54 protein-coding genes and 1 pseudogene (1 of these 55 cut by a window edge) are annotated in these 55,790 nt (G+C 69.6%); 38 read left to right on the top strand and 17 right to left on the bottom strand.

What is annotated here, in order from left to right; translation table 11 throughout:
* Positions 1 to 1,016, bottom strand: the 5' portion of a protein-coding gene (locus ACLJRM_RS26515; protein WP_410664733.1) for an MFS transporter. 322 nt of this gene lie to the left of the window's left edge; only the first 1,016 of its 1,338 coding nucleotides appear in the window; it begins with the start codon at positions 1,014 to 1,016; its stop codon lies off the left edge, out of view.
* Positions 1,017 to 1,113: 97 nt separating this feature from the next.
* Between ACLJRM_RS26515 and ACLJRM_RS26520 the strand changes: the two genes are divergently transcribed.
* From ACLJRM_RS26520 to ACLJRM_RS26555, 8 genes are all read left to right on the top strand, one after another.
* The gene (locus ACLJRM_RS26520) at positions 1,114 to 1,599 is read left to right on the top strand and encodes a MarR family winged helix-turn-helix transcriptional regulator (RefSeq protein WP_101613125.1); all 486 of its coding nucleotides are present in this window, start codon (positions 1,114 to 1,116) and stop codon (positions 1,597 to 1,599) included.
* Positions 1,600 to 1,657: 58 nt separating this feature from the next.
* Positions 1,658 to 2,596, top strand: a complete 939-nt coding sequence (locus ACLJRM_RS26525; protein WP_410664571.1) for a hydroxymethylglutaryl-CoA lyase — start codon at positions 1,658 to 1,660, stop codon at positions 2,594 to 2,596.
* The gene (locus ACLJRM_RS26530; RefSeq protein ID WP_410664572.1) at positions 2,593 to 3,312 is read left to right on the top strand and encodes an enoyl-CoA hydratase/isomerase family protein; all 720 of its coding nucleotides are present in this window, start codon (positions 2,593 to 2,595) and stop codon (positions 3,310 to 3,312) included. Before ACLJRM_RS26525 ends, ACLJRM_RS26530 begins: the two co-directional genes overlap by 4 nt.
* On the top strand, positions 3,309 to 4,496 hold the full coding sequence (locus tag ACLJRM_RS26535) for a CaiB/BaiF CoA transferase family protein (protein ID WP_410664573.1): 1,188 nt from the start codon (positions 3,309 to 3,311) through the stop codon (positions 4,494 to 4,496). The genes ACLJRM_RS26530 and ACLJRM_RS26535 overlap by 4 nt, the downstream gene beginning before the upstream one ends.
* Positions 4,497 to 5,261 (top strand): enoyl-CoA hydratase/isomerase family protein, encoded by a 765-nt coding sequence (locus ACLJRM_RS26540; protein WP_410664574.1) that lies wholly within the window; start codon positions 4,497 to 4,499, stop codon positions 5,259 to 5,261.
* A complete protein-coding gene (locus ACLJRM_RS26545; RefSeq protein ID WP_410664575.1) occupies positions 5,261 to 6,862 on the top strand; it encodes an AMP-binding protein in 1,602 nt (533 codons plus the stop codon). Before ACLJRM_RS26540 ends, ACLJRM_RS26545 begins: the two co-directional genes overlap by 1 nt.
* Complete coding sequence (locus ACLJRM_RS26550; RefSeq protein WP_410664576.1) at positions 6,859 to 7,812, top strand: NAD(P)H-dependent flavin oxidoreductase; 954 nt, start codon at positions 6,859 to 6,861, stop codon at positions 7,810 to 7,812. Before ACLJRM_RS26545 ends, ACLJRM_RS26550 begins: the two co-directional genes overlap by 4 nt.
* Positions 7,813 to 8,363: 551 nt before the next feature.
* The gene (locus tag ACLJRM_RS26555; RefSeq protein WP_410664577.1) at positions 8,364 to 9,233 is read left to right on the top strand and encodes a DUF6542 domain-containing protein; all 870 of its coding nucleotides are present in this window, start codon (positions 8,364 to 8,366) and stop codon (positions 9,231 to 9,233) included.
* A gap of 90 nt (positions 9,234 to 9,323) precedes the next feature.
* Here the strand turns inward: ACLJRM_RS26555 and ACLJRM_RS26560 are convergent, their stop codons facing one another.
* The gene (locus ACLJRM_RS26560; RefSeq protein WP_168214408.1) at positions 9,324 to 10,337 is read right to left on the bottom strand and encodes a 4-hydroxy-3-methylbut-2-enyl diphosphate reductase; all 1,014 of its coding nucleotides are present in this window, start codon (positions 10,335 to 10,337) and stop codon (positions 9,324 to 9,326) included.
* 152 nt (positions 10,338 to 10,489) lie between these two features.
* Here ACLJRM_RS26560 and ACLJRM_RS26565 point away from each other — a divergent pair, with 152 nt between their 5' ends.
* From ACLJRM_RS26565 to ACLJRM_RS26590, 6 genes are all read left to right on the top strand, one after another.
* Entirely contained in the window at positions 10,490 to 11,161 is a 672-nt protein-coding gene (locus tag ACLJRM_RS26565) for a lipid droplet-associated protein (RefSeq protein WP_101610493.1), read from the top strand.
* Positions 11,158 to 12,423, top strand: coding sequence for an exodeoxyribonuclease VII large subunit (gene xseA, locus ACLJRM_RS26570; RefSeq protein ID WP_410664578.1), 1,266 nt, complete (start codon positions 11,158 to 11,160; stop codon positions 12,421 to 12,423). The genes ACLJRM_RS26565 and xseA overlap by 4 nt, the downstream gene beginning before the upstream one ends.
* Positions 12,420 to 12,860 (top strand): hypothetical protein, encoded by a 441-nt coding sequence (locus ACLJRM_RS26575; protein ID WP_410664579.1) that lies wholly within the window; start codon positions 12,420 to 12,422, stop codon positions 12,858 to 12,860. Before xseA ends, ACLJRM_RS26575 begins: the two co-directional genes overlap by 4 nt.
* A complete protein-coding gene (locus ACLJRM_RS26580) occupies positions 12,857 to 13,090 on the top strand; it encodes an exodeoxyribonuclease VII small subunit (protein ID WP_101610496.1) in 234 nt (77 codons plus the stop codon). The genes ACLJRM_RS26575 and ACLJRM_RS26580 overlap by 4 nt, the downstream gene beginning before the upstream one ends.
* Before the next feature lie 84 nt (positions 13,091 to 13,174).
* Positions 13,175 to 14,245, top strand: coding sequence for a class II fructose-bisphosphatase (gene glpX, locus ACLJRM_RS26585; protein WP_174720460.1), 1,071 nt, complete (start codon positions 13,175 to 13,177; stop codon positions 14,243 to 14,245).
* Between the two features lie 9 nt (positions 14,246 to 14,254).
* On the top strand, positions 14,255 to 15,034 hold the full coding sequence (locus tag ACLJRM_RS26590; RefSeq protein ID WP_410664580.1) for a S1 family peptidase: 780 nt from the start codon (positions 14,255 to 14,257) through the stop codon (positions 15,032 to 15,034).
* 63 nt (positions 15,035 to 15,097) lie between these two features.
* Here the strand turns inward: ACLJRM_RS26590 and ACLJRM_RS26595 are convergent, their stop codons facing one another.
* Positions 15,098 to 16,087 (bottom strand): NAD(P)/FAD-dependent oxidoreductase, encoded by a 990-nt coding sequence (locus ACLJRM_RS26595; RefSeq protein WP_410664581.1) that lies wholly within the window; start codon positions 16,085 to 16,087, stop codon positions 15,098 to 15,100.
* Positions 16,088 to 16,200: 113 nt separating this feature from the next.
* Here ACLJRM_RS26595 and ACLJRM_RS26600 point away from each other — a divergent pair, with 113 nt between their 5' ends.
* The gene (locus tag ACLJRM_RS26600) at positions 16,201 to 17,598 is read left to right on the top strand and encodes a class II fumarate hydratase (protein ID WP_410664582.1); all 1,398 of its coding nucleotides are present in this window, start codon (positions 16,201 to 16,203) and stop codon (positions 17,596 to 17,598) included.
* Here the strand turns inward: ACLJRM_RS26600 and ACLJRM_RS26605 are convergent.
* A complete protein-coding gene (locus tag ACLJRM_RS26605) occupies positions 17,595 to 18,176 on the bottom strand; it encodes a TetR/AcrR family transcriptional regulator (RefSeq protein ID WP_410664583.1) in 582 nt (193 codons plus the stop codon). The genes ACLJRM_RS26600 and ACLJRM_RS26605 overlap by 4 nt on opposite strands.
* A gap of 43 nt (positions 18,177 to 18,219) precedes the next feature.
* Here ACLJRM_RS26605 and ACLJRM_RS26610 point away from each other — a divergent pair, with 43 nt between their 5' ends.
* Entirely contained in the window at positions 18,220 to 18,675 is a 456-nt protein-coding gene (locus ACLJRM_RS26610) for an SRPBCC family protein (protein ID WP_410664584.1), read from the top strand.
* Here the strand turns inward: ACLJRM_RS26610 and ACLJRM_RS26615 are convergent.
* Positions 18,673 to 19,683 (bottom strand): annotated as a pseudogene (locus ACLJRM_RS26615) (DMT family transporter); the annotation flags it as partial. The gene ACLJRM_RS26610 and the pseudogene ACLJRM_RS26615 sit on opposite strands and share 3 nt — an antisense overlap.
* On the opposite strand from ACLJRM_RS26615, the gene ACLJRM_RS26620 reads away from it, so the two are divergent.
* From ACLJRM_RS26620 to ACLJRM_RS26630, 3 genes are all read left to right on the top strand, one after another.
* A complete protein-coding gene (locus ACLJRM_RS26620; protein ID WP_101610501.1) occupies positions 19,682 to 20,524 on the top strand; it encodes a helix-turn-helix transcriptional regulator in 843 nt (280 codons plus the stop codon). The pseudogene ACLJRM_RS26615 and the gene ACLJRM_RS26620 sit on opposite strands and share 2 nt — an antisense overlap.
* 46 nt (positions 20,525 to 20,570) lie before the next feature.
* Positions 20,571 to 22,082, top strand: coding sequence for an ATP-dependent DNA ligase (locus ACLJRM_RS26625; RefSeq protein WP_410664585.1), 1,512 nt, complete (start codon positions 20,571 to 20,573; stop codon positions 22,080 to 22,082).
* A 103-nt stretch (positions 22,083 to 22,185) separates the two neighbouring features.
* Positions 22,186 to 22,941 (top strand): Pr6Pr family membrane protein, encoded by a 756-nt coding sequence (locus ACLJRM_RS26630; RefSeq protein WP_101610503.1) that lies wholly within the window; start codon positions 22,186 to 22,188, stop codon positions 22,939 to 22,941.
* On the opposite strand, the gene ACLJRM_RS26635 is transcribed toward ACLJRM_RS26630, so the two are convergent.
* The 3 genes from ACLJRM_RS26635 to ACLJRM_RS26645 all read right to left on the bottom strand — a co-directional run bounded on the left by ACLJRM_RS26635 (position 22,885) and on the right by ACLJRM_RS26645 (position 24,984).
* A complete protein-coding gene (locus tag ACLJRM_RS26635; protein ID WP_410664586.1) occupies positions 22,885 to 24,114 on the bottom strand; it encodes an NADH:flavin oxidoreductase/NADH oxidase family protein in 1,230 nt (409 codons plus the stop codon). The genes ACLJRM_RS26630 and ACLJRM_RS26635 overlap by 57 nt on opposite strands.
* A gap of 73 nt (positions 24,115 to 24,187) precedes the next feature.
* A complete protein-coding gene (locus ACLJRM_RS26640) occupies positions 24,188 to 24,439 on the bottom strand; it encodes a hypothetical protein (protein WP_233222968.1) in 252 nt (83 codons plus the stop codon).
* 68 nt (positions 24,440 to 24,507) lie between these two features.
* A complete protein-coding gene (locus tag ACLJRM_RS26645) occupies positions 24,508 to 24,984 on the bottom strand; it encodes a DUF309 domain-containing protein (protein ID WP_410664587.1) in 477 nt (158 codons plus the stop codon).
* Between the two features lie 35 nt (positions 24,985 to 25,019).
* On the opposite strand from ACLJRM_RS26645, the gene ACLJRM_RS26650 reads away from it, so the two are divergent.
* Entirely contained in the window at positions 25,020 to 26,459 is a 1,440-nt protein-coding gene (locus ACLJRM_RS26650) for a GuaB1 family IMP dehydrogenase-related protein (RefSeq protein WP_101610506.1), read from the top strand.
* A 32-nt stretch (positions 26,460 to 26,491) separates the two neighbouring features.
* Positions 26,492 to 27,523, top strand: coding sequence for a glycosyltransferase family 2 protein (locus ACLJRM_RS26655; RefSeq protein ID WP_233222967.1), 1,032 nt, complete (start codon positions 26,492 to 26,494; stop codon positions 27,521 to 27,523).
* A gap of 28 nt (positions 27,524 to 27,551) precedes the next feature.
* Here ACLJRM_RS26655 and ACLJRM_RS26660 read toward each other — a convergent pair whose 3' ends face one another.
* On the bottom strand, positions 27,552 to 28,838 hold the full coding sequence (locus ACLJRM_RS26660) for a PhoH family protein (RefSeq protein ID WP_410664734.1): 1,287 nt from the start codon (positions 28,836 to 28,838) through the stop codon (positions 27,552 to 27,554).
* 729 nt (positions 28,839 to 29,567) lie between these two features.
* Between ACLJRM_RS26660 and ACLJRM_RS26665 the strand changes: the two genes are divergently transcribed.
* Positions 29,568 to 29,816, top strand: a complete 249-nt coding sequence (locus ACLJRM_RS26665; protein WP_101610508.1) for a hypothetical protein — start codon at positions 29,568 to 29,570, stop codon at positions 29,814 to 29,816.
* A 70-nt stretch (positions 29,817 to 29,886) separates the two neighbouring features.
* On the opposite strand, the gene ACLJRM_RS26670 is transcribed toward ACLJRM_RS26665, so the two are convergent.
* Entirely contained in the window at positions 29,887 to 30,663 is a 777-nt protein-coding gene (locus tag ACLJRM_RS26670) for an isoprenyl transferase (protein WP_168214410.1), read from the bottom strand.
* Positions 30,664 to 30,795: 132 nt separating this feature from the next.
* On the opposite strand from ACLJRM_RS26670, the gene trhA reads away from it, so the two are divergent.
* Both trhA and ACLJRM_RS26680 read left to right on the top strand, forming a co-directional pair.
* A complete protein-coding gene (gene trhA / locus ACLJRM_RS26675) occupies positions 30,796 to 31,437 on the top strand; it encodes a PAQR family membrane homeostasis protein TrhA (RefSeq protein ID WP_101610510.1) in 642 nt (213 codons plus the stop codon).
* Between the two features lie 23 nt (positions 31,438 to 31,460).
* Positions 31,461 to 31,895 (top strand): VOC family protein, encoded by a 435-nt coding sequence (locus ACLJRM_RS26680; protein ID WP_101610511.1) that lies wholly within the window; start codon positions 31,461 to 31,463, stop codon positions 31,893 to 31,895.
* Positions 31,896 to 31,900: 5 nt separating this feature from the next.
* Here the strand turns inward: ACLJRM_RS26680 and ACLJRM_RS26685 are convergent, their stop codons facing one another.
* Positions 31,901 to 33,430 (bottom strand): FAD-binding oxidoreductase, encoded by a 1,530-nt coding sequence (locus tag ACLJRM_RS26685; protein ID WP_410664588.1) that lies wholly within the window; start codon positions 33,428 to 33,430, stop codon positions 31,901 to 31,903.
* Positions 33,431 to 33,633: 203 nt separating this feature from the next.
* Here ACLJRM_RS26685 and ACLJRM_RS26690 point away from each other — a divergent pair, with 203 nt between their 5' ends.
* Together ACLJRM_RS26690 and ACLJRM_RS26695 are read left to right on the top strand one after the other, a co-directional pair.
* Entirely contained in the window at positions 33,634 to 34,011 is a 378-nt protein-coding gene (locus ACLJRM_RS26690; protein ID WP_101613502.1) for a pyridoxamine 5'-phosphate oxidase family protein, read from the top strand.
* Between the two features lie 38 nt (positions 34,012 to 34,049).
* Positions 34,050 to 34,796 carry a potassium channel family protein gene (locus tag ACLJRM_RS26695; RefSeq protein ID WP_410664589.1) on the top strand — a complete coding sequence of 249 codons (747 nt, stop codon included), beginning with the start codon at positions 34,050 to 34,052 and terminating at the stop codon, positions 34,794 to 34,796.
* On the opposite strand, the gene ACLJRM_RS26700 is transcribed toward ACLJRM_RS26695, so the two are convergent.
* The 3 genes from ACLJRM_RS26700 to ACLJRM_RS26710 all read right to left on the bottom strand — a co-directional run bounded on the left by ACLJRM_RS26700 (position 34,753) and on the right by ACLJRM_RS26710 (position 39,538).
* Positions 34,753 to 36,639 carry an acyl-CoA dehydrogenase gene (locus tag ACLJRM_RS26700; protein ID WP_410664590.1) on the bottom strand — a complete coding sequence of 629 codons (1,887 nt, stop codon included), beginning with the start codon at positions 36,637 to 36,639 and terminating at the stop codon, positions 34,753 to 34,755. The two genes, ACLJRM_RS26695 and ACLJRM_RS26700, sit on opposite strands and share 44 nt — an antisense overlap.
* 133 nt (positions 36,640 to 36,772) lie before the next feature.
* Positions 36,773 to 37,333: a hypothetical protein gene (locus ACLJRM_RS26705; protein ID WP_410600747.1), complete on the bottom strand. Its 561-nt coding sequence runs from the start codon at positions 37,331 to 37,333 to the stop codon at positions 36,773 to 36,775.
* A gap of 198 nt (positions 37,334 to 37,531) precedes the next feature.
* The gene (locus ACLJRM_RS26710) at positions 37,532 to 39,538 is read right to left on the bottom strand and encodes a thioredoxin domain-containing protein (protein ID WP_410664591.1); all 2,007 of its coding nucleotides are present in this window, start codon (positions 39,536 to 39,538) and stop codon (positions 37,532 to 37,534) included.
* A 63-nt stretch (positions 39,539 to 39,601) separates the two neighbouring features.
* On the opposite strand from ACLJRM_RS26710, the gene ACLJRM_RS26715 reads away from it, so the two are divergent.
* Complete coding sequence (locus ACLJRM_RS26715; protein ID WP_410664592.1) at positions 39,602 to 40,969, top strand: 3' terminal RNA ribose 2'-O-methyltransferase Hen1; 1,368 nt, start codon at positions 39,602 to 39,604, stop codon at positions 40,967 to 40,969.
* A complete protein-coding gene (locus ACLJRM_RS26720; RefSeq protein WP_410664593.1) occupies positions 40,966 to 43,458 on the top strand; it encodes a polynucleotide kinase-phosphatase in 2,493 nt (830 codons plus the stop codon). Before ACLJRM_RS26715 ends, ACLJRM_RS26720 begins: the two co-directional genes overlap by 4 nt.
* Positions 43,459 to 43,530: 72 nt before the next feature.
* Here ACLJRM_RS26720 and ACLJRM_RS26725 read toward each other — a convergent pair whose 3' ends face one another.
* Together ACLJRM_RS26725 and mca are read right to left on the bottom strand one after the other, a co-directional pair.
* The gene (locus ACLJRM_RS26725) at positions 43,531 to 43,875 is read right to left on the bottom strand and encodes a hypothetical protein (protein WP_101610519.1); all 345 of its coding nucleotides are present in this window, start codon (positions 43,873 to 43,875) and stop codon (positions 43,531 to 43,533) included.
* Positions 43,876 to 44,775 carry a mycothiol conjugate amidase Mca gene (gene mca / locus ACLJRM_RS26730; protein ID WP_101610520.1) on the bottom strand — a complete coding sequence of 300 codons (900 nt, stop codon included), beginning with the start codon at positions 44,773 to 44,775 and terminating at the stop codon, positions 43,876 to 43,878.
* A 145-nt stretch (positions 44,776 to 44,920) separates the two neighbouring features.
* On the opposite strand from mca, the gene ACLJRM_RS26735 reads away from it, so the two are divergent.
* The 3 genes from ACLJRM_RS26735 (at position 44,921) to ACLJRM_RS26745 (ending at position 46,964) form a co-directional block, all read left to right on the top strand.
* On the top strand, positions 44,921 to 45,376 hold the full coding sequence (locus tag ACLJRM_RS26735; RefSeq protein ID WP_101610521.1) for a DUF4307 domain-containing protein: 456 nt from the start codon (positions 44,921 to 44,923) through the stop codon (positions 45,374 to 45,376).
* Between the two features lie 201 nt (positions 45,377 to 45,577).
* Positions 45,578 to 46,078, top strand: a complete 501-nt coding sequence (gene greA / locus ACLJRM_RS26740) for a transcription elongation factor GreA (RefSeq protein ID WP_101610522.1) — start codon at positions 45,578 to 45,580, stop codon at positions 46,076 to 46,078.
* Between the two features lie 82 nt (positions 46,079 to 46,160).
* The gene (locus ACLJRM_RS26745) at positions 46,161 to 46,964 is read left to right on the top strand and encodes an MBL fold metallo-hydrolase (RefSeq protein ID WP_410664594.1); all 804 of its coding nucleotides are present in this window, start codon (positions 46,161 to 46,163) and stop codon (positions 46,962 to 46,964) included.
* Here ACLJRM_RS26745 and ACLJRM_RS26750 read toward each other — a convergent pair.
* Entirely contained in the window at positions 46,961 to 47,434 is a 474-nt protein-coding gene (locus ACLJRM_RS26750) for an Lrp/AsnC family transcriptional regulator (protein WP_101610524.1), read from the bottom strand. The genes ACLJRM_RS26745 and ACLJRM_RS26750 overlap by 4 nt on opposite strands.
* A 121-nt stretch (positions 47,435 to 47,555) precedes the next feature.
* Here ACLJRM_RS26750 and hppD point away from each other — a divergent pair, with 121 nt between their 5' ends.
* The 7 genes from hppD to ACLJRM_RS26785 all read left to right on the top strand — a co-directional run bounded on the left by hppD (position 47,556) and on the right by ACLJRM_RS26785 (position 55,681).
* Entirely contained in the window at positions 47,556 to 48,755 is a 1,200-nt protein-coding gene (gene hppD / locus ACLJRM_RS26755; protein WP_101610525.1) for a 4-hydroxyphenylpyruvate dioxygenase, read from the top strand.
* 240 nt (positions 48,756 to 48,995) lie between these two features.
* On the top strand, positions 48,996 to 49,538 hold the full coding sequence (locus ACLJRM_RS26760) for a YbaB/EbfC family nucleoid-associated protein (RefSeq protein WP_101610526.1): 543 nt from the start codon (positions 48,996 to 48,998) through the stop codon (positions 49,536 to 49,538).
* 31 nt (positions 49,539 to 49,569) lie between these two features.
* Complete coding sequence (locus ACLJRM_RS26765; protein ID WP_101610527.1) at positions 49,570 to 49,884, top strand: type VII secretion target; 315 nt, start codon at positions 49,570 to 49,572, stop codon at positions 49,882 to 49,884.
* Positions 49,884 to 53,852 carry a hypothetical protein gene (locus ACLJRM_RS26770; protein WP_410664595.1) on the top strand — a complete coding sequence of 1,323 codons (3,969 nt, stop codon included), beginning with the start codon at positions 49,884 to 49,886 and terminating at the stop codon, positions 53,850 to 53,852. Before ACLJRM_RS26765 ends, ACLJRM_RS26770 begins: the two co-directional genes overlap by 1 nt.
* Positions 53,849 to 54,289, top strand: a complete 441-nt coding sequence (locus ACLJRM_RS26775; RefSeq protein ID WP_101610528.1) for a hypothetical protein — start codon at positions 53,849 to 53,851, stop codon at positions 54,287 to 54,289. The genes ACLJRM_RS26770 and ACLJRM_RS26775 overlap by 4 nt, the downstream gene beginning before the upstream one ends.
* A gap of 64 nt (positions 54,290 to 54,353) precedes the next feature.
* Positions 54,354 to 54,806 (top strand): hypothetical protein, encoded by a 453-nt coding sequence (locus tag ACLJRM_RS26780; protein ID WP_101610529.1) that lies wholly within the window; start codon positions 54,354 to 54,356, stop codon positions 54,804 to 54,806.
* Positions 54,807 to 54,814: 8 nt separating this feature from the next.
* On the top strand, positions 54,815 to 55,681 hold the full coding sequence (locus tag ACLJRM_RS26785; protein WP_410664596.1) for a ferredoxin: 867 nt from the start codon (positions 54,815 to 54,817) through the stop codon (positions 55,679 to 55,681).
* Positions 55,682 to 55,790 lie beyond the last annotated feature (109 nt).

A 55,790-nucleotide genomic window follows, 5' to 3' on the forward strand; every position in this document is an offset into this window, starting at 1 on the left:
AACATCGCGAGCGCCGCGACGATCCAGGCCGTGGCGGCGTGCCAGCGCCGCTCGAGGGTGCGGTCGGAATGCCGTCCCACGATCAGCATGGCGACGATCCCGGCCAGCGGCGGCACGGCGGAGAACAGGCCGAGGTCCAGCACGTCGCCCACGCCGGCGTCGGCGATGATCCTGGGCGCCCAGAAGGAAACCGCGTTCGCGAGGGTGTACGCGCCGCACGCGCACAGCCCGAGGATCCAGACCTTGGGGTCGCTCAGCGCGGCGCGGAGCCCGGCATGGGTCCGCGTGCCGCCCGCGCCTCCCTTGAGCAGCTGATCGGCGTCGAGGTCGGCGCGGACCGCGGCCTTCTGCGCCGGAGTGAGCCAGCGGACCTGTTCGGGCTCGTCGGCGAGCCAGAACAGCACGGCGAGGGCGAGCAGGATCGGCGGGATGCCCTCGACGAGGAACAGCCATTGCCAGTCCGCCAGCCCCGCGACACCGCCGAGGCTGTGCATGATGCCGCCGGAGATCACCGAACCCACGATCCCGGAAACCGGCACCCCGATGAAGAAGATCGCGGTCATGCGGGTCCGGCGCGCCGACGGGAACCAACGGGACAGATAGAACAGCGCCCCGGGGAAGAATCCCGCTTCGGCGACGCCGAGCAGGAACCTCGCCACGTAGAACGTGTACTCGTCCTGGACGAACATCGTCGCCACGGTCACGACGCCCCAGGAGGCCATGATGCGCACCAGGGACTTGCGCGCCCCGATCCGTGCCATCAGCGCGTTGCTCGGCACCTCGAAGAGGATGAACCCGACGAAGAACACCGTCACGCCGAGGCCGTAGACCGCGGGGCCGAAACCGAGATCGCGTTTGAGGCCTTCCTGCGCGATCCCGATGTTCGTCCGGTCGATGAAGCTGACGATGTAGCAGATCACGAGCAAGGGCATGATCCGCAGCGCGATCGCCCGATAGGTGGCAGGACGGTCGACCGGCACGGCGGACTGTTCGGTGGCTGGACTGGGATCGGCCACGGTCTTCGACTCCCTTGTCGGCGGCGGGGACGACGCGAGCATGCGCGCAAGTGTTGATGCTGTCAACACTCGGTGCCCGATGGGTAGGATGCCCGGCATGACCGAACGTCCGGACGGACACGAGCTCGTCCCGATCTCCCAGCTGCTGTCCTACCGACTCTCCCGCACGTCGGCCGCCTTGTCGCGCTCAGCAGCGTTGCGCTACCGCCGGGAGTTCGACGTGAGCCTCGGCGAATGGCGGGCGATCGCCCTCATCGCCGCGGACCCGACGCTCACGCTCAACCGGCTGGCCCGGCGGGCAGGCCTGGACAAAGCGCAGATGAGCAGGGTGGTGGCGAAGCTGGTCGAGCGCGGCTTGGTGAACCGCACGGCCGCTTCCGGCCGCACTTCCCGCCTGGCGCTGACCGAGGACGGGCTCACCGTGTACCGGGGTCTCATCGTCGCGGCGAACGAGCGCGACGCCGCCTTCCTCGGCATCCTGACCTCCACCGAAACCGAGATCCTCGAACGCGCCCTGGACAAGCTCGCCGACGCCGCGCTCGTCATCGAACAGGAGGAGCGCGAGCGTGACACGAAACCCTAAGTGTTGACATTATCAACTCGCGGCGGGTAGTTCTGGAGTCACCGTAGGAGGTGACTCGATGACCGACGGGGTCACGATTTGTGAGTGCTTCGCCAGGGACGGGCTGCAGCACGAGCCCGCGTTCGTCCCCACCGCGACGAAGGTCGCCCTGCTGGAAGGTTTCGCCCGCGCGGGGTTCACCCGTATCGAAGCCACGAGCTACAGCCACCCGGAGCGGGTCCCGGCGTTCGCCGACGCGAGCGAGGTGCTCGTCTCCCTCGGCCGCCGGCCGGGCGTGGCGTTCAAAGCGACGTGCCCCAATCCCCGCGCGGTGACGCGTGCGCTGGAAGACCTGGATCGCGGCGCCGGGGCTCAAGAGCTCAGCCTGCTGGTCTCGGCCAGCGAGAGCCACACCGAACGGAACCTGCGCACCACCCGCGCCGCCCAGTGGGACCGGGTCGCGGAGATGATCCGCCTGGCGGACAAGCGTTTCCGCCTGATCGGCGTCGTGTCCGTCGCCTTCGGATGCCCGTTCGAAGGCGCTGTCGACCCGGGCCGGGTCGCCGAGGACGTCGCCCGCTTCGCCGACCTGGGCGCCGCCGCGGTCACCCTGGGCGACACCACCGGGGTGGCGACGCCGAAGACCGTCACGGCCCTGTTCGAGCGACTCGGCCGGGCCCACCCCGGACTGCCGCTGATCGCGCACTTCCACAACTCGCGGGGCGCCGGCATCGCCAACGCGGTGGCCGCGCTGGACGCGGGCTGCCGCCACTTCGACAGCGCGATGGGCGGGGTCGGCGGCCACCCGGCGTCGATCGGCTACGGCGCCGGGCTGACCGGGAACGTCTGCACCGAAGACCTCGTCGACCTCTTCCACGCGATGGGTGTCCGAACCGGACTGGACCCCGGCGCGCTCGCCGAGTCGTCCGCCGCCTGCGAGAAAGCACTCGGCCGTCCGCTGCACAGCATGGTCGCGCGAGCCGGTTTCGCCCGCACACAAGGAGAAAGCCGACGATGATCCTGCTCACCGAGGACCACGACCGGGTCCGCGTCCTCACCCTCAACCGGCCGGACAAGCTCAACGCGCTCGACACCGCCCTCACCCGGGCGCTGCGGGACGCGCTCGACGACGCCGACCTCGACCCCGCCGTCCGCGCGGTGGTGCTCACCGGCAACGGCCGCGGATTCTGTGCGGGCGCGGACCTTTCCGAGTTCTCCGCGCTCACTCCGGAGCAGCCCGACGCCGTACTGGAGCGAGCGGCGCTGACCGCCGGGCTCCAGACGCGGATGCAGCGGATGGGCACCCCGGTCGTCACCGCGGTCCGCGGCGCGGCGGTCGGCGGCGGCGCGGGCCTCGCGATCGGCGCCGACATGGTCGTCGCGGGCACCGACCTGCGCTTCGGCTACCCGGAACTGCGGCACTCCCTCGTCCCGGCCCTGGTGATGACCGGTCTGGTACGGCACCTGGGCCGCAAACTCGCCTTCGAGCTGATCAGCACCGGCAGGCTGCTCACGGCGGCCGAAGCGTTCGAACACGGCCTGGTCAACAGCGTCGTCGAGCCGGAGAACGTCCTCTCCGCCGCGCTGGAGATCGCCGCGGGCTGGGCGGCGGTGGAGCCGCGCGCGCTGAGCGCCGCCAAGGACCTGTTCTACCGGGTCGCCGACCTGCCGACCGACGCCGCCGTGCGCGCCGGCCAGGACGTGAACGCCCTGATGCGGGGGTTCCGCCGGTGACTCCGCCCCTCGAAGGCATCACCGTGCTCGACTTCTCCCGGGTGCTGGCCGCGCCGATGGCGACGCAGATCCTCGGCGAGCTGGGCGCGACGGTGATCAAGGTCGAACGGCCGGGCTCCGGCGACGAGACGCGGGGCTTCGAACCCCGGCTCCCCGCCGGGGAAAGTGCCTACTTCTTCGCCGTCAACCGGGGCAAACGTTCGGTGACCCTCGATCTGAAGGACACCCGCGGCCGCGACGCCGCCCGCCGCCTCGCCGCCCGTGCCGACGTCGTCGTGGAGAACTTCCTGCCCAGCACCATGGCTCGGCTCGGCCTCGGCTACGAGGAGCTGGCCGCGGGCAACCCCGGCCTGGTGTACGTCTCCGCCACCGGGTTCGGGCAGACCGGCCCGGACCGTGCCCGCAAGGGGTACGACACCGTCTTCCAGGCCCTGTCCGGAGTCATGGCGATGACCGGCGAACCGGACGGCCCGCCGGTCAAGACCGGGATCCCGGCGGCGGACCTGACCTCCGGGCTCTGGGTGGTCATCGCCGTGCTGACCGGGCTGGCGGGCCGGGGAACCACCGGACGCGGCCGCCACCTGGACGTGTCGATGATGGACGTCCAGCTCAGCCTGCACGCGCTGAACGCCGCCCGGCTGTTCGCCCTCGACGAGGATCCGGCGCGGACCGGCAGTCAGCACCCCGGTCGCGTCCCGTCCGCCGCCTTCGAGGCCGCGGACGGCCGCTGGGTGCACATCAGCTGCAGCGACCAGCACTGGGAGCCGCTGTGCCGCGTGCTCCGCCTCGACGACCTGGAGTCCGACAGCGAACTCCGGCACAACGCCGGTCGTGTCGCCCACCGGGACCGGGTGATGACCGCGCTGCGGTCGGCGATCGCCGACCGCGAAAGCGGCAAGCTGGTCGAGGAACTGCGTGCGGCCGACGTGCCGGTGGGCGAGGTCCGGGGTGTCCGAGAGGCACTGGACGATCCGCACGCGCGGGCGCGCGGCGTCGTCGGCACCTTCTCGCATCCCACCGAGGGCGAGTTCCCCGCGATCCGCACTCCCCTGCGGGAAACCGGGGCACGGCCACATGACCTGGAGAGCCCGCCGTTGCTGGGCGCCGACACCGAGAGCGTGCTCGCGGACGCGGGCTTCGGTTCGGCCGAGATCGCCGCCCTGCGCGGCGAAGGAGTGATCTGAGTGGACGAGCGGATCCTGCTCGACGTCACCGCCGGGGTCGCCCGGCTGGAACTGGCCCGCCCGGCCGCGCGCAACGCCGTGGACCTGCCCCTGTGTCTTCAGCTGCGCGCGGCGTTCGACGAGATCGACGCCGACGAGTCTGTCCGCGTCGTCCTGCTCTCCGGGCAGGGTCCGGTCTTCTGCGCGGGCGCCGACCTCAAGGAGCGCACCGGCAAGGACGCGTCGTGGGTACGCCGCCGCCGCGTGGCCTCGTTCGCCGCCTACGCCGCGATCGCGGCCTGCCGCCGTCCGGTGATCGCGCTGGTGCACGGGGCCGTCGTCGGCTCGGGCGGCGAGATCGCCCTCGCCGCCGATTTCGCCATCGCGGCCGAGGGCACCACGTTCCGCTTCCCCGAGCCGCACTGGGGCACGATCGGTGCCACCCAACGGCTGCCGAGGGCGATCGGGCCGCGCCGCGCCAAGGAGCTGCTGTTCACCAATCGCCCCGTCGGCGCGGAAGAGGCCCGTGACCTCGGGCTCGTCGTCCGCGTCGTTCCCCCGGCGGAGCTGGCCGACGTCGGCGACGAGACAGCGCGGACCATCGCCAAGGCACCACCGGGTGCCATCGCGCTGACCAAACGCGCGGTGGATCTCGGCACCGAAACCGACCTCGACCGCGGCATCCGCATCGAAATGGCCGCGATCGAGCAGAATCTGCAGACTGGCGACTGGCGTGACGGCGTCGAGCGCTTCTCGGCCACCGCGACAGCCAAGGAGGCAGAGTGATGGACCTGCGCACCGTCTGCCCGCTCACCGCGCACGAGGCGCTGGAGCGCGCCGCGCTGACCGCGCCGGACGTCGAGGCCGTCGTCACCGCCGAATCCCGCGTCACCTACGGCGAGCTCGCCGGGAACGTCGCGCGGATCCGGTCCGCGCTCGCGGCACACGGCGTCGGACGGGGTGACCGTGTCGGCGTCTGCCTCGGCAACGGGCCCGACTGGGTCGCGCTGTTCGTCGCGATCGGCTCGCTCGGCGCCGTCGCCGTGCCCGTCAACACCCGGTGCACCGCCGACGAGGTGCGGTACATGCTGGCCAAGGCGAAGGTGTCCACGCTCTTCGTCGCGGACCGTGTGCTGCGCGTCGACTTCATCGCGATGCTTCGCGAGCTGGGCCTCGGGACCGACGGGCGCTGCGCCACGTTGCCCGACCTGACCTCCGTGGTCGTACTGGGCAAGGAGGTGCCGGAAGGGGTGACGTCCTGGAAGGCGTTCCTCGCCGCGGCCGACGGCGACACCCCGGCCACCGCGGAACCGGACGACGTGCTGCTCGTGCAGTACACCTCGGGCACGACATCCCGCCCCAAAGGTGTCCTGCTCACCCATCGGAGCATGTGCGCCAACGCGTACTTTTCGGGCGCCCGGCTCGGGTTCCGTCCCGCCGACCGTTTCCTCAGCGCCCGTCCCTTCTTCCATGTCGCCGGAAGCACGCTTTCGGTGCTCGCCAGCCTGCAGCACGCCGTCACCTTGGTGGCCATGGCCAAATTCGAGGCGGGAGAGGCCCTGCGTCTGCTGGAAGAGGAGCGCTGCACCCATTTTTCGGGCAACGACACCATCGCGATGATGTTGCTCAACCATCCGGACCGCGCGACGCGGGAACTCCACCTGCGCGGTGCCTGGGTCGCGGCGTCGCCGACGGTGATCCGGCGGGTGATCGACGAGCTCGGTGCCCGTGAATGCGTCGCGGGATACGGCCTGTCCGAGGCTTCGCCGAACGTCGCGCAGTCCTGTTGGTGGGAGCCCGAGGAGATCCGGGCTTCCGGCGCGATGGCCGTCGAACCCGGGGTGGAGGTCCGCATCCGCGCGCTCGACGGGGACCACGACTGCGCGCCGGGCACCCCGGGCGCGATCCTCGTCCGCGGCTGGAACGTCATGCGGGGCTACCTCGACGATCCCGGGCAGACCGCCGCCGCGATCGACGCCGGCGGCTGGCTGTCCACCGGGGACATCGGTCTGCTCGACCTGTCCGGCAGGCTCCATTTCTCCGGGCGCACCAAGGACATCATCCGAGTCGGGGGTGAGAACGTCGCCCCGGCCGACGTCGAGGACGTCCTGCACCGACATGCCGCGGTCCGGCAGGCCGCGGTGGTCGGGGTGCCTCACGAGCGGCTGATCGAGGTCCCGTTCGCGTTCGTCGTGCTCCGCGAACCCGACGCGGTCACCGAAGAGGAACTCCTGCGCTGGGCGAAGGCGAACATGGCGGGTTTCAAGGTGCCGCACCATCTTCGGATCGTCGACGACTTCGAGGGGATCGGCATGACCGCGAGTTCGAAGGTGCGGAAGAACCAGCTCGCGGAGCACGCCCGCACCCTGCTCGGGCCCGTCCGATGAGGCGGATCCGCACCCCGGTCACCGAACTGCTGGACATCGCGCTGCCGATCGTGCAGGCGGGGATGTCGTGGGCCTCGTCGTGCTCGGCCCTGCCGCTCGCGGTGAGCGACGCCGGCGGGCTCGGGGTGGTCGCCGCGGGACCGATGCGGCTGCCGGACCTGGCCCGCACCCTCGACGAAATGGCCGACGGCACCGAGTCGCCGTGGGCGGTGAACCTGCCGCTCTACCGGGCGGGTGCCGAAGACGTGATCGAGTTGCTGCTCGAACGGCGCCCGCCGGTGCTGATCGCCTCGCAGGGCGGTCCGCGGCGCTACCTCGAGCGCTTCCACGACGTCGGGACGACCTGCCTGCACGTGGTCGCCGGAACCGAGCACGCGAAGAAGGCCGTCGACGCCGGTGTCGACGGGCTCGTCGTGGTCGGCGCCGAAGCCGGAGGACATCCGCCACCCGGCCTCGTCACGACACTGGTCCTCACCCGCGCCGTCGCCACCGCTGTCCCGGACACGCCGATCGTCGCGGCCGGGGGCCTGGCCGACGGCGCCGGCCTCGCCGCGATGCTCGCGCTCGGGGCGGGCGCCGCCCAGTTCGGCACCCGGTTCCTCGCCAGCACCGAAGCCACCGTCCACCCGGACTACAAGGCCGCCGTGGTCGCCGCCGGAATCGACTCGACCCGCACGGTCGGCCGGGACCTCGGCCTGATCCGCGCGCTGGCCAACGACTTCACCGACCGGATGACCGAACTCGAGGACTCCGCGGCCGACGTCGAACGGCGACGTGCGGTGTTCGCCGCCTCGACCCTGCGCGACGCCGCGCTCGACGGCGACCTGAAGAACGGCAAGGTCGAAGCGGGCCAATCGGCCGGGCTGGTGACCGATGTGCTGCCCGCGGCCGAGATCGTGCGGCGGATCGTGGAGGAGTACGACGCGGCTGTGGAGCGACTGCGGCCCTGAGGAGTGGGGGCAGGGCGATCGTGACGTGCTGGGTCGGGTTGGTCGTGAGTGGCGATTCGGGTTCCAGCCAAGGGCGCCCTAGGTACCTACTGGATTTGCGTGCGAGTGTTCGCAAGTTCGTGCTGCCCAGCGGCCGTGTCGCGAAAGCCACTTTCGGGACATCAGACGTCCCGAAAGTGGCTTTCGCGACGCCCCGGGCAAAGGTGTCGTTGTGGCTGAACCCAGGTGGGCGAGGGCGTGACTCGCGTGATCGGAGGCGGATCTCGCGTGCTCAGATTCCGAACTCTGTGATCGTCGCCCGAACACGACACGTTTGCCCTACCCCTCAATAGAACCGTCCTCACCACTCACGAGAGGACGTTCCCCACCTGCGGTTTCCGGAATCGGAGGCTCCGTTTCGACCCGCTTGACAACCTTGTCGCGCCCCTGCGCGTAGTACCTCTCGAAAGCACCCGGGCAGTTCGTCCGGGTGGTCCGGGATGACCACTACCAGGCGATCGACATACCGCCTGTTGGCGGTATGTCCGCAGCTTGGATATACGGTGGGACCTGTGACCGCGATTCGCGATCGCCAGAGCGATCCTGATGCCGACGACGTTCCCGTAGCCTGGGACGAGCGTCCGCTCGTCGGCGCCAGGCGCGGGCTGCCCTGGTGGGCCGCCGTCCTGGTGGGCTTCGGGCTCGCCATCCTTGGTGCCTTCATCGACGTGATGACGCAGAAGGACCTGGGCCTGCTGTTCAAGATCTTCTACGCGCTCGGCGCGGTGGCCGCCGTGGTGGCCGTGCAGCGCAGAGGGCTGTTCGGCCCGATGGTGCAGCCGCCCCTGGTCCTCGCCGTGACCGTGCCGGGAGTCATCCTCCTGACCTCGGACAACGGCAAGGGCTCGGATCTGCTCGAGAGAGCCTTCGACATCGGCACCCCGCTGATCAACGGCTTCCCGACGATGGCCCTCACCACCGGTGTCACGCTGGCGATCGGTTTCTTCCGGATCTACCGCGAACGCGATCCCGACGCCCCGGTGAAGCTGAAGGCGAACGCCAAACCGGACCGTCGCGACGAGGCGAAACCGCCGGTCAAGCCCGCTGCCGCCGCGGCGGGCCGCCGTCCGGCCGCCAGGACCGGGCAGACGCCGCCCCCGCCGTCACGCCGGGGTGCGCCCCCGGACGACGTGCCGCCGCGCCGCCGTCCGGTCGACGACGATCGCCGTCCTCGCCGCGACGCCGAACCCGGCGCTCGCAAGCCACCGCCTCCGGGACGTCAGCCCCGGCGCCCGCGTCCGCCGGAAGACGGCGAACCCCGCCGTCGCGACCCTCGCGGCGAGAGCGCCCCCGGTGCCCCGCGCCGCCGTCCGGCGCGTCCGGACGACCCTCGCCGAGGCGGTCAGCCGCCGCGCCGCCGCCCTTGGGACGACGAGCGCTGAAGCAAGGGACCTTTGCTCTCGCCTGAGCCCCTGATCAAAAGAAAGGGCCGCCCGAGGAACCCCTCGGACGGCCCTTTTCGTACTCGGAGCCTAGGCCCTGCCGACCTTCTTCAGCTCGTGCGGCAGCGCGAAAGCGATCTTCTCGTTCGCCGTGGTGACCTCGTCGACGTTGTCCCAGCCGCGCTCGGCCAGCCACGTCAGCAGGTCCATGACCAGAACCTCCGGCACCGAAGCACCGCTCGTGACGCCGACGGTCTCGACGCCTTCGAGCCACGCTTCGTCGACCTCGTGCGCGAAGTCGACCAGGTGCGACGCGCGCGCCCCCGCCTTCAGCGCGACCTCGACCAGGCGCTTCGAGTTGGACGAGTTCGTGGAGCCGACCACCAGCACCAGGTCGCACTCGGCGGCCATGGCCTTGACCGCGACCTGGCGGTTCGTGGTGGCGTAGCAGATGTCGTCGCTGGGCGGGTCGGCCAAGCCGGGGAACTTGTCCCGGAGCTGGTCGACGCGCTCCATGGTCTCGTCCACCGAAAGGGTGGTCTGTGAGAGCCAGATGACCTTCGACGGGTCGCGGATCTCGACCTTGTCGACGTCTTCGGCGGTGTCGACGAGCTGCACCTTGTCGGGAGCTTCGCCGGCGGTGCCTTCGACCTCTTCGTGGCCTTCGTGGCCGATCAGCAGGATGTCGTAGTCGTCCTTCGCGAACCGGTTGACCTCTTTGTGCACCTTGGTCACGAGAGGGCAGGTCGCGTCGATGGTCCGCAGATTGCGCTCGGCCGCCTCGGCGTGCACCGCGGGCGAGACGCCGTGCGCGGAGAACACCACCAATTCGCCTTCCGGCACCTCGGAGGTCTCGTCGACGAAGATCACCCCGCGGTCGCGCAGGGTCTCCACGACGTGCCGGTTGTGCACGATCTCCTTGCGCACGTACACCGGTGCGCCGTAGAGCTCGAGTGCCTTTTCGACGGCGATGACGGCACGATCGACGCCCGCGCAGTAGCCACGAGGCTTGGCGAGCAGGACACGTTTGCCACCTGCCGGCACACCGGACTCGGTGATCGTCGGACTGCCGGCTGGCGTGATTCCGGGACTCGCAGAACTCATGACCCCCAGGGTACGGGCTGCCCCGGGGGCTCCTCGCACTCACGTTCAGGTGACCTGGGAACCCCTCTAAAGTATGTGCGTGGAGTCACGTCCTGTGAGCCGACCCACCCGTTCGGTTGGGCAGGATGGACCAGATACGGCAGGCTAGACGTATGAAGCCTCTCCCGCTCCCCCTCCGGGTCGCCGCGGGCCTCGCCGTCACCACCGCCGAGCGGGTTCGCGAACTTCCCAAGCAGCTGACCGGGCTCCCCGTCACGGTGGTCAGCCAGGTCCTCCAGTTCTCCATGCGCGTCCAGCAGCACGTCACCGAGCTGGCGATCAAGGGCGACGACGCGTTGTCGGGTCTCCGCCCGGTCGAGGACGCCCCCAGCTGGGCGACCTTCGACGAGGACCTCCCGCCGGACCTCGGCGAACGCCGCTACGAACGCGACTCGTGCGTGATCCCGTTGAGGGAAGACCCCGAGGTTCCCGAACCGCGTGCCGAGACGAACGGCCACTTCCACGACCTCGAGGCGCTCACCGAAGACCCGTGGGCCGAGGAGGAGCGCGCGCTCGCCGAGGACCACGCCGACGGCGAGTTCGACAGTTCCGCGGCCCCCGTGACCTCGGGCCCGGCCGGGCTGGAGGACTACGACACGCTCACGTTGCCGCAGCTGCGCGCCCGCCTGCGCCGGTTCGACCTCGCGCAGCTGGAAGAGCTGCTGACCTACGAAAAGGCGAACGCCGACAGGGCGTCGTTCGTCGGCATGCTCGCGCGTCGCATCGGAAACGTGAAGAAGGCGGAAGCCGACGGCGACGACACCGGCAGCGCGGAAGGCCGGTGAGCGCCGAACCCACCGCCGCACCGGCGGGGCCGTCCACCACCGCCGAGAACCCGTGGCCGGTCCGCACGGTCGCCCGCAAGGTCGGCGAGTGGATCAACCGGCTCGGCGCGGTCTGGGTGGAGGGCCAGGTCACGCAGATCTCGGCCCGCCAAGGCACCAACACCGCGTTCCTGACGCTGCGCGACCCGTCCGCGGACGTGTCGATGTCGGTGACCTGCCCGATGGGCCTGCTGCGCACGATCGAACCGCCGCTGCGCGAGGGCGCGAGCGTCGTGATCCACGCGAAGCCGACGTTCTTCATGAACCGCGGCTCGCTGAGCCTGCGCGCCAACGAGATCCGCGCGGTCGGCATCGGCGAACTGCTCGCGCGGATCGAACGGTTGCGACGGCTGCTGGCCGCCGAGGGCCTGTTCGCACCCGAACGCAAACGCAAGATCCCCTTCCTGCCCAAGGGGATCGGGCTGATCACCGGTCGCGCGTCCGCCGCCGAACGCGACGTGCTGGTGAACGCGCAGGCCCGCTGGCCGCATGTCGCGTTCAAGGTGATCAACACCGCCGTACAGGGATCGCTCGCGGTCCCGCAGATCCTCCAGGCACTGTCCAAACTGGACCGTGACCCGGAGGTCGACGTCATCGTGATCGCGCGCGGCGGCGGCAGTGTCGAAGATCTGCTGCCGTTCTCCGACGAAGCGCTGTGCCGCGCGGTGTCCGCGGCCGGCACGCCGGTGGTCAGCGCCATCGGGCACGAGCCGGACACCCCGCTGCTCGACCACGTCGCCGACCTCCGGTGCTCGACGCCGACGGACGCCAGCAAGCGGATCGTGCCCGACGTCCGCGAGGAGACCCAGCGCGTACGCCAGATGCGTGACCGCGGCCGCCGCGCCCTGCACGGCTGGGTGGACACGCAGGTCAGGCTGCTGACCCAGATGCGCAGCCGTCCGGTGCTCGCCGATCCGCTCGGCCCGGTCCAGCGGCGTTCCGACGACATCGAGATCCACCGCGAACGCGGGCGCCGCGCGATGCTCACCCTGCTCGCCAAGGATCAGGCGGAGATCGCCAGCGCCCGCGCGCGGCTGACCGCGCTCGGCCCGGCGGCGACCCTCGAACGCGGCTACGCGGTGGTGCAGTACACCGACGCCGAAGGCAACCTCCAGGTACTCCGGTCCGTCTCCGAGGTCACGGATGGCGCGAACCTGCGCGTCCGCGTGGTCGACGGCGCGCTCGGCGCCGTCGTCGCGGGAGAGGCGGAGGAGAACAGTTGACGGCGAGTTTCCTGCCTTTGACCGTCGACGCCGCCCAGCGCGCGAACGCCCCCGGTGTGCTGCACAACGCGCTGCTGACCGACCACGCCGCCGCCGAATGCTGGACCGTACTGCTGGCGGGCTGCCAGGCCGAGGCGCTCTTTTCCGCCGAGGGCTCATCAGCGCCGTTTTCGATCAAGCGAGGCCTCGACGCGCAATTGCGGAAGCTCTCCGAAGCGACGGCTGAGCACGTCGGCACCCGATGGTGGTTCGCGGAGGGGTCCGAGCATCGCAAACGGGTGGCCCGGGCGCAGGAAACCCTCGTCGCGGCGATCGCGGAGGGTGACGGCCAGGAGTTCGCTCTCGCCTTCGTGGGTTACGACAACGCCATGGCCGGCGCGGTAGTGTGCGCGGGTATCGGCAAGCACCGACGTCCGGTAGAAGGAAGCACAGCGTGAGCAAACCCGGTGGCGAGACCGCCGAACTCGGCTACGAGCAGGCCCGCGACAGGCTGGTCGAGGTCGTCCGCGAACTCGAAGCGGGCGGGCTGTCCCTGGAGCAGTCGCTCGCTCTCTGGGAAAAGGGCGAGCAACTGGCGAAGGTCTGCGAGCACCATCTCGAAGGCGCGCGCGAGCGGATCGAGGCCGCGCTGTCGTCGGTGGAAGACGAGAGCGGCAACGGTCAGTGACGTTCACCATGCTCTGGAGCCACCGAACCACCGTGGGTATCTGAGAGACTGGGACCCCGCCGAGTTCCTGACCCGGGAGGCCTCATGCCCACCCCCACCTCGTCCGCCAGCTCTTCCCGACGCCGTGAAGCGCCCGATCGCAACCTCGCGATGGAACTGGTCCGCGTGACCGAAGCCGCCGCGATGGCCGCGGGCCGCTGGGTGGGGCGCGGGGACAAGATCGGCGGAGACGGCGCCGCCGTGGACGCGATGCGCCAGCTGGTCTCGACCGTGTCGATGCGCGGCGTGGTCGTCATCGGCGAGGGCGAGAAGGACGAAGCCCCGATGCTGTTCAACGGGGAAGAGGTCGGCAACGGCGACGGGCCGGACTGCGACGTCGCGGTCGACCCGGTCGACGGGACCACCCTGATGGCCAAGGGCATGCCGAACGCGCTGGCCGTGCTCGCGGTCGCCGAACGCGGCGCGATGTTCGACCCGTCCGCGGTCTTCTACATGGAGAAGCTCGCCGTCGGCCCGGACGCCGCGGGCAAGGTCGACCTGGCCGCCCCGGTCGCGGAGAACATCCGCCGGGTCGCGAAGGCCAAGAACTCCAGCGTTTCCGACGTCACCGTGTGCATCCTCGACAGGCCGCGTCACGAACAGCTGATCAAGGAGGTCCGCGAGGCGGGCGCCCGGATCCGGTTCATCTCCGACGGCGACGTCGCGGGCGCGATCGCCGCGGCCCGGCCGAGCACCGGCGTCGACATGCTGCTCGGTATCGGCGGCACCCCCGAAGGCATCATCGCCGCCTGCGCGATGAAGTGCCTCGGCGGCGAGCTGCAGGGCCGTCTGTGGCCGAAGGACGACGCGGAGCGCGAGAAGGCGCTGGCCGCGGGCCACGACCTCGACCGCGTGCTCGGCAACGACGACCTCGTCCGCGGCGACAACGTTTTCTTCTGCGCCACCGGCGTCACCGACGGAGACCTGCTGCGCGGCGTGCACTACCGCGCGGGCGGCGCGACCACCCAGTCGATCGTGATGCGCTCGAAGTCCGGCACGGTCCGGATGATCGACGGCTACCACCGGCTGACCAAACTCCGCTCGTACTCGTCCGTCAACTTCGACGGCCACCTCGACGATTCACTGGAAGACGACGTCGTTCCCCCGCTCCCCTAAGGAGAATCAGTGCTCAAGCGCGTGCTCGTGGTCCTGTTCGCGGCGATGGTCTTCATGCCGGTCGGACAGGCCACGGGCGCGGGCGACCTCGTCGGCGGCAGAGAGGCCGACGAGCCGTATTCGTTCATCGTGTCGCTGCATTCGGCCTCCGGCAAGGCTTTCTGCGCCGGCGCGCTGATCGCGGCGGAGTGGCTCGTGACGGCCGGGCACTGTGTCGAGGGCAAGAACCCGGCGAACCTGAGCGCGCGGATCGGCAGCAACGACAACACCCAAGGCGGCGAGATCGCGAAACTCGCCGAGGTCGTCGTGAACCCGTCCTACAACCCCGAGCCCGAACACGCGGGCGGCGACCTCGCCCTGGTGCGGCTGGCCGCCCCGGTGAAGGCGGCGCCGGTCACGATCGGGGCCATCGTGGCGCCGGGGACGCCGACGCGGCTGCTCGGCTGGGGCCAGACGTGCCCGACTTCGGGCTGTGGCAAGGGTCCGGCGAAGCTGCAGCAACTGGACACGAAGATCGTCGAAGGCGTGCGCTGCACCGCGAAGTTCGACGGCGCCGTCGAGTTGTGCACCGACAATCCCGACGGGAAGTCGGGTTCTTGCTACGGCGATTCCGGTGGTCCCGAGGTCGCCAAGGTCGACGGGAAATGGGTGCTGCTGGGCACGATCAGCCGTCCGGGCAACGCCGATCCGGTGTGCGCGACTTCGCCGTCGATCGCGACTTCGGTGGTGGCTTACGCGCAGTGGATCGCGGAGAAGACCACACCTCCCGCGCCTGCTCCGCCCGCTTGAGAGATGCAATGAAAGTCCCCTTCATTGCAAAATTTGCAATGAAGGGGACTTTCATTGCACGCGCTACTCCGCGTTGCTGGAGTGACCGGGGAACAGATGCGCTTCCGGGTTCAACGCCACCGCGATGTTGTTGACCGCCGTCGCCGCTTCCCCGAATCCGGTCGCGATCAGCTTCACCTTCCCCGGATACGCCGCGACGTCGCCCGCCGCGTAGACCCGCTCACGCGGGGTCGCCATGGTCGAGTCGACGGCGATAGCGCGGTGGTCGATCTGCAGTCCCCAGCTCTCGATCGGCCCGAGATCGGCGGTGAAACCGAGAGCCGCGACCACCGCGTCGGCACGCAGCACTTCGGGTTCGGCGCCTTTCACCTGGATCTCGACCTCCGCGAGCGCGCCGTCGCGGTCGAAGAACCGGGTGACCTCGGCGTCGGTGACGATCCGCACGCCGAGTTCCCGCGCCTGCCGCACGATGGACTCGGCCGCGCGGAACCGCGCGCGACGGTGCACGAGGGTGACGCTCGCGGCGACCGGATGCAGGGCGAGCACCCAGTCGAACGCCGAATCCCCGCCGCCGACGACGACCACGTGCTGGCCCGCGTGCGCCTGGAGCGCGGGCACGAAGTGGACCATGCCGCGGCCGAGCCAGCCGTCACCGGCGGGCAGCGGACGCGGGGTGAACTCGCCGATCCCGGCGGTGATCAGCACCGCGCCGGCACGCAGGACCTGTCCCCCGTCGAGCGTGACGGTGATGCCGTCCTCGACGCTTTCGAGTTTCTCCGCCTTGCGCCCGAGCAGGTACACCGGTTTGAACGGCGCCGCCTGATCGACCAGGCCCTGCACCAGATCCCGGCCACGGATCTCGGCGAATCCGCCGACGTCGTAGATCATCTTTTCGGGGTACATCGCGGTGACCTGGCCGCCCGCCTCCGGCAGTGAATCCACGACGGCCATCGAAAGGCCGCGGAATCCCGCGTAGTAGGCGGCGAAAAGACCCGTCGGACCTGCCCCGATGATGACGAGGTCGTACGACGTTTCCCCAGCGGACTCGCTCATTCGGCACTCTCCCGGCCGGTGGTGGGCGGCGTGATCGAGAACACATTCGATCCTAGCCCTCGCGTGCCGAAAGACACGGAGCGCGCCAGCGGTCGCTGCGCGAAACTTGAGGCATGGCTGAACAGGAATACCGGATCGAACACGACACCATGGGCGAGGTGCGCGTCCCCGTCGACGCCCTCTACCGCGCGCAGACGCAGCGCGCCGTCGAGAACTTCCCGATCTCCGGCCGTGGCCTGGAGCGCGCCCAGATCCGTGCGCTCGGCCTGCTGAAGGCCGCCGCGGCGCGGGTCAACGCGCGCCTCGGCGTGCTGGACGCCGAGGTCGCCGAGGCCATCGCGAAGGCCGCCGACGAGGTCGCCGAGGGCAAGCACGACGCGCATTTCCCGATCGACGTGTTCCAGACCGGTTCCGGGACCTCGTCGAACATGAACGCCAACGAGGTCATCGCGACGCTGGCGTCGCGCGCGCTGGGCCGCGACGTCCACCCGAACGACCACGTCAACGCGTCGCAGTCCTCGAACGACACCTTCCCGACGACGATCCACGTCGCCGCGACGGAGGCCGTCCTGTCCGACGTGATCCCGGCGCTGGAGTACCTGGCCGCCGCGATCGAGACGCGGGCCGCCGAATGGTCGGACATCGTGAAATCCGGCCGCACGCATCTGATGGACGCCGTCCCGATCACCTTCGGCCAGGAGGCGGGCGCGTGGGCGTCGCAGGTCCGGTTCGGTGTCGAACGGCTGAAGTCGGGCCTGCCGCGACTCGGTGAGCTGCCGATCGGCGGCACCGCGGTCGGTTCCGGGCTGAACGCGCCCGAGGGTTTCGGCTCGGCCGTTTCGCAGGAGCTGGCGTCGGTCACCGGTCTTCCGCTGACCGAAGCGCGTGACCACTTCGAGGCGCAGGCGACACAGGACAGCGTCGTCGAGACGTCCGGGCATCTGCGCACGGTCGCGGTGTCGCTGAACAAGATCGCGAACGACCTGCGCTGGCTGGGTTCCGGCCCGCGCACCGGGCTGGCCGAACTCGCGCTGCCGGATCTGCAGCCGGGTTCGTCGATCATGCCGGGCAAGGTGAACCCGGTGATCCCGGAGGCGACGCTGCAGGTGGTCGCGCAGGTGATCGGGAACGACGCGGCGGTCGCTTTCGCGGGCGCGGCGGGCAACTTCCAGCTCAACGTGAACCTGCCCGTCATCGCGCGCAACGTGCTCGAATCGGCGCGGCTGCTCGCGGCGGTCTCGCGGCTGCTGGCGGACAAGGTGTTCGCGGGCGTGACGGTGAACGCCGACCGCGCGCGGGAGTACGCCGAGGGTTCGCCGTCGATCGTGACGCCGCTGAACTCCTACATCGGCTACGAAGAGGCCGCCGCGATCGCGAAGCTCGCGCTCAAGGAACTGAAGACGATCCGCGAGGTCGTGATCGAACGCGGTCACGTCGCGAACGGCAAGCTCACCGAGGCCCAGCTGGACGAAGCTCTCGACGTGCTCCGGATGGCGCGCGGCGGCCGCTAAGCGCCGAGAGCGGCCACGGCCGCGTGGAGCGGTGAGGCGAGCGACGCCGCCAACCCGCCCGACGGCGTCGTCTCGGTGAACAGGTGCAGCCACGTGAGCACCGGGCCGAGCAGGATCGCGTGCACGAGCGCCGGATCGGGCCGTCGCGAGAGTTCCCCTCTCGCGACGGCCCGATCCAGCGTTTCGACCAGATATCCGCGTTCACGGCCGAGGAAGACCTCGCCGAACCGGGCCTCCAGCACCGGATCGGCCCGGACGTCGGCGAGCAGCGACGGCAGCGCCCGCCGCAGTTCCGCACCGTCCAAAGAGGACTCGATCACCGCGAGGACCGCCGCCACGTCACCCCGCAGCGAACCGGTGTCCTCGGGCGGTTCGAGTTCGACGGGATGGATCACCGCGGCGAACACGAGTTCCGCCTTCGACCGCCACCGCCGGTACACCGCGGCCTTGCCGACCCCCGCCCGCGCCGCGACCGCGTCGATCGTGCAGCGCTGGTACCCGGTTTCGGTCAGCAGCGCCCGCACGGCCTCGCGGACCGCGTCGTCGATGCCCTCTTCCCTCGGCCTGCCTCGCACCATGCACCCAGTTTACGAGACTGACAGTTCCGTATATCGTCGGGGTATGACCTGGACGAGAACCTCCCGCGAAATCCTGCCCGTCCCGCCGTCCGCGCTCTGGGCGGCACTGGCCGACTTCACCCGGTGGCCCGACTGGGATCCCGACCTCACCGGCGCCGAACTGCACGGTCCCGCCGAGGTGGGCTCGACCGGTTTCCTCGTACCGAACGGATTCCGCGGCCGCGTGCACTCACGGGTCGCCGAGTCGTTCACGATCACTTCGCTGATCCAGGACCGCGAGGTCGCCCTCCGCCAGCCGATTCCCTTCGGCGTCATGGATCTCGCGCTGACCGTGGCCGCGGTCGACGGCGGGACCGAGTTCGTCCAGCAGGTCACGCTCACCGGGCCGTTGCGCGCGGTCATGGTCGCGGTCATCGGCGGCGACGTCGTCAAGCACTTCGACGTCAAATGCGCCCGGCTCACCGAACTCGCGGCGGCGCAGGCCGACCACGACGCCTGAGGACACCAGCGCGACCCCGATCACCTGGGAGAGCCGGAAATCCTGCATTCCCAGCAGCAGGGAGACGGCGAGACCGGAGACCGGCATCAGCCCCACCAGCACCCCGGCCCGGTCCGCGCCCAGCGCGGAAACCGCCGAATACCAAAGAAGAAAAGCGATCGCCGTGACGACGACCGTCAGATAGCCGAGCGCGATCAGCTCACGCCCGTCCGGCCACACCCAGGCGCCGGACGGGTCGGCGATCGTGCCGACGACCGCGCCGCCGACGCCCGCGGCGCAACAACTCCAGGTCGCGGTCGCCAGCGGACCGAGCCTCTCGAGCACCCCGACGGCGAGCAGGGTGAACAGCGCTTCACACACCATCGCCAGCGCCGCGAGCACCAATCCTTGCCAGCGCGCCGCCCCGCCGCCGGACAGCACGGCGATCCCGAGTCCGGCGAGCACCGCCCCGGTCACCGGCGCCCACGACGGCCGTTTCCCCTTCGTCAGCGGTCCGGCCAGCGCGAGCACGAGCGGCGTGCCGCCGAGGAACGCGGCGACCAGGCCGGGCTCGGCGTACCGCTGCGCGAACAGCAGGCACGCCTGGAACCCGATCATCCCGGTCGCCGCGAGAGCGATCAGCGACGGCACGTCGCGCGGGCCGGGCAGCGGCAACGGCCGACCGCTCAGGCGCGCCCACGCCAGCAGGAGCAGTCCCGCCAGGGCGTAACGCAGTGCCTGTCCGGTGATCACCGGGTAGCCGTCGAGCATTCCCGTCACCGGCACGGACGCGCCGACGATCAGCACCCCCAGTACGCCGATCGTCACGCTTTTCCGTTCGCTGACCATGTCACCACGATGTCGGCGAATTGGCCCTTGGGACAGGGCCAGAACGTGACCGCTGGACAGGACCATAAGTCGGGATACCGACGGGGGCGCCGGTACCACCTGGACCAACCACACTCCCGCCGAACCTGGCCCCAGCAGGACCAGGCACCCGTCCCGCGGAATCGGGATACTTGTCGACATGACCGAGACGGCCGAGCTGGGCGACTTCCTCAAGGCACGCAGGGCCGCGCTGGATCCGGCCGACCTCGGCCTGCCGACGGGCTTCAACCAGCGACGGGTCGCCGGGCTGCGGCGCGAGGAGCTGGCGCAGCTGGCCGGGATCAGCGTCGACTACTACACGCGGCTGGAGCAGGGGCGGGCTCGCAACGTGTCCGATTCCGTCCTCGATTCGCTGAGCCGGGCGCTGCGGCTGCACCGCGACGAGGAGACCTACCTGCGCAACCTGGCCGCGCCGAAGCGCAAACGCATCGCCCGGCCCCGCGCGCAGCGGGTCCGACCGGAACTGCAGCAGATGCTGAACGCGATCCAATCCCCGGCGTTCGTCTTCGGCCGCTATCTGGACGTGCTGGCCTGGAACCCGCTCGGGGCCGCGTTGTCCTTCGATTTCGCCGCCTGCCCTCCCGGCGAGCGCAACATCCCGAAGATGTTCTTCCTCGACGAGCACGCCCGCGAGATGCACCCGGAGTGGGAGACCGTGGCGAAAGAGGTCGTGGCGAACCTCAGGGCCGAGAGCGGGAAGTACCCGGACGACCCGTACCTCGCCCAGCTGGTCGGCGAGCTCTCGCTCGGCAGCGAGGAGTTCCGGAAGCTGTGGGCGAAGCACACCGTGCGCGAGAAGGCGCACTCGTGGAAGGTGATGATCAACCCGGTCGTGGGTGAACTCCGGCTGCGCTACGAGACACTGCGGCTGCCCGACGATCCGGACCAGGCCCTGGTGATCTACACCGCCGAGCCCGGTTCCTCCAGCGAGCGGGGGCTCGCGCTGCTGGCCAGCTGGGTGGCGGATCCCGCGCACGCCTGAACCCGCTCGGCGCGAAACTGTCGGTCCCCGGGGTCATGATGGACCCATGTTGTTCACCGCGGTGGTGACCGCGTCGGCCGAACTGGCCGCCACGAGGTCCAGGAAGGCGAAGATCGCCACCCTGGCCGCACTGCTGCGCGCCGCGGGCGAGCCGGAGCTCCCCGCGGTGGTCGCGTTCCTCACCGGGCAGCCGACGCAGGGCCGCATCGGCACCGGCTGGCGGACGCTGGCCGAGCTGAACGCGGCACCGGCCGCCGAGCCGTCGTTGACCGTGGCCGAGGTCGACACGGCGCTCGGCACGGTCGGGGCGGCGTCCGGCTCCGGCTCGGTGAAACTGCGCACGGAGACGTTGCGGGCGTTGTTCGTCAGGATGACCAAGGCCGAGCAGGAGTTCCTGTTCCGGCTGCTGACCGGCGAGCTGCGGCAGGGCGCGCTCGAAGGGATCATGGTGGACGCCATCGCGGCGGCGTCCGAGATCCCGGCCGAGGACGTCCGGCGGGCGTTCATGCTGTCCGGGCAGCTGCCGGTGACGGGCCTGGCGGCGATGACCGGCGGCAAGGAACGGCTGGCGGAGTTCAAACTCGCCCTGGGCAGGCCGATCCGGCCGATGCTGGCGTCTCCGGCGGAGTCGCTGGAAGAGGCCGTCGCCGAGCACGCCGGGGCCCTGGTCGAGTACAAGATGGACGGCGCGCGGATCCAGGTCCACCGCGACGGTGACGAGGTCCACGTCTACACGCGGACGCTGCGCGAGATCACCGGCAGCGTCGGTGAACTGGTGGAGCTCGTGCGCTCGCTGCCCTGCACGTCGGTGGTGCTCGACGGCGAGACGCTGGCGCTGACCGACGACGGCAGGCCGAGGCCGTTCCAGGAGACGATGAGCCGGTTCGGCAGCAGCCGCGACGAGCAGGTCAAGGCGTTGCTGCTGCGGCCGTATTTCTTCGATTGCCTGCACCTCGACGGCACCGACCTGCTGGACGCTCCGCTGTCCGAGCGGAACGTGGCCTTGCGCAAGGTCGCGGGCGAGCACGTGATCCCCGGTGAGATCGCGCCCGCTTCGGCCGAAGCGGTATTGGAAGCGGCGATGGCCGCCGGGCACGAGGGCGTGATGGTCAAGGACCTCGCGTCGCCGTACGCGACGGGCCGCCGCGGGCGCGCTTGGCTCAAGGTGAAACCGGTGCACACGATCGACCTGGTCGTCCTCGCCGCGGAATGGGGACACGGCAGGCGCACCGGCACGCTGTCGAACCTGCATCTCGGCGCGCGCGACCCCGGCGGCGGGCCGCCGATCATGGTCGGCAAGACGTTCAAGGGCATGACCGACGAGCTGCTGGCCTGGCAGACGAAGACGTTCCAGGAGATCGAGACCCACCGCACGGACTGGGCGGTGCACGTGCGGCCGGAGCTCGTCGTGGAGATCGAACTCGACGGGGCCCAGGTGAGCACGCGGTATCCGGGCGGGCTGGCGCTGCGCTTCGCGCGCGTCGTCCGATACCGGCCCGACAAGGAGGCCTCCGACGCCGACACCATCGACACCGTGCGTGGTCTCCTCAAGCCCTGACCGCAACTAGAGGACTAATTGCGGCGAGGAGGCGCCCCCGATCGAGTGGCGGCACCCGGTGGTGACGGGACGTCGCGGGCCGGTCACCCATAAAGTAGACAGAATGCAGGCTTCCAAGATCGCGCGTGCCTGGTTCGGCGCGACCGCGCTGGTGGTGATCGCCGGGCTCGCCGCCCAGATCCCGGTCTCGGCGGGCACCGAGGGCGGCAGCTTCCACACCCCGGCCGGGCGGGTGGCCAACCTGCTGGCCTTCTTCACCATCGATTCGAACATCCTGGTCGGCGTCGGCAGCCTGCTGCTCGCGCTCGGTGTCGCGGGCCGGTCGACCCTGTTCGGCGTGCTGCGGCTCACCGGCCTCGTCGGCATCACCGTGACCGGCGTCGTCTTCCAGGTCGCGCTCGCCGACCTCTACGAACTGCACGGCTGGGCCGTCTTCGCCGACACGATGCTGCACAAGGTGTCGCCGCTGATGTGCGTCGCGGGCTGGCTGCTGTTCGGGCCGCGAGGCCAGCTGTCGTGGCGGGTCCTGTCCTGGTCGCTGCTGTACCCGCTGGTCTGGCTCGCCGTCACGCTGGTGCGCGGGGCGATCATCGGGTTCTACCCGTACCCGTTCGTCGATCCGGGCATCAACAGCTATGGCGGTGTCGCGTTCAACTGCGTGCTGATCGGCGTGCTGTTCATCGGCCTCGCGGCGGCCGCGGTCGGCTTCGACCGCACCTTCAGCCGCCGGGACGAGCAGGACGAGAATTGGGGCTGGGAGCGCAGCTCCTCCGTTGAGGGCGGAGGTGGGGGCATGGATGGACTAGCCCCGGACCCGCCGGAAGGCGTTGAGCGGATCCGCGACGCCGGCACGTACTAGCGTCCGCACCGCGCCGAGCCGCCGGTCCACCGGTTTCCCGGCCGCGACGCGGTGCATCTGCTGGGTGTGCCACTGGATTTCGAGCAGGCTGTCGGCCAGCCGGATGCCCGTCTTAGGGGCCTTGCGCTCGGCGCGGGCGTCCTCGCCTGCCAGCAGACGGCCGGGCAGCGCCGGATCGACGACCAGCGGCCTGCCGAGACCGATGACGTCCAGCGCGCCGGAACGCAGCGCCTCCGCCATCCCCTCCGGGCTGGTGAAGCCGCCGGTGACCATCAGCGCGACGTCGGTGACCTGCCGCGCTTTCGCGGCGTAGTCGAGGAAGTAGGCCTCCCGGCTGACGGTGCTCGCCTTGCCGGAGCCCATCATGGCGGCCTTCTCGTAGGTGCCGCCGGAGACTTCCAACAGGTCGATGCCCGCTTCACCCAGTTCGCGGACGACTTCGAGCGACTCTTCCTCGCTGAAGCCGCCGCGCTGGAAGTCCGCGCTGTTGAGTTTGACCGCGATCGGCACGGCGTCTCCGACCTCGCCCCGGATCCGGGCGACCACTTCCAGCAGGAACCGGCGCCGTCGCACCGCGTCGCCGCCCCAGCCGTCGGTGCGCCGGTTGGTCAGCGGTGAAAGGAACTGGGAGACGAGGTAGCCGTGCGCCCCGTGGATCTGGACACCGGTGAACCCCGCCTCGACGACGGTGCGCGCGGCGACGCCGAACCGGTCGATGATCGCTTCGATCTCGTCGCCGGTGAGCGCCCTCGGCGTCGCGAACACCGAGCGGATGCCACGGTCGCCGAACGGCACCGCGGACGGCGCGACCGGCTCACGGGACAGGAAGCGCGGGCTCTGACGGCCGGGATGGTTGAGCTGAACCCACAGCCGGGTCTCGGTCCCGTCGGCCGACCGCGCCCACGGCTTGAACTCCGTCGCGTCCGGTTCCCGCGGCACCGCGACGTTGCGCGGTTCGCCGAGCGCGGTCGGATCGACCATGACGTTGCCGGTGATCAGCGTTCCGGCGCCGCCTCGCGACCACGTCCGGTACAACTCGGCCAGTTCGGCGGTCGGCCGGTTGCGGCGGTCGCCGAGCTGCTCGCTCAGCGCGGCCTTGGCCAGCCTGTTCGGCAGGAGCGCGCCGCAGCGCAGTTTCAGCGGCTCGGCCAGCAATTCCTTGGGCTCGCTCATCGCGCCTTCTCCCGCCGTTACCTACTAGCCAGTATCCCTACTCGAAGTAACATACTCGCGGTATGTCGAGTACTCAAGATGCGCCGAGACCGAAGGGGTTGTCGATCACGTAGCGCCAGAGCGCGAGGATCATGCCGTTCGCGGCCCGGCGTTCCGCACCGGTCACCTGCACACCGTCACGGCGGACGAACACGGCGTCCGGTTCGTAGATCATGTCGAGGATTTCGGCGGATCCAGCCTCCGCGAGCTGATGAGCGGCGCCCGGTCCTTCAGCGACCTTCGCTCCGCGTTGCCCGACCTGTCCGCGAAGGTGCTGACAGAACACCTCGGCTCACCCCGGCCGGGCGGGCACTGCGGCCGCTGCTGATCGAGCTGTACCGCTCCGGCTCGGCGCTACAGGCCCTGGCCCAGTAGGCGAGGCGGAACCGGCTCGACCCGGATCCGCACCTTCACTTCTCCGGCCATCTCCCGCGCCCATGCCTGCAGGCCGGGGATGTCGATCCCGTGCGGCCTGGCCTGGCGGAACGGCTCGATGTTGTCCGCACCCCGTTCCAGCAGCGACGCCGCGCCGTTCCCGTTCCCCCTGGCCGCGTGGGTCAGGCCCACGGCGAGCTGCGCGAGGGCACGCCAAAGCTCGCGCTCGGCCCCGTCGGTGGCCTTCCACGCGTCCTCGAACACCTCGTGCGCGTGAAACGGGCGGCCCGCGTCGAGCAGGCGCTGGGCTTCGGCGATCGTGTCCTCGGGGGCCCGCTCGATGCCCTCGGGCTGTCGTTCGACACCGTCGGCGCCGTACGGGAGCGGCCTCCCGAGACCGTCCCGAGGGCGCGCGTTGCGTGCTCGTCCGGCTTCGTCACGGTCCCGGTCGGTCATGCCGCCATTGTCCCACGCGGGTATCCTGGGGACTCGTGCGCTTTCTCGACGGGCATCGGCCCGCTCACGACCTGACCTACGACGACGTGTTCCTCTTGCCGAACCGTTCGGACGTGGAGTCCCGCTTCGACGTCGACCTGTCCACTGTGGACGGCACCGGCGCGACGATCCCGATCGTGGTGGCCAACATGACCGCCGTCGCCGGCCGCCGGATGGCCGAGACGGTCGCCCGCCGCGGCGGGCTCGTCGTCCTTCCCCAGGACGTCGACGTCGCCGCGGTCGCCGACATCGTCACCTGGGTCAAGAGCCGTCACACCGTGTGGGACACCCCGCTCGTGCTGACCGGCGGAGACGCGGTGGCCGACGCCCTGAACCTGGTGGGCAAACGCGCCCACGGCGCCGTCGTCGTGGTGGACGAGGACGGCAAGCCGGTCGGCATCGTCGACGAAACGGCCTGCGCCGGCGTCGACCGCTTCGCGCGGCTCGCCGACGTCGCGGAGCCCGCGCTCGTCACGGTCCCGTTGGACACCCCGCCGCGCGAGGTGTTCGAGCGCCTGCACGCCCACGGCGGCGGTCTCGCGCTCGGCATCGACGAAAACGGCAGGCTCGCGGGCGTCCTGACCGAGATCGCGGCGCTGCGCGCGGAGATCTACGCCCCGGCCGTCGACGGCGGCGGCAACCTGCGCGTCGCCGCCGCGATCGGCGTGAACGGCGACGTCGCGGCGAAGGCCGAGGCCGTCCTCGCGGCGGGCGTCGACGTGCTGGTCGTCGACACCGCGCACGGCCACCAGGAGAAGATGATCTCCGCGCTCAAGGCCGTCCGGTCGGTGAACCCGCGGGTCCCCGTGGTCGCCGGGAACGTGGTCACCGCGGAGGGCACACGCGACCTGATCAACGCGGGCGCGGACGTCGTCAAGGTCGGTGTCGGCCCCGGCGCCATGTGCACCACGCGGATGATGACCGGCGTCGGCCGCCCGCAGTTCTCCGCCGTCGCCGAATGCGCGGCCGCGGCCCGCGAACTGGGCAAACACGTCTGGGCGGACGGCGGCGTGCGGCATCCGCGCGACGTCGCGCTCGCCCTGGCCGCCGGAGCGTCCGCGGCCATGGTCGGCTCGTGGTTCGCCGGCACCCACGAGTCCCCCGGCGACCTGCGCTACGACGAGCAGGGCAAGCCGTACAAGGAATCGTTCGGCATGGCGTCCAAGCGCGCCGTCGGCGCCCGCACCCGGACGGACAACGTCTTCGAACGCGCCAAGAAGGGCCTGTTCGAAGAGGGCATCTCGGCGTCGCGGATGGCGCTGGACCCGGCTCGCCCCGGCGTCGAGGATCTGCTCGACTCCATCGGCTCCGGTGTCCGCTCCGCCTGCACGTACGCGGGCGCCCGGACGCTCGAGGAGTTCCACGAGCGCGCGCTGCTCGGCATCCAGTCCGCCGCGGGTTTCGCGGAAGGACGCCCGCTGCCCGCGGGCTGGTGATCCGGGGCCCCGGAAGCACTAGGGTGCACCGGGTGAAGCGCCTGAGACGGACCGTGGCGGCGGCGGTGGACCGCCGCCACGAGGACAGCGACGTGCTCGCCGAACTGCGTTCCGTGGTCGCGGCCCAGGCCGCGGAACTGGAGCGGTTGCGCGCGAAACTGGAGCACCACAACGCCTGGTTGGAGGACCACGACCGGGCACTGCGGGACGGTGACGCGCGCACCACCACGGTCGAGGCCAAGCAGGAGGCCATCGGCTCGCGGCAAGAAGCGCTCGACGGCTGGCTCGGCGGCCACGACACCGCCTTCGAAGGCCTTCATCTCCGGACAGGCCGGCTCGAAGCCGCCCGCGCCGTTCAGACCTTCACCCAGTGGCTAGAGCCGCTGGAACTCGCCGCCACCCCGAAGATCTCCGTCGTCCTGCCCACGCACGATCGCGCCGGGCTGCTGCCCCGCGCGATCGAGTCGGTCCTCGCGCAGCGTTACGAGAACTGGGAACTGATCGTCGTCGACGATGCCAGTTCGGACGCCACGCCCAAAGTCCTCGCGGCCCTCGAAGATCCGCGTATCCGCACGATCCGCGTGGCGCACAACAGGGTCAGCGCCGCACGCAACGCCGCGCTCGCCGTGGCGACCGGCGACGCCGTCGCCTACCTCGACGACGACAACACCATGCATCCCTTGTGGCTCAAGGCGTTGGCGTGGGCGTTCGGCGAGCACCCGGAGATCACCGTCGCGTACGGCGCGTACGTCATCGACGACGTCGAAGGTCTGCCGGAGCTGCTGCTGAAGCCGTACAGCCGCGAAGCCCTGCTCAAGGAGAACCTCGCCGACACCGGCGCCGTCGCCCATCGCGCGGGCTTGACGGAAGCCCGCTTCGACGAGTCACTGGTCGAAATGGACGACTGGGATCTCCTGCTGAGCCTCACCGCCGATCGCGATCCGCTCGTCGTCCCGGCGATCTCCTGTTTCTACTCCACGGCGGCGCCGGACCGCCTTTCCCACGGTCCGAGTCACGAGGCCGATTCCGCCGCGGTGCGAAGGAAGCACGGGGAGTCCCCTTAGGACTGTCCCAAGAGGACTCCCCGATCGGCTATCCGTGGTCCTCCAGCATTTCGGTGACCAGCGCCGCGATCGGCGAGCGCTCGGAACGGGTCAGCGTGACATGCGCGAACAGCGGATGTCCCTTGAGCTTCTCGATCACCGCCGAAACGCCGTCGTGCCGCCCGACCCGCAGGTTGTCGCGCTGCGCGACGTCATGTGTGAGCACGACCCGCGAAGCCGTGCCGAGCCGCGAAAGCACGGTCAAGAGCACGTTGCGCTCCAAGGACTGCGCCTCGTCGACGATGACGAACGTGTCGTGCAGCGACCGGCCGCGGATGTGCGTCAGCGGGAGCACCTCGAGCATGCCGCGGTCGAAGACCTCGTCGAGGACGTCCTGGCTGACCAGCCCGCCGAGGGTGTCGAACACCGCCTGCGCCCACGGCTGCATCTTCTCGCTCTCGGAACCGGGCAGGTAGCCCAGTTCCTGCCCGCCGACCGCGTACACCGGCCGGAACACCACGACCTTGCGGTGCTGGCGGCGTTCCATCACCGATTCCAGCCCCGCGCAGAGCGCGAGCGCCGACTTGCCGGTACCGGCGCGCCCGCCCAGCGAGACGATGCCGACATCGGAGTCCAGCAGGAGATCCAGCGCCACCCGCTGCTCGGCCGACCGGCCGTGCAGGCCGAACGCCTCCTTGTCACCCCGCACGAGCCGGATCCGCTTGTCCGCGGTGACCCTGCCCAGCGCGCTCGAACTGCCCGCGAGCAGCCGCAACCCGGTGTGACAGGGCAGCTCACCGACCTCGGGCATCCCGAATTCCGCGGGATCCACGGAAGACCCGCTGAACAGCGCGTCGACCAGGGTCTGGGATACGTCCACATCCGCCATGCCCGTCCAGCCCGAGGGCGTCACCTCCTGCGCGCGGTACTCGTCGGCCTCGAGGCCGACGGCGCCCGCTTTGACACGCAGGGGGATGTCCTTGGTCACCAGCGTGACCGACGCGCGTTCCGCCGCCAGGTTGAGCGCACAGGCGAGGATGCGGTGGTCGTTGGAGTCGGTGCGGAAGCCGACCGGGAGCACCGTGGGGTCGGAGTGGTTCAACTCCACCTGCAGGGTGCCGCCGTGCTCACCGATCGGGATCGGCGCGTCGAGCCTGCCGTGCTGACGACGCAGGTCGTCGAGCATGCGAAGCGCTTCGCGCGCGAACCACCCCAGTTCGGGATGGTGACGTTTCGCCTCCAGTTCACTGATGACGACCAGCGGGAGTATGACCGCGTGTTCGGCGAAACGAGTCACCGACCAGGGGTCAGAGAGCAGGACCGACGTGTCGAGCACGTAAGTGGACCGCTGGGATTCGGGCGAGATCGAGGCTTTCTCCGGGCCAGGGGCACCGGTCGAAGAACGGCCAGAGGCCTTGCGGGGTGAACGCTGCGCAGTCACGACGGCATCTCCCTCGTGGGCGTGGCACCACGCCCGCACTCGCTGGGCCGGGCACCTCCCTGGCTAACCGCTCCTTCTGACGCTTTCCGCGTCAGTCGGCACGGCCGCGAGGGCCGGGTGCCGGCCCCCTCGTGCATCCACTGGGCGGCTGTGCCGCCCTGTCGACAACTGCCACGACCAGGGCCTCCCGTGAGAGTCCGCATGGGACGCGAACCCTCACTTTCGGAAGGTACCTGCGTCGGGGCGATCGCGCAGGCAGCCACCACGGTGATTCGCCAAACCGTCATCTCACTGTCGGTCGCGTGACATCAACACCTGGTCACCATCACGGTGCGTAGTGTCGATCACCATTCAGGGACGCTCGTCGACGTGACCCGGATGGATTAACGCGACAGAGGGCGTTCGCCTGATCGAAATCCGGGTTCTACCACGGTCGGTAGCGGAGCGCATTTTGCGTCCGAGACAGAGAACCGTACCGAGTGAAATGAACCTTTTTCGGCTCACACAATGGGATTACGAGGCGGTCACAAGACCTGAATAGCGAGTAATTTTCTCACTGCGGGACACACCCACCGGATCTCCGTGCCCCGGATCCCTGAATATCTCTACCAAGGAGTGTGCGCAGTGCTGAAGAAGGCTGGTTTCGTTTCCGCCGTCGCCGCGGGTCTCATGATGGTCGGCGGAACCGCGTTCGCCGCGACCGGTGACACCACCGGTACCCCGGACCCCACGTTCGGTGACGCCTACAACACCTTCATCGAGGGCGGTGGCGCACTGGGCTACGGTGCCGCTTCCCTGGTCGCCGGCGCCTACACCGGTGTCCTCACCAGCCCGGCCCTGGTCCTCCACTCGCTGGAGCACCACCACCACTGATCTTCGGTGTGGACGTCGAAGGCCCCGGAAGTGCACTCCGGGGCCTTCGTCTTGTCCGAAGTCAGGTACCTCAGGAACCGAAGCGCCGATGCCGCCAGGCGTAATCACGCATGGCGCGGAGGAAATCGACCCGGCGGAATGCGGGCCAATACGCTTCGGTGAACCAGAATTCCGAATGGGCCGATTGCCAGAGCAGAAATCCGGAAAGCCGCTGCTCACCCGAGGTGCGGATAATCAGATCCGGATCGGGCTGGCCCGAGGTGTACATGTGTTCGGAAATATGGTCGACGTCCAGGATCTTCGCGAGTTCGCGGATCGAGGTGCCCTCGTCGGCGTGCTGGAGCAGGAGCTTGCGGACCGCGTCGGCGATCTCCTGACGCCCTCCGTAACCGACCGCGACGTTGACCTCCATCCCGGAACGCCCCTCAGTGCGCTCCGCGGCCGCGCTGAGGGCCTTCGCGACCTCCGGCGGCAGCAGGTCAAGGGCTCCCACGATGCGGAGCCGCCACGGCGTGTTCGGCGCGGCGAGTTCGTCGGTGACGTCGGTGATGATCTTCAGCAAGGGGCTCAGTTCCTCGGCCGCGCGGCCGAGGTTGTCGGTCGAGAGCAGCCACATGGTGACGACCTCGACGTCGGCCTCGTTGCACCAGCTCAGGAAGTCGGCGATCTTCTTGGCGCCGGCGCGGTGGCCGTCGGCGACGTCGGTGAAGCCCGCTTCGCGCGCCCAGCGACGGTTGCCGTCCAGCATGATGGCGATGTGGCGTGGATGGCGCCCCTTGGCCTGCTGGATCAGGCGCCTGCCGTAGGCGCTGTACACGACGTCTGACAAGAAGGACCGAAGACTCACGCCAGTGGAGAGTAGTCACCCCGCGGGCCTCAGTGGGACGCGCCACGGAGACTGGTAAAAAACCTACGGTGCCGTAACCTGGGAGGAGTGAGCGTAGAGTCCGAACAGCAGCCGTCCGGCCCCGCGCCCTTGGTGGACACGCGTCCGCGCCTGCGCGGGCACATCCACTTCTGGTCCTTCTTCGTCGCAGTCGCCGGCGCCGTGACCCTGATCAGTCTCGCCGCGTCCACAGTGTCACCTATAGCCGCTTTGTCCACTTCGGTCTACGGGCTGACCGTGCTCGGTCTCTTCGGCGTCAGCGCGCTGTATCACCGTCGCTTGTGGAGCCCACGAGCATACGAATGGATGAAGCGCGCCGACCATTCGATGATCTTTCTCTTCATCGCGGGCACTTACACGCCGTTCACCCTTCTGGCGATGTCCCAGCCGACCGGGTACATCGTGCTGGCGATCGTGTGGGGCGGCGCGATCGGCGGCGTCACCCTGAAGATGCTGTGGCCGAACGCGCCTCGTTGGCTGGGCGTGCCGATCTACATCGCACTGGGCTGGGTCGCCGTCTTCGTCCTGCCCGAATTGGGCGCGCACGCCGGTGTCGCGGCGCTCGTCCTGCTCTGCGTCGGCGGGCTGTTCTACACGCTGGGCGCGGTGTTCTACGCCGTCAAGTGGCCGAACCACTTCCCGGACACCTTCGGGTACCACGAGTACTTCCACGCCTGCACGGTGCTGGCGGCCAGCTCGCACTACGTCGCGATCTGGCTGGCGATGTACGCCTGACACCTCGCCACTAGGGTGAGGTGATGGGGACGATCAGGCAGGTCCAAATCACTTTCGACTGCGCGTCACCCGAGCGCGTCGCCCGGTTCTGGTGCGAGGTGATGGGTTACGTCGTACCGCCGCCCCCGGAGGGCTTCGCGAGCTGGGACGCGTACAACGACTCGCTGCCGCCGGAGGACCGGGACAAGGGCTTCGTCTGCAGTGATCCCACCGGGGCGGGCCCGCGGATGTACTTCCAGCGCGTTCCCGAGGGCAAGGTCGTCAAGAACCGGGTGCATCTCTGTGTGCGGGTCGGCACTGGGCTCGTGGGCGCCGAACGCCTCGCCGCCCTCGAAGCCGAGCGCGATCGGCTGATCCCGCTCGGCGCGGTCTGCGAACGCGTGATGCTCGCCGACGAGGAGAACGAGTCCTGCATCGTCATGCAGGACATCGAGGGCAACGAGTTCTGTCTCGACTGAGCGGTTCAGATCCCGAGCGCGTGGGTGAAGACGTTCCGCGGATCCCATCGCGCCTTCACCTGCCGCAGACGCGGGTAGTTGCCCTGGTAGTACAGCGTCTGCCAAGGCACGCCGGACGTGTTCCAGGCCGGATCGGCCAGGTCGACGTCGGGATAGTTGATGTACGAACCGTCGTCGACCGGCACGCCACCGGTCGACGAGTAGACGTCCCGGTAGAACTCCCGCACCCAGGCCAGGTTCGCCGCGTCATCGGACTGCTCCAGCCAGAGTGAGCTGTAGACCGCCTTCATGATCGCCCCGCGCTGCGCGATCGCGGTCGCCTCGGGGGCGACGGCGCCGACCTGGCCGCCGTAGCCGACGAGCTGCATCCCGCCCTGGACCGTGGTCTCCCCGCTCAAGTGCCGCCGAATCGCCGCGATCTGGGCATCGGTGAACGACCGGTTCAGGTACGCGGCCTTGATCTTGTACCGGCGCGTCGCCACATCGCCGGGTTGCCCGAGGCCCGGCCAGGTCGTCATGTGCGACCACGGCGACTTGTGCCGATAGGTGTACGCGGGCTCGACCCCGAGCCCGGTGACGAGATCGGTCACCAGCTGATCCACGCCGGGGAGGTCGGCGTCGGCTTGAACGGTCAGTTCGAAGCTTCCGTTGTTGCGGTGCTTCAGGTCGAGGATCGGATACAGACCGGCGTTCGGCGAGCCGGGGGCGCTGTTGCGTTCCATCCAGGTACCGAAGTTCCGCAGGACCCGGGTGAGCGCCTGTTCGTCCCAGGACCAGACGGCCAGACAGGTCAGCATCTCCCGCGGTTGCGGAGGCAACAGCCGGGCCGGATCGGTGCCGGTGGCGCCGGGCGAGCGGAGCCAGTAGCGCGTCACGACGCCGAAGTTGCCTCCGCCGCCACCGGTGTGCGCCCACCACAAGTCTTGGTTCCGATCGCGCGACGCGACGACCGCGCGCACGCCCGCCCGGTCCGCCACCACCACCTCGACGGCTTCCAGGTGATCGACCACGGCGCCGTACCGACGCGACAGCGGACCGTACCCGCCGCCGGCGATATGCCCGCCCGCGCCGACCTCCGGGCAGCCGCCCGCCGGGATCGTCACGCCCCAACCGCGGCCGAGGGTTTTGTACACCTGCCCGAGGGTCGCGCCGGGTTCGACGAAGAACGCGCGGCGTACGGGATCGAAGCCGACGGCGTCCAATTGCGACAGATCGATCAATGTCCGCGCCGCCGGATCGGCCGTGAAGTTCTCGAAACAGTGCCCGCCGCTGCGGACCGCGACCCGCCGCCCCGCGCGGACCGCGTCCGAAACCGCGCGCACGACCTGGCCTGTGGTTCCGGCCAGCCGGACTTCGTCGGGGTCGCCGACGAACCGGAAGTTGTTGGCGCGTACCAAACCGTCGTAACGCGGGTCGCCGCGCCGGATCGTCAGCGGGCCGGACTCGGCCGCGTCGGCGGCTCCCGCGAGGCCGATGGTCGCTCCGACGGCGGCCGCGCCGGCCAGCACTCCGCGTCTGCTCAACTCGTTTCCCATGCGGTTCAGCGTCGCGGGATCGAGGACGGCGCGCCTCAGCCGAACGCGGGGGACGCAGGCGGAAACGACGGGTCAGCCGGAGGTATGGCGCGATCAACTGTTCGGCTGGGTGGGTCGTGACCAGGACGGACACACGCGTGTTCCCTCTGGCACAAGAAAGTGCCTTCTTCCCAGCCCCCACCACAGGAACCATGATCGTCGTCATGGCCAAGAACGCACCGCCCCGCGCCCTCGACGACGCCGCCCTCAGCGCCTTCCTCGCCGAGCACACCTTCGGCGCCCTCGCGACCCTCAAGCGCGACGGCCGTCCGCATCTCTCCACCGTCGTCTACAAGTGGGATCCCGAGACCCGCGAGATCCGGATCAGCACGACCGAAGACCGTCTGAAGGTCAAGCAGATCCGTAACAATCCGCACGCGTCCCTTTACGTCTCCAGCGCCGATCACTGGAAATTCGCCGTCGTGGAAGGGGAAGCGGAACTCTCCGAAGTCGTCCGGACACAGGAAGACCCGGACGAGCGCAGGCTTTTCATCACCCTCAAAACCGGGAAACTCTATGGCACAGCCCTCGACATCGCTTAACGTACGCACCTGGAAAAGGCCAGGTGAGGAGACGCCCGATGTGGGAAAAGCGGATGGAGTGGCCGCTCAACGCCGCCGCCGTACTGTTCCTGGCCGCCTACGCGTGGCCGATCCTCCAACCCTCGCTCGGGCACACCGGCCGGGTCTGGTGCGAGGTGGTCACCTGGATCTCCTGGTCGGTCTTCGCCCTGGACTACGGCGTCCGCCTCAAACACGCTGAGGACAAACGGGATTTCCTGAAGAACAACATCTTCGACCTGTTGATCATCGTGCTCCCGCTGATCCGGCAGCTGCGGCTGCTCCGGCTGGTCACGGTGCTCAACGTCCTCAACCGCAACGCGGGCTTGTCGCTGCGCGGCCGCGTCGTGATCTACACGGTGGGCGCGACGGCGCTCATCGTGTTCTGTTCGGCACTCGCCGTACTCGACGCCGAACGCGCCGCGCCGGACGCGCCGATCTCCGACTTCCCGGACGCGGTGTGGTGGTCGATCACGACGATCACCACGGTCGGCTACGGCGACCGGTACCCCATCAGCGGCACCGGCCGCGTCGTCGCGGTGGGACTGATGGTGGCCGGGATCGCCCTGCTCGGTGTGGTCACCGCGACGCTGGCGTCGTGGCTGATCCGCCGGGTGACCGAAGCCGACGAGAGCGCGCAGGCCGTCACTCGCGAGCACCTCGACGAGCTGACCCGCGAGGTCAAGGCGTTGCGGGTCGAGCTCGCCGAGCAGCGTGCCGGGCTCAGTCCTGCAGCATCGGAGCCGCTAGGTACTGCTCGGGGATAGCGAAGGCGTCCACGAGCGTCCGCGCGTGCGGGCGCAGGTCGGCGCACAGCGCGTTCACCGCGGCGGTGACGGCCTTCGAGCGCCCCGAGGTCAGGCGTCCGTGTTCGAGGAACCAGCCTCGATCCGCCTCGATGTTCGCGAGCGCGTAGAGGTCGCAGACGCGCTCGAGCAGTTCCCGCGCCTCCGCGTCGGCACAGCGCTCGATCGCGCCGATGAACGCCTCCAGCACCACCCGGTCGACGTGCACTCGTCCGGCGCGCAGCACGTGGTCCTGCGCGTCATTGAAAACACCGAAGGGATCCGACGCGGCCTTACGCAGACGTTGCGCGACCCCGCCGAGTACGTGCTCTTCTCGGTCTTCGAACAGCTTCAGGTGCCATTCCCGCGAGTAGAGGACGTCGCTGTCGTCGGCGTCGGTGAGCCGCTCGACGACCTTGCGCGCCGACGTCCGTTCGATCACGGCCTCGACGAACTGCTCCGCCACGAACCGCGCGGTCGCGAGCGGGCTCAGGTCTTCGAAATGGTCCTTGTAGCTGGTCAGCAGGCCCTTCGCGACCAGCTGCAGCAGCACGGTGTTGTCACCCTCGAAGGTGGTGAAGACATCCGTGTCGGCCTTCAGCCCGGCGAGCAGGTTCTCCGAGAGGTAGCCGGAGCCGCCGCACGCCTCGCGAGCGGCCTGGATGGTGGCCGTCGCGTGCCAGGTCGAGACGGCCTTGATCCCGGCGGCCCGCGATTCCAGCTCTCGCTGCTCTTCCTCCGGCGCGTCCTCGGCGATGTCGTGAAGTGTCGAGACGAGCGCTTCCTGTGCGAAGTGCAGTGCGTACGACGTCGCCAGCGCGGGCAGCAGTTTCCGCTGGTGGGCGCGATAGTCGAGGATCACGACCTCGTCACCCTCGGGCCGCGCGAACTGCCGCCGCTGCTCGGCGTACCGGACGGCCAGCGCCAAAGCGCGCTTCGTCGCGCTGCCGGCACTGCCCGCGACGCTGACCCGTCCGCGGATCAGCGTGCCGAGCATCGTGAAGAACCGGCGGCCGTCGCTTTCGATCGGGCTCGTGTACGTACCGTCCTCGGCGACATCACCGAACCGGTTGAGCAGCGCCTCGCGCGGAACCCTCACCTGGGTGAAAGTGAGCCGTCCGTTGTCGACGCCGTTGAGGCCCGCCTTGCGCCCGCAGTCCTCGATCTCGACACCGCTCGCGCCCTCACCGCGGATCGGCACCACGAACGCGTGCACGCCGCGCGACTCGCCGCCGGTGATCAGCTGCGCGAACACGACCGCGACTTCGCCGTCGCGGGCGGCGTTGCCGATGTACTCCTTCATCGCGCCGCGGTCCGGCGTGTGCACGACGAACTCGCGCGTGGCCGGGTCGTAGGTCGCGGTGGTGCGCAGGTGCTGGACGTCCGAGCCGTGGCCGTGCTCGGTCATCGCGAAGCAGCCCAGCAGGTCCAGGTCCTTGATCTCGCGCAGGTAGCGCTCGTGGTGACGCTCGGTGCCGAGCAGCTGCACCGCGCCGCCGAACAGTCCCCATTGGACGCCTGCCTTGACCATCAGCGAGAGGTCGCCGAACCCCAGCATCTCGAACGACATCACCGAACCGCCGACGTCGCCGCCACCGCCGTGCGCCGGGTCGAAGCCGAGTCCCGGCCGGTCGGTGCGGGCGAGCAGCCGCAGCCAGTCGAGGACCTGCGCGCGGTGTGCCTCGACGTCGAGGTCGACGGGGTCCTTGAAGTCCTCCGCGGCCATCTGCGCGCGTACTGCGCGGCGAAGCCCGGCCCACCGTCCATCGAGGACGGTGGTCAGCGCGTCCGGGTCGATCTTCGCGGGAAGTCCTGGTGTGTCCACGATTCCTCCGATGCGGTGCGGTCTGCGCTCAGCCTGCCGCACCGCATCGGGGGGCGCAGCACGAATCGGACCGGCTTCCCCAGTTCGGCAACCCTCGGACGTCGAACACCGCTTGCCCGCGGAGACGCCCGCCTCAGGAAAGGTCCGGTCCCTGTGAGCGGAGATCGTCGACCTTGGTCATCGCTTCCCGGAGCTCGGCGAGCCACGTGTCCGCGTGCTCCCCGACCAGCCGGACCGCCCAGGCCAGCGCCTCGGACCGCGACCGCGCGACGCCTGCGTCGACGAGGGTGTCGAGGACCAGGCGTTCGGGCTGCCGCAGCCTGGTCATGACCGGCGCCGAATGCGTGGTGAACAGGTGCCTCGTGCCACCGAGGCTCGCGCCCCAGGCGACCTTGCGCTGATACCGGTGCTCGGCCTGGCGCGCGATCTCGATCCGCTCGTCGCGGGTCTCCTCGCGGAACCTGCTGATCCGGCCGTCTTCGGCCGCCGCGCGGGCGGCGTCGTCGGCGTAGTCACCGGTGAGCGGCTGGAGTTCGCCGACGATGACGATCTCCTCGCGATCCACCGTGACCTGGGGGTCTCCGGTGAACCAGCCCTCCGGGAGCCGTCCGCCGAACCACGCCGCCGCGTCGTCCGCCGAGGGGGTCTCCGCCTGCTGCCAGCCGCCCCGGCCCTTCCAGCCACCGCGTCCCATATGCCTCGCCGTCCTGAAGTAGGTGTGCATGCTCGCCTCCGCGATTACATGATTACAACGCTACCGACGCTACGCTCGCAACGGCCGAAAGACAGCCGTGTTCTCCCCCGGCGAAACCTGCGGTCGACGGTCCCCCGCGCGCTAGGAAAGGCCCGTTACTTGCAAAATTTGCAAGTAACGGGCCTTTCCTAGCACTGCTCAGCCGAGCTGGGCGCGCAGTTCCTCCGCCGTCGTGACCGGGCGCTCGCACACGTACCCGCGGCACACGTAAGCGGCAGCGCCACCCTCGACCAGCGGGCGGTCGGCGAGCAGCGGCACGCCGTCGGCATCCGGAGTCCCGCTCACGACCACAGCGCCGTCCGGCAGCGCGGAGAGAGCCGCGGCCAGCAAGTCCGAGCGCGAAGCGGCATCCGGACCGACGACGGCCACCTGCACCGGGCCGGCAGCGGCGGCTTCGGCTGTGGTCAGCCAGTGCCCGGCGAAACGCGGCGCGCGCGAGGCGAGCAGTCCAGAGCGGGACAGCGCCTGCTCGGCCGCCTCGCGGTAGCGGCCCACCTGGTCGTGCCCGGCCAGCACGGACGCGGTCAGCAACGCGTTCGCCAGCGCCGAGGCTCCCGACGGGCTCGCGTTGTCGGTCGGGTCGGAGGGCCGCTGCACCAGCACCTCCGCGTCGTCGGCCGTGTCGTAGTAGGCACCCGGCGAGTCCGGGACGCCGAAATGCGCCAAGGCGAGGTCCAACAAGGTGATCGCGTCGGCGAGCCACCGCGGCTCTCCGGTCGCCTGGTGGAGTTCGAGCAGCCCCTCGGCGAGACAGGAGTAGTCCTCCAGCACCCCGGCCGTCGTGCCGACGACGCCATCGCGCGAGGTTCGCCGCAGTCGTCCGTCCACGAAATGGGTGTCCATCAGGAAAGCCGCCGCGCGGGCGGCCGCATCGATCCACTGTGGACGGTCGAGCCGGGCGCCCGCCTTGGCGAGCGCGCCGATCGCGAGCCCGTTCCAGGCGGCGATGACCTTGTCGTCACGGGCGGGCTGAGGGCGTCCGTCCCGCGTGGCCAGCAGGGCGCGGCGGACGCGCTCGTAACGCAATTCGTCCTCTGGATGCGGCTCACGCAGCCGCAGGGTCGACGCGCCGTGCTCGAAGTTGCCCCGCTCGGTCACCTGGAACAGCTCGGCCGCCCATGCGCCGTCCTCCTCACCGAGCACCTCGACGAGCTGCGCGGAGGTCCAGACATAGGTGAGCCCCTCGACACCCTCGGTGTCCGCGTCGAGCGAAGCGGCGAATCCGCCTTCGGCCGTCCCGAGATCACGCAGCAGGAACTCCGCGGTCTCCTCAACCGTCCGCCGCGCGTACGCGAGCCCGGTCACGCCGTGGAACTGAGCGTAGAAACGCAGGAGCAACCCGTTGTCGTACAACATCTTTTCGAAGTGCGGAACTTCCCAGCGCGCGTCGACCGAGTAGCGCGCGAAGCCACCGGCGAGCTGATCGTTGAGTCCACCGAGGGCCATCGCCTCCGCGGTGTGCGCGACGGGGCCGAGATCGGATCCGGTGCGCTCGTGGTGACGGAGCAGGAAGTTCAGCGCCATCGTCGGCGGGAACTTCGGCGCTCCCCCGAAGCCGCCGGTCTCGGCGTCGTATTCCTTGCGCAGCAGGGCGACCGCGGCGTCCAGCGCCGCGGCGTCCACAACGGACTCGGGCAGCGGGCCGCTCTTCTCCGTGAGATGGGCGATGATCTGCCGGGCGCCGGACCGCAGTTCGTCCGGACGCTCACCCCAGGCCTCGGCGACGGCGACGAGCAACTGGGAGAACGACGGCATCCCCGGCCGCGGCGACGGCGGGTAGTAGGTGCCGCAGTGGAACGGCTCGCCCTCCGGGGTCAGGAAACACGTCATCGGCCAGCCGCCCTGACCGGTCATCGCCTGCGTGGCCGCCATGTACACCGAGTCGATGTCCGGGCGCTCCTCGCGGTCCACCTTGATGTTGACGAAGTTCGCGTTCATCAGCGTCGCGGTGGCTTCGTCCTCGAAGGACTCGTGCGCCATGACATGGCACCAGTGGCAGGCCGCGTAGCCGACCGAAAGCAGGATCGGCACGTTCCGCCGTTTCGCCTCGGCCAGCGCCTCTTCTCCCCAGGGCCACCAGTCCACCGGGTTCTCGGCGTGCTGCAGCAGGTACGGACTGGTCGCGGCCTTCAGGCGGTTCGACATGCCATCAGGGTCGCACGCGGAAAAGCGGGCGCGCGGAACGGCCGTCTGCGCGACACTGACGCGGTGTTGCTGACCATGACGACCACCCGGACACCCGCCACCGACCTGGGCTTTCTCCTGCACAAGCATCCGGAGAAGGCGCAGTCGTTCACGCTCTCGGCCGGGACGGCGCACGTTTTCTACCCCGAAGCGGCCGAAGAGCGCTGCACCGTCGCCCTGCTGGCCGAGATCGACCCGATCGAGCTCGTGCGCGGCGGCGGGACGTCGTTGACCCAGTACGTCAACGACCGGCCGTACGCGGGCGGCTCGTATCTGGCGGTGGCGCTGCGGGCCGTTTTCACCACCGCGCTGGCCGGCCGGTGCGCGAACCGGCCGGAGCTGGTCGACGAGCGCTTCCCGCTGGAGATCCACGTGCCGTCACTGACCGCGCGCGGCGGCGCCGAGGTCGTCCACAAGCTGTTCGAGCCGCTGGGCTGGCAGGTCGAGGCCGAGCCCATCCCGCTCGACCCCGAATTCCCGCGGTGGGGCGATTCCCGCTACGTCGATCTCCGGCTGACCGGGACGCAGCGCGTCGTCGACGCGTTGCGGCACCTGTACGTCCTGCTGCCCGCGCTCGACGGCGACAAGCACTACTGGATCGGCCAGGACGAGGCCGACAAGCTGCTGAGGGTCGGCGAGGGCTGGCTCGCCGGACACCCGGAACGGGAGCTGATCACCAACCGGTACCTCGAACGGCGTCGGCCGATCGTCTCGTACGCGCTCGAGCGGCTGGCCGAAGCGGACGACGTTCCGGCCGAGGCCGAAGCGCTGGTCACCGAGCTGCCGGACCGGCCGGAGCCGCTGGCCGTCCAGCGCCACGGCAGTGTGCTCGCGGCGCTCCGGGCCGCGGGTGCGAGGCGCGTGCTCGACCTCGGGTGCGGCGCGGGCGCGCTGCTGCGCGTGCTCCAGAAGGAACCGTCGTTCACCGAAATCGTCGGCGTCGACGTGTCCGCGAGCGCGCTCGACATCGCCGACAAACGGCTCAAGGACAAGGCCCGGATCACCCTCCGGCAGTCCGCGCTGACCTACGCGGATCCGTCGCTGGCCGGATACGACGCGGCCGTGCTGATGGAGGTGATCGAGCACGTCGACGAGGAGCGCCTGCCCGCGTTGGAGCACGCCGTTTTCGGCGTCGCCGCACCGCGGACCGTGCTCGTCACGACGCCGAACGCCGAGTTCAACCGGCATTTCGAGTTCCTCGAAGAGGGCCGCTTCCGGCATGCCGACCACCGTTTCGAATGGACACGCGAGCAGTTCCGTTCGTGGGCCGAGGGTGTCGCGTCCCGGCGCGGCTACGAGGTCCGGCTGCTCCCGGTGGGACCGGAGTCCCAGGAATCAGGACCGCCGACCCAAATGGCGGTCTTCACGTCTCGAAAGGAGGCCGTGGCATGAAACTGACCATTCCCGACATGTCCCTCGTCGTGCTCGTCGGGGCCTCCGGCTCCGGCAAGTCCACCTTCGCGCGGACGCATTTCGCGCCGACTCAGGTGTTGTCCAGCGACTACTTCCGCGGTCTGGTGGCCGACGACGAGAACGACCAGAGCGCGTCGGCCGCCGCTTTCGACGTGCTCCATTACGTCGCGGCGAAGCGGCTCGAAGCCGGACGGGTCACCGTCATCGACGCGACGAACGTCCAGCGCGCCTCCCGGGCGAGCCTGCTGAAACTGGCGAAGGAGTACGACGTCATGCCGACGGCGATCGTGCTGGACCTGCCGGTCAAGCTCTGCCACGAACGCAACGAGTCCCGGCCGGACCGCGACTTCGGCGAGCACGTCGTCCGCCGCCAGCGCGGCGAGCTGCACCGCTCGCTGAAGTCGTTGGAGCGCGAGGGTTTCCGCCGCGTGCACGTGCTGCGGAGCGAAGCCGAGGTCGCCGAAGCGGAGATCGTCGTCGAGCCGCTGCGCAACGACCGCCGCGATCTGACCGGGCCGTTCGACGTCATCGGCGACGTCCACGGCTGCCGCGAGGAACTGGAGGAACTCCTCACCGAACTGGGTTACGCCGACGGCGTGCACCCCGAAGGACGCACCGCGGTGTTCGTCGGCGACCTCGTCGACCGCGGACCCGACACCCCGGGCGTGCTGCGCCGCGTGATGGCGATGGCCGAGGCGGGCAGCGCGCTGGTCGTCTGCGGGAACCACGAGCAGAAACTGGTCCGCGCGCTGAACGGGCGCAAGGTCAAGGTGGCGCACGGCCTCGCGGAGTCACTGGAGCAGCTCGCCGCGCAGGACGAGGAATTCCGTGCCGAGGCGCGGGAATTCTGCGACGGCCTCATCGCGCACTACGTCCTCGACGGCGGCAAGCTCGTCGTCGCGCACGCGGGCCTGCCCGAGAAGTTCCACGGGCGCGCGTCCGGTCGCGTACGGAGCACCGCGCTGTACGGCGACACCACCGGCGAGACCGACGAGTACGGCCTGCCGGTGCGGCTGCCGTGGGCGCGCGACTACCGCGGGACCGCGACAGTCCTCTATGGACACACGCCGACGCTGGAGCCGGAGTGGGTCAACGGGACCATGTGCCTCGACACGGGCTGTGTCTTCGGCGGCAAGCTGACCGCTTTGCGTTACCCGGAGCGGGAAGTCGTCTCGGTGAAGGCGAAGAAGGTCTGGTACGAACCGGTGCGCCCGCTCGAACCGGAGCGGCCGCTGGACGGACGCGAGCCCGCGGTACTGGAACTGGGCGACGTCACCGGGAAGCGGATCGTCGAGACCCGCCACCACGGCCGGGTCGGGGTCTCCGCCGAGCAGTCGGCGGCGGCACTGGAGGTGATGAGCCGGTTCGCCGTCGACCCGCGCTGGCTGCCGTACCTGCCGCCGACCATGGCGCCCTGTGCGACGTCCGCCCTGGACGACTACCTCGAACACCCCGAGGAGGCCTTCGCCGAGTTCCGCGCGGCGGGCGTCCAGTCGGTCGTGTGCGAAGAGAAGCACATGGGATCGCGGGCGATCGTGCTCGTGTGCCGTGACGAGGACGTGGCTCCCGCGCGGTTCGGGATCCGGGGACCCGGCGCGGTGTACACCCGCACCGGGCGGCCGTTCTTCGCACCCGAACAGAACGCACGGCTGCTCGACGGCGTCCGCGAAGCCGCGTCGGCACTGTTCGACGAGCTGGACACCGGCTGGCTGCTGCTCGACGCGGAGTTGCTGCCGTGGAGCGCGAAGGCGGGCTCGCTGATCTCGGACCAGTACGCGTCCGTCGGCGCGGCGGCCCAGTCCGTGCTGCCCTCGGCCGTCGCTTCACTGGACGCCGCGGCCGCTCGCGGGGTCGACGTCTCGGAGCTTTTGGCGCGGACGCGGGTGCGCGAGTCCGCCGTCGACGCGTACCGGCGGGCCTACCGGCGCTACTGCTGGCCGACCGACGGCCTCGACGGCGTCCGGCTGGCGCCGTTCCAGGTGCTCGCGTCGGAAGGGAAGTCGTACCACGACCGGCCGCACGACTGGCATCTCGCGCGGCTGGACCGGCTCACCGGCGACCTGTTCACGCGCACGCGGACCCTGTCGGTCGACACCACCGACCCGGCGTCGGTGGCGCGCGGCGTCGAATGGTGGCTGGACCTGACCGGCGCGGGCGGCGAGGGCATGGTCGTCAAACCGGCGGCGAACCTTTCGCGCGGCACGCGGGGCCTGGTGCAGCCGGGAGTGAAGGTGCGCGGGCGGGAGTACCTGCGGATCATCTACGGGCCGGACTACACGCTGCCGGAGAACCTCGCGCGGCTTCGCAAGCGGGGGCTGAACCGGAAGCGGGCGCTGGCGCTGCGCGAGTACGCGCTGGGGCTGGAGGCGCTGGAGCGGCTGGCGCGCGGGGAACCGTTGTGGCGGGTGCACGAATGCGTGTTCGCGGTGCTGGCGATGGAATCGGATCCGGTCGACCCTCGCCTTTGACTCGGTCCGGAAACGCTATGAAAGGCCCGTTACTTGCAAAATTTGCAAGCAACGGGCCTTTCATAGCAGCGCTCAGTCAGATTTGACGGCCGGCTTCTCCGCGGCCCGAGCGGCGGCAGGCTCCTCGACGACGGCCTTCTCGACAGAAGTCTCGTCGGCGGGCGTCTCCGAAGCGGCGTCCGACGTAGCGGCGGGCTCGTCGAAGCTCTCCGGGAGCCGCTTCAGGTGCTTGGTCATCGACCGCACCAGCAGCGCGACAGCGATCAGGAACAGGATAAGGATCAGGAAACCCACCGGCGACGACTTGCCGAAGTCCTCACCCTGGCCGCCGTTGTCGCCGTTGCCGGGCTGCTGTGCCAGGAACTGCGACGACACCGTCACTCCGACGACGGCGAACGCCGGCACGACAAAACTCATTTAGCCCACCTTCTCCTTCAAACCGGCGAACAGATCGTCCTCCGGCAGGGTGCTGTCCACCAGTGAGCGGACCAGCTCGTACTCCTCGGTCGGCCAGACCTCGCGCTGCAGGTCGCGCGGGACGGCGAACCAGCGGCTGTTCGGGTCGATCTGGGTGGCGTGCGCCTTGAGGGCCTCGTCACGCTGCTCGAAGTAGTCGCCGCACTCGACGCGGGTGGTCACCCGGTCCATGACGTCGGCCTTCTCCGGGTCCCACGACTTGAGCCACTCTTCGTACGGTGACTCGATGCCACGCGCGAGCAGGCCCTCGTGGAACACGGTCATCCTGGCGCGCGAGAACCCGTGCACGTAGTAGAGCTTCAACGGCTGCCACGGCTCGCCCGCGTCCGGGTAGCGCTCCGTCTCGCCCGCGGCGTCGAAGGCCGCGACCGAGATCTCGTGCGTGCGGATGTGGTCGGGGTGCGGGTACCCGCCGTTCTCGTCGTAGGTGACGATCACGTGCGGGCGGAACTCGCGGATGACCTTCACCAGGGCACCGGTGGACTCTTCGAGCGGGACGACCGCGAACGAGCCTTCCGGGACCGGCGGCAGCGGATCGCCCTCGGGAAGGCCCGAGTCGAGGTAGCCGAGCCAGACGTGGCTCACGCCGAGGATCTTGGCCGCGCGGGCCATCTCCTCCCGGCGGATCTCGGTCATGTTGGCCAGTACGTCGGGACGGTCCATGGCGGGGTTCAGCACGCTGCCCGCTTCGCCACCGGTACAGGTCACGACCATGACCTCGTGCCCTTCGGCGGCGTACCTGGCCATCGTGGCGGCACCCTTGCTCGACTCGTCGTCGGGGTGCGCGTGCACCGCCATCAGGCGGAGGCGTGACTTCGGCGGTTCATCGGCTAGCACCATGCTCCGAACGTCCCCTTCTCGTTCCCTATTCCCCTGCGACCCTGCCTGACGGCCCGCCCGACCGGGCGCGGATACTCGAGGGGAACCACTCGCATACGACCCCATTGTCCCTGCGAGCACGACGACACCAACCGGGAGGCCCGGGTTGAGCACGGGACAGGACGCTCCCACCGCGGAAAGCGCCCGGACGGACTCACTGGACGCCCGGTACGGCAAGACCCGCGCCGCGCGCCCCGCCCGCTGGCGGCGCCTGGTGTTCGGCGTGATCGCACTGCTGGTCAGCGGCGGTATCGCTTACGCCATGTACCTGAACTTCGGCAGCGCGCCCATCGACGGCGAACGCGTCTCATTCGCCGAGAAGCCGGGCGACGCGATGGAGATCACGATCAACGTGACCAGGGACGACGTGAACCGCCCGGGGGTGTGCGTCGTCCGCGTCCGTGACAAGGCGGGCGCGGAAAGCGGCCGCAAAGAGGTCCTGATTCAGCCTGGTTCGAAGAACAGCAGGGTGACAACCACCATCAAGAGCATCGGAAAGCCCGTCACGGCTGATATCTTCGGGTGCTCATACGACGTACCACGGTACCTGTCAAGGCCATAGCGGCCAACGGGGTGAAACGGGCGCCCAACGCCGAGGCGCGACCGAATTCCACCGGCGGCGATGCCTCGCGCCGTGTTACTCTGATCTACCGGCACGGCCCAAGACGGGCCGTGTTTTTCCTTTTATCTCACCCAGGTCGGCACGCCATGCCGAACCTGGCGGCCGGCTTGAACACCCAAGCCTGGCAGGCCCCACGAGGAGATGGTGACCGTGAGCGACACAAAGGTGACCTGGCTGACCCAGGATGCCTACGACAGGCTCAAGCAGGAACTCGACCACTACATCGAGCTCCGCCCGGTCATCGCTGCGAAGATCAACGACAGCCGGGAAGAGGGCGACCTCAAGGAGAACGGCGGTTACCACGCCGCCCGCGAAGAGCAGGGCCAGCACGAAGCCCGCATCCGCCACCTCCAGGAGCTCCTCCGTTCGGCCAAGGTGGGCGAGCCGCCCGCCAACGACGGCAGCGCGGGACCGGGCAAGGTCCTCACCGTCCGCTACGACGGTGACGACGAAGACGAGAACTTCCTCTTGGCGACGCGCGAAGAGGGCACAGAGGGCGGTCTGGACGTCTACTCACCGGAGTCCCCGCTCGGCAAGGCGCTGCTCGGCGCCAAAGAGGGCGAGACCCGTGAGTACGAGCTGCCCAACGGCAGCATCCAGAAGGTGACGCTCGTGAAGGCCGTGCCGTACACCGACAAGTGAGTCTCCGCGCGCCCGGCCCGATATGGCCGGGCGCGCATATGAGCCGTTAGCGTTTCCGTCCAGATCAACCTGGAGGGAAACGATGAGCGAGCTACCGATCTGCGTCGCCTGTGGCATGCAGTACGCGGAACCCCGGTCCGACTGCCCGATCTGCGAAGACGAACGTCAATACATCCCGCAGGCCGGACAACAGTGGACCGATCTGAACACCATTCGCGCCAGCGGCACGTACACGGCCCGCGTCGAAGAGCAGGGACCCGGTCTCATCGGAGTCGGGTCCACGCCCAATTTCGCCATCGGCGAGCGGGCGTTGCTGATCAAGGCCGAATCCGGCAACTTCCTGTGGGACTGCGCGGGCTTCATCGACGACGACCTCGTCGCGAAGGTCCGCGAACTCGGCGGGATCACCGGCATCGCGATCAGCCATCCGCACTACTACACCACCATGGTCGAGTGGGCCCACGCCTTCGACGTGCCCGTCTACCTGCACGAGGGCGACCGGCAGTGGATCGGCAGGCCGGATCCGGCGATCAAGCTGTGGAGCGGCGCGACCCTCGACGTCGCCCCAGACTTGCGGCTGATCAACCTCGGCGTGCATTTCGCCGGCGGGACCGTGCTGCACTGGCCCGGCGGGGAGAACGGCCGCGGCGCGCTGCTTTCGGGCGACATCCTGCAGGTCGTCCCGGACCGCCGCTTCGTCGGCATGATGTACAGCTACCCGAACCTGATCCCGGAGCGCCCGGAGATCGTCCGCCGCGCGGCCGAGATGCTCGAACCGTACGAGTTCCAGGCGATCTACGGCGCCTGGTGGGACGCGATCATCCGCACCGACGGGCACGAGGCCGTCCAGCGGTCGGCCGCGCGGTACCTGCACCAAGTGCGCTAGTTCCGCGCCAGCCGTTCGAGCAGCGGCCGTACGCGCGGCGGAACCGGCGTCGACAACGCGATCGACGTCGACGTCCGCCGCACGTACGGCGCGCCGACCACCTCGTCCACCACCCGCTGCAGGTCGTCGTTGTTGCGAGCCACCATCCGCACGAAAAGGTCGCCCTGGCCTGTCGTCGCGTGGACCTCGCACACCTCGTCGATCGCGGACAGCGCCTCCGCGACCTCGGCCCGGCGGCCCTGCGCGATCTCCAGGACGGCGAACGCGGTGAGGCCGTATCCCATCGCCGCGAGGTCGAGTTCGGGCGGGAATCCGCCGAGGATCCCTCGTTCGGTCAGCCGGTCCAGCCGGGCCTGCACGGTGCCCCGCGCGACGCCGAGACGCCGTGCGCATTCGAGCACTCCGAGCCGGGGCGAGTCGGTGAGCAACAGCAGGAGCCGCGCGTCCAGCTCGTCGAGCACTTCCGACATCGTGCCTACCTCCTACACAGGTTGTCCACTATGACCGCGCGACCCCACGCGCCACTGGACATAGTGTGCAGCGAAATCTTTGACCATTGCGCATTTTGTCACGCGCTCGGATGCTCATGGCATGACGCACACAGTGGAACCCCAGGGTGCTCTTGACGACGTGAGCTACGACCAGCTGCGTCAGCTCGTCGGCCTCGTCGACCACGACTCTTCGACCGATCCCTTCCCGGTGAAGTCGATGGACGCGGTGGTGTTCATCGCGGGCAACGCCACGCAGACCGCGTGGTTCTACCAGGTCGCGTTCGGGATGCGGCTCGTCGCGTACTCCGGCCCCGAGACCGGGAACTTCGAACGCAAGTCGTTCGTGCTGAAGTCCGGTTCGGCGCGCTTCGTGATCACCGGCGGCGTCAAGCCCGACTCCTCGCTGCTCGACCACCACCGCCGCCACGGCGACGGCGTCATCGACCTCGCGCTCGAGGTCGCCGACGTCGACCGCTGCATCGACCACGCCCGCGCGCAGGGCGCCACCGTCCTCGAAGAGCCGCACGACGTCTCCGACGAGCACGGCACCGTGCGTATCGCCGCGATCGCGACCTACGGCGAGACCCGCCACACGCTGATCGACCGGTCGAAGTACACCGGCGTCTACCTGCCCGGCTACGAGCCGCGCGAGAGCAAGATCGTCCGCCCCGAAGGTGCGCCGAAGCGGCTGTTCCAGGCCGTCGACCACTGTGTCGGCAATGTCGAGCTCGGCAAGATGGACTACTGGGTCGACTGGTACCACCGCGTCATGGGCTTCGTGAACATGGCGGAGTTCGTCGGCGACGACATCGCGACCGAGTACTCGGCGCTGATGAGCAAGGTGGTCTCCAACGGCAACCACCGCGTCAAGTTCCCCCTCAACGAGCCGGCGATCGCGAAGAAGAAGTCGCAGATCGACGAGTACCTCGAGTTCTACGGCGGCGCGGGCTGCCAGCACATCGCGCTGGCCACCAACGACATCGTCGCGACGGTGAAGGCGATGCGCGCGGCGGGCGTCGAGTTCCTCGACACCCCGGACTCCTACTACGACGACCCGGAGCTGCGTGCGCGGATCGGCGAGGTCCGGGTGCCGATCGAGAAGCTCAAGGAGCACCGCATCCTGGTCGACCGCGACGAGGACGGCTACCTGCTGCAGATCTTCACCAAGCCGATCGGCGACCGCCCGACGGTGTTCTACGAGCTCATCGAGCGCCACGGCTCGCTCGGCTTCGGCAAGGGCAACTTCAAGGCCCTGTTCGAGGCCATCGAGCGTGAGCAGGAGCGCCGAGGCAATCTCTAACGGCGAGGCGCCGTCAGCGCAGCCTCGCGGCAACCTCTGACCCCGGCAGTTCGCAGGGCGTGAAAGGGCTCTTCATCGCACTTTGTGTGGTGAAGGGCCCTTTCGCTGCGTGACGGGGCCGACTTTGTCGGCGCGGGGTGGTACACCGGACGGGAACTAAACTTCGAGCACTCCGGAACCGAAGGCTCCTTCGGACCGTCAGTGTGAAGACGTCAGCATGCAGCTTGTGGAAGGGTCCCGATGCCGGACAACGTCGACGCCAGCGAACAGATGGTGGACAACTGGACGAAGCAGATCCAGGAGACCGCCGCGCGCTACCAGGCGATGGCCGCCCGCATGCAGGGGCAGACCGTGACAGAGCGGTCGAAGGACAACACCATCGAGGTGACGATCGACTCGAAGGGCCTGCTCACGAACCTGGTCATCGCCGAAGCCGCGAGCGGCAAGCGGATGGCCGAGGTCTCGTCGCAGGTCATGCGGCTCGTGCAGCTCGCGCAGTCACGGATCCCGGAACTGCTGCAGGCGGCGATGGCCGAAACGGTCGGCACCACCGACGAGACGGCGAGCAGGGTGATCGCGGAGGCGCAGAGCACCTTCCCGGAAGCTCCGCCGGAAGAGGACCTCGCTCCGCCGGAACCCGAGCGGCACCACCGCTTCGGCCCGGAGGACGAAGAGCCCCCGCCGCCCGCGACGGGCACCCCGCCGCAGCCCAAGCAGGTCCCGCGCCGCCGCCGCGCGCAGGACGAAGACGACGACGATTTCGGCGGCAGCATTCTTTCTTAGTGTTCATCCGGCCTGGTAGAGGGGAGAAACCATGGCAGGCAAGGGTTACGAGCTCGGCGCCGACCTCGACGCGCACGCCAAGCAGGTCGACGGCATCGCCGACGGGCTGCGCACGGCGGTCGACGCCGCCCAGCAGGTGAGCATGCCGACCGACGCGTACGGCATCATCTGCCAGCCGTTCCGGATGATGCTCGACCCGGTCGAGGAGTTCGGCATCAACGCGCTGAACAAGGCCGTCGAAGCCGCGACAGCGGTGGCGAACAACGTGCGCTCGGCGTCGAACGCCTACCAGGCACAGGACGAGAACTTCGCGGCGGAATTCAAGAACGTGCAGGTGCCCGACTGATGCCCGAGGGAAACCCGCTCGTCGCGAAGGCGCCGACGGATGGCGACGGCCCGGGCCCGCTGACGGCCGGGAACAGCGAATACGGCTACGCGGCGGGCATCGGCGTCGCCGAGTCGGCCATGGACGCCTTCAACGGCATCTCGAACGGTGATTGGATCGGCGGCGGGCTCGGGGTGCTGAGCCTCGCGGGCGAGCTCGCCAGCGCCGCGATCGACCCGTTCGGCTATCTCATGTCGTCGGTGGCGTCGTTCCTGATGGAACACATGCAGCCGCTGAAGGACATGCTGGACGCGGTGGCAGGCGACCCGCCGGTGATCCAGTCGTACTCCGAGACCTGGGGCAACGTCGCCAAGAAGCTGGAAGACACCCACGTCGAGTTCTCGAACACGGTCAAGAACGGCACCGCCGGCTGGACCGGCGAGGCCGCCGACCAGTACCGCAAGCAGGCCGCGGAACAGGCCGAGGCGATCAGCGGGGCGGCGACGGTCGCGGGTGGCATCAGCACCGTCGTGATGATCTTCGGCGAGATCGTCGCGTTCGTCCGCGAATTCATCCGCCAGCTGATCGCGGACGCGGTCGGCAAGCTCATCGCGTGGGTCATGGAGACGGTGTTCTCCCTCGGTTTCGGCACGCCCATCGTGGTCGCGCAGGCCGTCACCGCGATCGCCAAGTGGGCCGCGAAGATCGCCGACAAGCTCAAGGAACTGTGCGACGCGATGCGGCGGGTCTCGCCGCTGCTCGGCAAGCTGGTCGACGTCTTCGAGAAGATCATCAAGATCTTCGGCAAGATCGCGGGCAAGATCACCGGTCTCGACGCGCTCAACCCCAAGAACATCAAGGCAGGCGGCTTCGTCCAGCGCGGTGGCCGCGGCGGCGGCTCCGGCGGGCCCGACGGCGGCGGCACGGGATCGGGGGACGGCCCGGACGGCGACGGTTCCGGCAGCGGATCCGGCGACGGCTCCGACGGTTCCGGCGACTCCGGTTCCAACGGCTCCGACGGCGACTCGGGTGGTTCGGGCGACTCCGGCCGCTCCGGTGACGGCTCGAGCGACTCGGGCTCAAGTGACTCGGGCTCAAGTGACTCCGGTTCAAGTGGCACGGGCTCGAACGGCGACTCGCGCACCGGCGACACCCCGTCGAGCGCCACCACCCGCGGTGGCGACGGCGGCTCATCGTCCACAAGGGACGGTGGCTCTCCCGGCCGCACGGGCGATGGCGACTCACCGTCCACTTCGGACGGAAACCTCGGCAGCACACCGGACGGCGGTGGCGGCTCCCCCAGTGCCGCCCGCTCCGACGGCGGATCACCCGGCGATTCCGGCACTCCGAACCGCACGCCCGACAGCGGTTCGCCGAGCCCGAACCGCGCGGACAGCGGCCCGGCACCCCAGACACGGGCCGACAGCGGCGGCTCGCCCAGCCACGCACCCGACGGAGGTTCCCCGGCACCGCACACACGGACGGACACCGGCGGTTCTCCCACTCACGCACCCGACGCACCGAACACCCGGGCCGACAGCGGCGGTTCGCCGAGCCACACTCCGGACGGTGGATCTCCCACTCCGCACACGCGAGCGGACACCGGTGGCTCACCCAGCCACGCACCCGACGCACCGAACACCCGGGCCGACAGCGGCGGCTCGCCCGGTCACACCGGCGACGGTGGCGGCTCGCCCCGTACGCACGGCGGTGACGGCGGCGGTTCGCCCACGCCGCGTTCCGATCCGTCGCCCGGCCACCATGGCGGCAACGACGGCGGCAGCCCCACCCGGCCGACCGACAGCGGCACGACGACCAGCGGCACGACGACCAGCGGCACCGCGCCCACGGCACCGCGTGTCGGCGACGCGGGCCCGTCCCACGTTCCTTCGCAGCGCGGCGGCACCGGTGGCGACGGTTCGCCCGGTGTCCCGCCGCAGGGTCAGCCGGTCGCCGGCGGCATGCCGCCCCAGGGCGCTCCGGGTGGCACGCCCGGCGGCACCCCGGGTTCGCCCGGCGGCAGGCCGCAGGGTGGCGGCTGGACGGGTACGCCCGGCTCGCCGCGCACGCCGGACACTCACACCCCGCGCGGTCCCGACACCCACACCGGCCCCAGCCGCGGTCCGGGCCAGACCGGCCCCGGTGGACGGCCGAACCAGCCGCATCAGCCGCAGCCGGTCGCCCGTGGCAACGACTTCGGCCCCGGTGCCCAGCCGCACACCGGCACGCCCGGCACACACGGTCCCGGCAACCGGCCGGGCGGCACGGGTCCGGGCAACACCGGACCGGGCGGCCGTGGTCCAGGCGGTCACTCCGGGCCGCCGCGTTCGCCGGACGGTCACGGCCCCGAAGGGCACGGCCCGCGCCAGGATCAGAACGGCTCACCGCACGACCGGGGTCCCGACGCCGAGCCGGACCGCCCGCTGACGCCGGACGAGGTCAACCAGCGGCATTCCGAAGGCACCCCCGCGGGCAGCTCGTACCACCGCGGCGACGGCGACATGGGCGACCTGCCGCACCGGGTCCGGCCGGATCCGGACGGCCGCTACACCGTCGACGTGCACGTGACCCCGGACGGACACGCCCGCATCGGCAACCGCACGTACACCCCCGAAGAATTCGCGGACATCCTGCGGCGCAACGGGGACTACGACGGCCGCCCGATCAGGCTGATCGGCTGCGACGCCGGCTCGAACGATTTCGCGCGCCGTCTGTCGCGGGAACTCGACACCGAGGTGATGGCGCCGAGCAAGCCGGCGTGGACCGACGCGAACGGGCGGGTCTTCTCGTCCGATTACGAGATCGGGCCCGACGGCCGCACCCGGCCGAGGATCCCGCCGAACGGCGAATGGGACGTCCACAGCCCCGACGGCACCGCCCGCCGGGCGAGCGACGACGGCTTCACTCCGGACACCTCGCACGCGGACAAGCAGGACGTGGACGCCGAGAGCGCCCAGAGCCGCGGCGACGGCGACGACGCCGGTCATCCGCCGTACGACGACGTTCCCAAACCTCGGACGATCCGCCCGGACTCGCCGGAGTTCGACGAACGGTTCGCCACCTGGAACCGAGGGGCCGACTCGGAGTTCGCCGGGCCGCGGGACCGGCCGGGCGGGCACGATCCGATCGACTCGCCCAAGACCATCGACGACGTCAAGCCGCGTATCCGGAACAGTCAGCCGGATCCCGAAGGGGTTCCGCAGGCTCTGCGCGGTGAGAAGCCGCTGGCGATGAACGCCGAGTACAAGGTGGAGTACAAGAACGGTGCCAGCAGCCGGTTCTTCACCGACGACACCGGGAAGGTGACGCACGTCGAGACGACGCTGCCGACCTCGAAACCCTTCCACAACCCCGACCTGCGCTACCCCCTGCAGCCCAATACGCAGTATCGCGTCCCCAACTTCCACGACCCGACAAAGCACTGGACCTTCGAAGTCGGTGACAACGGGAAGCCGAGCGCGATGACCGGCGACCCGGTCTTCAAGGGGAAACACGACGACTTCCGCGACAACACGTCGCAGAACAGGTCGGGCCAAGAAGGTAAGGCGGCCTACCAGAGTCACCCGGTGCACGGGAGCACGTACGCACACGTCGAATGGGCGGGCGGGCACTTCTCGGCGCATGAGATGGGTGGTCCCGGCGAGTACGTCAACATGCATCCCCAGATGGCCGCTTCCAACAGCGGTCACTACAGGGACAGCTGGATCCATGACGCGTCCTGGCGGGCGCAGGAGGCCGAACTGGGCAAGTTCGACGAGGTGCCCGGCCAGAAGGTCGAGAACTATCAGGTCAGGATGGAAGGCGAGAGCAACGGCATTCCGGAGAACGTGGTCATGCGCTGGCAAGAGGTCGTGTACGCCGTCGACGGTCAGGGGAATCTTCTCCCCGGACCGGTCGAGGTGTCGCGAGTGACCAGACAACGCGACTTCCCGAATGATCCTTCCAAGGTCAATTACGGCCCGGACACCCATTACGGAGCGACCCCATGACGGACGAGCTGACCACCGGTATCGCGTCCGCGCTGACGGAGGCCGCGCCGGACGGCTGGGCGAAGGTCAGCCTAACCGTGTCCGCGACCGTGCTGGCCTACGACTACGCCACGGAAATCCGGCTGGCCGACGGGCGGAGCGGGGACATCGACCTGCCCGCCGAAGTACGGGGCGGGTTCCGCGAACTGCGGACCCGGATGTACGAACCAGGTCGCGGAACGTGGTTCTCGGCGAAAATCGTGCTGACGCCCGGGGTGGCACCCGAGTTCACGTTCAACTTCGACGAAGACCCGAAATGGTGGCCGCCGTTGCATCCGACCACCTTCACCCGCGACCTGGAAACGTTCCCGCGCGACGAGCAACACGTTCCGGCGTGGTTGCGGAATCTGGTCGCCCAGGGCACGCAACTGGAGCGGGAACGGGACACACCGGCCTGAACCGGCACCCGTGCCATGATGGGTCATCGCTATTCCAGCGGTGACCACGAGGAGGATTTACCGGATGGCTCAATGGCCTCAGCTCGACCCCATCGCGCAGAACGAGCTTCTCGGCGAGATCACCTTGTCGGTGGTCGGTGCTCTGCCGCCGGGCTGGCGTGAGGTGATGCTGGACTACCGGGTGGTCGGCAAGAACATCGACGTCGCGGTCGGCGTGCTCGACCCGAACGGCACCTACCAGGTGTGGGAACCGTCCGTCGAGACGTGGCGCATGTTCCAGCGGCTGCGCGGCGGCATGTACCAAGAAGGCGAAGGAACCTGGTTCTCGGCCAGGCTCGTCATCGAACCCCCGTCGCGGTTCCGCGTGCAGTACAACTGGCAGAACGAACCCGACTTCCAGCCGTACCCCGCACCGGACGAGTTCGCCCTGGAGCAGGAACGGTTCCCCCGAGGCGAAACTTACATGCCGGACTGGTTCAAGCGTGGATTGGCCGCCTCCGGCGCCAAGACCGACTGAGGAAGACCATGACCCAGCCGCCGACGCCGGTGAACCAGCAGCAGCAACAGCAGCTCGTCTGGCAGATCGGTCATGCCCTCGCGACTCCGCTTCCGCCTGGCTGGCAGCAGATGCGCGTCGAGTACCGGGCGGCGGGCAGGCATGTCGAGGCCGATCTGCTCGTCACCGGGCAGGACGGTCTGCCGCGTCCGGTGCAGCCGAGCCCGGAAGCCGTGCAGCTGCTCGGAAACCTGCGTGCGGGGATGTACCAGCCCGGCCGCGGGACCTGGCTGAGCGCGATCCTGGTCTACGGCTCGGCGACGGTGCTCAGCACGGACTTCCTCCCGGATGTCGAGCCGCCGTGGCGGCAGGCGCCGCCTCAGATCGGCTTCCAGGACGAACTGCGGTTCTTCCCGCGGGCCGAGCAGAACATCCCGAACTGGCTGCGACAGCGAGCCGGACTCGAAGCCGCACCGCCGGCCGAGCAGGTGGCCGCCACTCCGCCGGCCGAAACCCCGGAAGCCCTGCGCTCGCCACGGGTCTACGACAGCCTCGACGAGTCTGGCCGTCCGGTGGTGAACCGCGAGCCGCTGTCCCCCGCCGAGCGAGACCGTGTGCTGGAGTACCTCGACGGTGCGCCGGTCGTGCTGGCGTCGCGGACCTACGACGCCGACGCGTTCGAGCCCGACCGGGAACCGTTGGTACCGTTGAACTTCCGCACGGACGGCAGCTGGTACTGGCCGGGCGAGGTCGCCTACTACCTGCGCGAGCACGGTGTGGCGCCCGATCCCGAACTGCTCACCCACATCCGGGCGTCGCGGTTCACTCTGCCGGAGGTCGGCGAGCCCGAACGCGAACTCGCGGTCGCCGCCATCACCGGCCAGCAGGCGTCCTGAAGCGCGCCGTTCTCAGGGCGTCAGCGACCGGATCCCTGACCGGATGATGCCACCTGACGGATACGTCACGTGACAAGTTCACCATCCAGGTACTCTTGACGACGGCGGC

It is taken from the genome of Amycolatopsis sp. lyj-84 (assembly GCF_046549075.1).
Classification (GTDB): Bacteria; Actinomycetota; Actinomycetes; order Mycobacteriales; family Pseudonocardiaceae; genus Amycolatopsis.

Coding starts and splice junctions, on each gene's coding strand:
- ACLJRM_RS26520 (WP_101613125.1), top strand. CDS start 1,114: ATGACCGAACGTCCGGACGGACACGAGCTCGTCCCGATCTCCCAGCTG.
- ACLJRM_RS26525 (WP_410664571.1), top strand. CDS start 1,658: ATGACCGACGGGGTCACGATTTGTGAGTGCTTCGCCAGGGACGGGCTG.
- ACLJRM_RS26530 (WP_410664572.1), top strand. CDS start 2,593: ATGATCCTGCTCACCGAGGACCACGACCGGGTCCGCGTCCTCACCCTC.
- ACLJRM_RS26545 (WP_410664575.1), top strand. CDS start 5,261: ATGGACCTGCGCACCGTCTGCCCGCTCACCGCGCACGAGGCGCTGGAG.
- ACLJRM_RS26550 (WP_410664576.1), top strand. CDS start 6,859: ATGAGGCGGATCCGCACCCCGGTCACCGAACTGCTGGACATCGCGCTG.
- ACLJRM_RS26560 (WP_168214408.1), bottom strand. CDS start 10,337: ATGAGTTCTGCGAGTCCCGGAATCACGCCAGCCGGCAGTCCGACGATC.
- ACLJRM_RS26565 (WP_101610493.1), top strand. CDS start 10,490: ATGAAGCCTCTCCCGCTCCCCCTCCGGGTCGCCGCGGGCCTCGCCGTC.
- glpX (WP_174720460.1), top strand. CDS start 13,175: ATGCCCACCCCCACCTCGTCCGCCAGCTCTTCCCGACGCCGTGAAGCG.
- ACLJRM_RS26595 (WP_410664581.1), bottom strand. CDS start 16,087: ATGAGCGAGTCCGCTGGGGAAACGTCGTACGACCTCGTCATCATCGGG.
- ACLJRM_RS26600 (WP_410664582.1), top strand. CDS start 16,201: ATGGCTGAACAGGAATACCGGATCGAACACGACACCATGGGCGAGGTG.
- ACLJRM_RS26605 (WP_410664583.1), bottom strand. CDS start 18,176: ATGGTGCGAGGCAGGCCGAGGGAAGAGGGCATCGACGACGCGGTCCGC.
- ACLJRM_RS26610 (WP_410664584.1), top strand. CDS start 18,220: ATGACCTGGACGAGAACCTCCCGCGAAATCCTGCCCGTCCCGCCGTCC.
- ACLJRM_RS26620 (WP_101610501.1), top strand. CDS start 19,682: ATGACCGAGACGGCCGAGCTGGGCGACTTCCTCAAGGCACGCAGGGCC.
- ACLJRM_RS26625 (WP_410664585.1), top strand. CDS start 20,571: ATGTTGTTCACCGCGGTGGTGACCGCGTCGGCCGAACTGGCCGCCACG.
- ACLJRM_RS26630 (WP_101610503.1), top strand. CDS start 22,186: ATGCAGGCTTCCAAGATCGCGCGTGCCTGGTTCGGCGCGACCGCGCTG.
- ACLJRM_RS26635 (WP_410664586.1), bottom strand. CDS start 24,114: ATGAGCGAGCCCAAGGAATTGCTGGCCGAGCCGCTGAAACTGCGCTGC.
- ACLJRM_RS26645 (WP_410664587.1), bottom strand. CDS start 24,984: ATGACCGACCGGGACCGTGACGAAGCCGGACGAGCACGCAACGCGCGC.
- ACLJRM_RS26680 (WP_101610511.1), top strand. CDS start 31,461: ATGGGGACGATCAGGCAGGTCCAAATCACTTTCGACTGCGCGTCACCC.
- ACLJRM_RS26685 (WP_410664588.1), bottom strand. CDS start 33,430: ATGGGAAACGAGTTGAGCAGACGCGGAGTGCTGGCCGGCGCGGCCGCC.
- ACLJRM_RS26690 (WP_101613502.1), top strand. CDS start 33,634: ATGGCCAAGAACGCACCGCCCCGCGCCCTCGACGACGCCGCCCTCAGC.
- ACLJRM_RS26695 (WP_410664589.1), top strand. CDS start 34,050: ATGTGGGAAAAGCGGATGGAGTGGCCGCTCAACGCCGCCGCCGTACTG.
- ACLJRM_RS26705 (WP_410600747.1), bottom strand. CDS start 37,333: ATGGGACGCGGTGGCTGGAAGGGCCGGGGCGGCTGGCAGCAGGCGGAG.
- ACLJRM_RS26710 (WP_410664591.1), bottom strand. CDS start 39,538: ATGTCGAACCGCCTGAAGGCCGCGACCAGTCCGTACCTGCTGCAGCAC.
- ACLJRM_RS26720 (WP_410664593.1), top strand. CDS start 40,966: ATGAAACTGACCATTCCCGACATGTCCCTCGTCGTGCTCGTCGGGGCC.
- ACLJRM_RS26725 (WP_101610519.1), bottom strand. CDS start 43,875: ATGAGTTTTGTCGTGCCGGCGTTCGCCGTCGTCGGAGTGACGGTGTCG.
- mca (WP_101610520.1), bottom strand. CDS start 44,775: ATGGTGCTAGCCGATGAACCGCCGAAGTCACGCCTCCGCCTGATGGCG.
- greA (WP_101610522.1), top strand. CDS start 45,578: ATGGTGACCGTGAGCGACACAAAGGTGACCTGGCTGACCCAGGATGCC.
- ACLJRM_RS26745 (WP_410664594.1), top strand. CDS start 46,161: ATGAGCGAGCTACCGATCTGCGTCGCCTGTGGCATGCAGTACGCGGAA.
- ACLJRM_RS26750 (WP_101610524.1), bottom strand. CDS start 47,434: ATGTCGGAAGTGCTCGACGAGCTGGACGCGCGGCTCCTGCTGTTGCTC.
- hppD (WP_101610525.1), top strand. CDS start 47,556: ATGACGCACACAGTGGAACCCCAGGGTGCTCTTGACGACGTGAGCTAC.
- ACLJRM_RS26760 (WP_101610526.1), top strand. CDS start 48,996: ATGCCGGACAACGTCGACGCCAGCGAACAGATGGTGGACAACTGGACG.
- ACLJRM_RS26765 (WP_101610527.1), top strand. CDS start 49,570: ATGGCAGGCAAGGGTTACGAGCTCGGCGCCGACCTCGACGCGCACGCC.
- ACLJRM_RS26770 (WP_410664595.1), top strand. CDS start 49,884: ATGCCCGAGGGAAACCCGCTCGTCGCGAAGGCGCCGACGGATGGCGAC.
- ACLJRM_RS26775 (WP_101610528.1), top strand. CDS start 53,849: ATGACGGACGAGCTGACCACCGGTATCGCGTCCGCGCTGACGGAGGCC.
- ACLJRM_RS26780 (WP_101610529.1), top strand. CDS start 54,354: ATGGCTCAATGGCCTCAGCTCGACCCCATCGCGCAGAACGAGCTTCTC.
- ACLJRM_RS26785 (WP_410664596.1), top strand. CDS start 54,815: ATGACCCAGCCGCCGACGCCGGTGAACCAGCAGCAGCAACAGCAGCTC.